Genomic DNA, 57,671 nt, shown 5'->3' with positions numbered 1-57,671 from the left:
GCACGGCCAATAATCTGCACAATTTCGGTCAGACTGGAACGGTAGCCTACTGTCAGCGCATGTTCGCACCAGATCCAGTCGAAACCCTCTTTGGCCATCCCCAGGGCAATAATAATATCCACATGATCGCGATTGTACTTCTGGGTGGGGTCTTTCAGTGCGGCAGAAACCTTTTCCCGCTTGGCAGCATCATCATCCACCAGATCGGCAATGCGGAGCACGCGGCCATCGGCAGTTTTTACCAGTTGAAAGCCTGTTTTCGGGTCAATCCCCTGCCATTCTCCCAGTTCGTGGATGATGTGCTCCACTTCTTTGATTTTGTCGCGTGTACTTTCTCGCGAATTGACATTCGGTATGTGAACAATTGTTTTCTCAGATGGATTGAGCACCTGCATAATATCATCGGTGTAACTGTTGGAATAGAAAAAGTAGCCGATATCCAGCGTTTTCAGGTACTGGTAGCCGCTGAGTTGTTCGTAATAGGAATACATCACAGTGACAAATTTGGCTTCATCGTCCGGGTGCAGCACCGCTTCGGCATCACCACGGAAGTAAGAGCCGGTCATCGCTACCAAATGCACTTTGTCTCTCGCCATTAACTGGCGAATCTGTTCGCCCAGACGGTTATCCGGATTGGCGGAAACGTGGTGAAATTCATCAATTGCAATCAGCCGATCGTCGAACGCTTCCACGCCATATTTTTCGAACGCAAAACGGAAGGTGGCGTGGGTACAAACCAATACGGTGTCCGAACTGTCCAGAAACTTTCTGACCGCTTCAATTTTGCCGCCATTGTCCCCACCGGGTGCATCGCACAGATTCCATTTTGGTTCTACCACCCAGTCTGCCCAGAAACCGTATTTGGTCAAGGGTTCGTTGTGGAAGCTGGAACCAATCGACTTTTCCGGCACCACAATAATCGCCTGGCGCAATTTCTGGTTGTGCAATTTGTCCAGTGCCACAAACATTAATGCCCGGCTTTTTCCCGAAGCGGGTGGGGCCTTTAGCAGCAGATATTGTTCCCCACGATATTTCCAGACACGGGCCTGCATTTCCCGCATACCCAGTTCATCCGGCCATTTCGTAGTAACTTCGTGCCCGTACTGTACAGAAATTGCCGGTACGGTGCGAGGGGCAGCAGCCTGGTGTCGGGCAATAATTTCGGGCATTTCCTGGTCAACCTGGGCACGAATGGTGTTGTATTTGTCCGCTTCTTCGGGAGTCAGTTTGCGGTCGCGCATGGCAGGTACCTTTTTCGGGACTATGGGGCAATTATACAGTATGTGAGCCGACGGCGTTAGCCGCGGTTAGAAAACCCAAACCAATCAACATACCCGAAATGGTAATCGATTTTGTGAGCCGACGGCGTTAGCTGCGGTTGGAAAGTTGATGTCACCGGATAGCACATTGATCTGGTAGTATCTTGATGTTATCCTATTGTTAGCGATTGTTGATCGGATTGGGTTTTTAACTGCGGCTAACAATAATTTGGTACTTTAAATGTCCGCTTTTGCGTTCACTCCTTTGGCATACTTCATCACTTGGACTGTATACGCAACACATCTCCAAGGTGATGACCGTGGCTGGCGAAAACGCGGCAAAGGTAATTGTGAACCTCAGCCCAAACTTGTTGCTTGGCATGAAGAACGACTAAAACATGAAACTTTCCTGTTCGAAGAACAACAGAGAGCGCTAGTTAAAGAGGAAATCGTTCGAGTGTGCCACTTCAAAGAATGGAAATTATGGGCGGTTAATGTCCGAACAAACCACGTACATGTGGTAGTCACAACTGCGACTCACTCAGACCAATTCGTGCGAGATTCATTGAAAGCAAATGCCACTCGATATTTGCGTGAACATTTTCCTGTGTTTCATGACAGGAAAGTATGGACGAAAGGTGGTGACATCGAGTGGATCGATACAGAAGAAAATTTGCAAGAAGTGATTGATTATGTCTTAAACCGACAAGATTGATATTGCTGCACGAAGCGGTAATAACCAACTGCGGCTCACAAAACATGAACCCCAATCGGGATAGATTGCGGGTTTGGGGTTCAACCGCGGCTAACGCCGTCGGCTCACAAATGCATACAATCGAATACAAACAATGCAACGGGTGACATCAATGTTTCAACCGCGGCTAACGCCGTCGGCTCACAAAGCAACAATACCAACCGCGGCTAACGCCGTCGGCTCACAAAGCAACAATACCAACCGCGGCTAACGCCGTCGGCTCACAAAGCGGGGTACCACTTATTTGCGTTTGGGTTTGCTCGTCATCTGGCTGTATAGTTCAAACAGTTTTTCCAGGCGTTCGGTATCGTTTTTGAAGCGGCGGCCGATGTAAATCCGTTCGAGCGTATCATCGTTCCGTTCGTGGGCGGCGCGGAGGTCGGCGGGCATCGTTTCCGGATCGTACAGATCGGCAATCGTGGCGGGGAAGTGGGCTTCGCGAGCCAGCAAAATCTCTTCCGCACAGTGGGTCAATTCCTGCTTGTTCTGTTCCGTTAACGTGGGCACCGGAAAGGTATTCCACCCCAGGGTATTGGAATAGGAAAATCGCATTTCGAGACGCACACAAACAGTGCCAATCCAGACCCAGTGTAGACGCGAGGCGATCAAAGCCATATTCCATAGCGGGGCATCGTAGAGGGCAAAACACTTATTTGAAATAACACACTCTGCTGATAAAAGATCAATTGGTAAAAATTCGCGATTTTCAGAGGAAACAACTGGAACCGCCAACAAACTTTTCTTGGCACTCCGCATCTCGCGGAATTGATGAGGACGCGACAGCATACCATTCGATATTGCATCTTTAGATTTTGACCTGTTTACGATTCCTTGTGAGATTCTTGCTTGTAAATCTAAGCACGCAAGCATTTCTTTGTTTGGAGCACTTTCAAACCAAAAGCAATATCTTGGTTTAGCATGTATGACTTCAGTTGACCCATAGAACTTTCGGAGCGAATTTTTTTGAAAACCAGCGATTAAGTATGCTTCTCTCGTTTTGCGATCAAACAACAAGTGATCTGATAATCCGTAGTAATTCCCTTTAATCATAATGGACACTTGTGATATAGGTTTGCTGATACTCTCTAGCCAGTAGTTTTCGTGAGGCATCAGATAAGGATTAATATTCGAAGTGTCGATTTTTGTTCCTTCATCATAAATACTTGGAAGCCCACTTGGATGGCCAGCTCCAATCACCACTACAGTTACACCAGCTTCGTTTGTTGCCAAATTACTCCATTTAAAAGATCTTACTGCAAAATCTATTTTGAAACCTTCTTCAAAAAGTGGCTTCCAAAAAATTGAAATATTCTGTCCTTGTGAAATACTATTTGTTGCAACAAACGCAAACCTTGTTTTAGTATATTTAGAATATTCAAATGATTTGAAAAACCATCCGCAGACATAATCCAGCAAACCCCATTTGCGAAATTTGTGTTCTAAAGTAATTTTCAAATCTTCTTTTTGTTCGATACTCTTTCTAGCGTTGCCTTTATAAGGAGGATTTCCACATATGTATGTTTCACCACCTTCATTTTCGAATGCAACTTCTACTTGAGGTAACTGTAAGCTATATAAATCAATTGGATGATTTTTTACGCTTTTCCCCTCTGATTGCCAAAGACTTAACCAATCCAGCCGCAAGGCGTTGCCGCAGGTAATCCAGTTTTTATCTTTCAATGGCAGAAAATCGGCGGTTGCCAGAGTTTCTCCACGGTAGAGCACATCACACTGGTATTCCGCAATAATCAACGCCAGCCGGGCAATTTCGCAGGAAAAGTGCTTAATTTCGATGCCGCGAAAGTTGTTCAGGGGAATATCCGAAGGGCGGTCAAATTCTTTCCGGCGTTGGTTGATTTCCGCTTCGATTTCCCGCATCTGCTTGTAGGCAATCACCAGAAAGTTGCCGGAACCGCACGCCGGATCGAACACGCGGATGCGTGCTAGGCGATTCCGCAGATTGAGCAGTTTTCTGCTATTATCCCCCGCATCAGCCAGTTGTTGCCGCAAGTTATCCAAAAACAGCGGATTGAGCACCTTCAGAATATTGGGCACGCTGGTATAGTGCATGCCCAGATCGCCCCGTTCCTCATCGGCAGCCACCGCCTGAATCATCGAGCCGAAAATATCCGGGTTGATCTGTTTCCAATCGAGACTGCCCACGTGCAGCAGGTAGGAACGAGCCGTTTTGGAAAATACTGGTACCTCAAGTGAGCCGGAAAACAACCCGCCATTGGCGTAAGGAAACTGATCAGCCGAAGGGAGTAGTTTGGGATTAGCAGCCTTTCGCTCCGCAGATGGTATTTTCATCGCCCGAAAGATTTCGCTGATCACGAAGTGGGTATTGCCAGAATCTCGATCGCTCATCTGTTCTACGGTCTTTGTAAACAGATTCGCGCCACGGAAAATACTGGTGTCTTCCGCGAAAAAGCAAAAAATCAGCCGGGCAAAAAAGTGGTTTAATTCTTCCCGTCGGGCATCGGTGGCCCAATCGGGATTGGTTTTCAACAGTTCAACATAAAGGCGGTTCAGTCGACCGGTTGCTTTAATATCAAACGCATTTTCCCGAATCTGCCGCACCGTAGAAATGCCGGCCAAGGCCAGAAAGAAGCCAAAGTGGTTGTGAAAGTCTTTGTAGGCACAAGAAACGGTTTCGCCATCGAGCAGATTTTCCGCGACCAGGTTTTGGCCATCAGTCGCCAGAATGTAACGGGCTTTTTTGGTTTTGGTTGCTTTGCTTTCCCGCAACGCTGTCAGCGTGCTATCCAATTCCCCAGGTTGGCACACTTTGATGTGGATGTTGTTGCGTTGCAGCACTGCACCGTCGATGTCGGTGCCGGACTTGCCGTTCTTCAACATTTTGATGGTGGTAGGTTTATTGCCAAACGCTTCCAGAAAGGCATAGGGAAAATTCACGGGATCGAAGGGGGCTTCCGCCAGTTCAGAGACTGCTTGTTCAATTTCTACGGCGTTCATTTTTTCGTGGTTGCTGGTTTGCAATCGTATCTGTTTGTTTTATTGTTTCGCGAGCCGACGGCGTTACCGGTTAAAAAAGCAAACCCGCCATCCAGCCCGAATTGATAACAATGCTTTATGAGCCGACGGCGTTAGCCGCGGTTGGATTTATTGTTTTGTGAGCCGACGGCGTTAGCCGCGGTTTGAAAGAGGATGTCACCATTCGCAATTGTTGTATCGCAAATGATATCGGAATTTCGTTGCCAATTTGTGATTGTTGATCGGTTTGGGTTTTCAACCGCGGCTAACGCCGTCGGCTCACAATCGGTTGCCAATTTGGGATTGTTGGCAAGTTTGGGGTTTCAACCGTCGGCTCACAAAACATACCCGTCGAAAAATGAATTCTCTTTCATTTTTGTCAGAATTTCGCGGTGTGGGTGTTGAGTATTCAAGGGACTCTGCAGGATTCTTTCCTCCACTTCGCTCCCGTGGGCAAAGGAATTGTCCCAGTCGACCTGCCAACATTATGTGGTTACTTTTCCGCACCAGTGGCTATCCTAACTGGTAAAAGGAGTCAATGAATGTCGCTTGATACCCCCACGTTACTGGAACGGTTTTTACGGTATGTTCAGGTGGATACGGAGGCCAAAGAAGGCTCTCCTACCTATCCCAGCACGCCCGGCCAACTCGACCTGGGGCGGATGTTGGTGAACGAACTCGAAGAAATCGGCCTGCAGGAAGTGCGTCAAAGCGACTATGGCATCGTCACCGCGACGATACCCGCCACCGTTTCGCATAATGCACCGACGATTGCATTTATTGCCCACCTGGATACCTCGCCGGAAACCAGTGGGCATGGTGTCAAGCCAATCGTGCACCACAATTACAATGGGGAAGATATTGTGCTGCCGGGCAACCCTTCCCAGGTGATTCGGGTGGCAGAATCGCCTGATTTGCTGAAATGCAAAGGGAAAACGATTATTACCACCGATGGCACCACGTTGCTGGGTGCGGACAACAAAGCGGGTGTGGCAACAATCACCGAAGCCGCCGCGTATTTGATGCGGCATCCGGAAATTCCCCACGGCCCAATCCGGGTGGTCTTTACCTGCGACGAAGAAATCGGCAAAGGTGTCGTGCACGTTGACCCGAAGGAACTGGGCTGCATCGTGGGCTATACGCTGGATGGTGCTGCGGAAGGTGAAGTGGAAGGGGAGACGTTTTCTGCGGATAAGGCACTGATCACCTTTCATGGGAAAAATATCCACCCCGCACTGGCGAAAGGCAAAATGATCAATTCCATTCGCATGGCTGGAATGTTCATCAGTAAATTGCCACCGGAGTTGTCGCCGGAAGCCACCGAAGACCGTGAAGGCTTTGTGCACCCCTATGTGCTGGAAGGTGGGGTGGCGTTGACCAAACTCCATATGCTGCTGCGGGATTTCGAAACGCCGAAATTATCGCAACAGGCAGACCTGCTGCGGAGCATCGCCAGCGAAGTCGAAGCGATGTATCCTGGGTCGAGAATTGATGTCGATATCCACGAACAATACCGAAATATGCGGGACGGCATGGTGGGTGAACCACGTGCGATGGCATTTGCCGTTGAAGCCACCAAACGGGCTGGGCTGGAAGTGCACCAGCGAGCCATCCGTGGGGGTACCGATGGTTCTCAACTGACAGCGAAAGGACTCCCCACGCCGAACCTGTCTACGGCTGAGCATAATTTTCACTCCCCACTGGAATGGACCTGCCTGGAAGAAATGCAGTCGGCCGTGCGGGTGATTGTGGAACTCAGCCAGCTCTGGGGTGCAGAAACGATTGATGAATAAGGAATGAACACCATGAAAGGCCGCTTACAGCCATGGATCGTGGCAATTTTACTACAATTTTCCCTGTTCATGAGCGTGAATGGGCAGGAATCTGTCGAACGTGGGCGAAAAGCACTGACAGAAACGGCATTTATCCCCGCATCGTGGACCACGAACGCTTATGAAAATCTGTGGAAACGCTGGCCAGGGGTAACATCAAAGCCGGAGAACTATGTCCTGGAAATTGAAAAGCGGTACGGTTTGCCCACCGCACCTTATGAGAACGATCAATTGCCGATGGGTCTGCGGGCGGGAAAAATCTTTTTTGCCAAAGGGATTGCGATTGACTGCATGATCTGCCACGGTGGGTCGTTGTTTAGCAAAAGTTATGTCGGCCTGGGAAACACCAGTATCGATCTGCAGGGACTGTTTGAAGATTTGAGCATCAGCGATGGTCGCTCGGGTAAGCTGCCTTTTCAGTTTGGCAATGTACGTGGCACCACAGAAGCATTTGCACTGGCGGTGTACCTGATTTCATTTCGCGACGCAGAATTAAAGGTGACCAGCAAATCCAAAAACCTGGGTCTGCATGATGATATGTGCCTCGACCCACCTGCGTGGTGGCTGTTGAAGAAAAAGAGCACCATGTATTGCGACGGTGGGATGGATGCTCGTTCCATCCGGTCCAAAATGCAGTTTATGATGTCCCCACTGACCAGTCGCAAGGAGTTTGATCGCCACGAAGCAGCTTTCAAGGATATTCATGAATTTCTCATGAGTATGGAGGCACCGAAATATCCAAAACCGATTAATGAGAAACTGGCAGCGAGCGGGAACGAACTCTTTTCGCAAAACTGTGCCAGTTGCCATGGCACGTACGGTGCAGGTGGGAAGTATCCCAACAAAATTGTGCCACTGGAAAAAATTGGTACCGATCCACACCGACACCGTGGTTTGGAAGATCGCTATCGGCAGCATTATAACGAAACCTGGTTTGCCAAAGAATCGCCCACTGCATTTCCGGCAATCAAAACGGTGGGCTATCAGGCACCACCACTGGATGGAATCTGGGCCACCGCACCCTACTTTCACAATGGCAGCGTGCCCACGTTAATGGATGTGCTGGACAGCACCCAACGGCCGAAACGGTATACCCGCACCTTCCAGACGCGGGAAGAAGATTACGATTTCATGAAAGTAGGTTGGAAAACCACTCCAGTGGGGCCGGAAAAACCTGCCACCCCACGTGCGACCCGGCAGATTTACGATACCAGCTTACCCGGCAGATCGAACCAGGGCCACACGTTCGGCGACCACCTGACGGAACAAGAACGCCTGGCCGTGATTGAATATCTGAAAACTCTTTAATGAATAATGGTTCAGACCTGAAACCATTCCGCAAGTCGTGTGGGAAGTTCTTCAAAAAACTGGCTGCGTGGCATTACTTTTTTGCAGCCCACCTGACGTGCTTTTCGCAGTAATTCCGCTGCCACGTGGGGGCCAAAACCAATCAGGAAGTAATTTTCTGGAATTTGTGAGAGAATTTGCTCCCCATCCCACTCCGGGTGGGTCAGATCAGCAATCAGATGACCGGGCTGAGATTTTAAACATTCTGATAATTGCCCGATTGTCTTGCAGACAGTGATCGACTCGCCCTGTGCCGCACCAAAGCCTCGGATTCGGCTACTGTCAATCAAATCATCAGACAACAAATAGATCATTGTTCTGCTCGCCACGTGGCAATTGCCTGATCGACCAGTTCTTCTTCCACCCAGCCACTTTCATTCAGAAAGTCGTCAAACAGTTCAAAACTGTTCCGCAAATGGCAAATCGCCACCGCCCGCGTTTCGACGGTGGGAGAATCCAGACAGGTTCTCATTAATGTTTCCAGACATGGATCGGGATGATCCTGCACCACATGGACCAGGAAATCGCGTTCATCCCACGTGCGATACAGTGGGAGCCAGCTTGCCAGTTGCGGCAAGTGTTCTTTCACCGGCCCATCCCGTAGAGATTCTGCAGCATCAAAATCCTGATTCAGAATTGCCTGCCGCACTTTTGCCAGAAATTCAGCATCCACAATGGCCGCCCTGCGTTAAAATTGACCAAGGAATCGCAGATCATTCTTCCAGAATTCGCGAATGTCGTCAATGGCGTGCTTCAACATGGTAATCCGCTGTGGGCCAAGGCCGAAAGCAAAGCCGCTCACCACATCTGGATCATACCCACCATTTTTCAGCACGGTGGGGTGTACCATGCCCGCACCCATAATTTCCAGCCAGCCTGTGCCTTTGGTCAGTCGGTCGGCGTTGGGATCTTCTTTCGGCCAGTCGATATCAACTTCGATACTGGGTTCTGTGAAGGGGAAATAGCTCGAACGAATCCGAATCTGCCGTTCCTGACCAAACAGTCGGCGGGCAAATGCTGTAATTGTGCCAATCAGTTCCGTCATCGTGACTGCGGGGCCGATCACCAGTCCTTCCACCTGTTCAAACTGAATTTCGCTACGGGTGCTGATCGCTTCGTTGCGGTAACACATCCCAGGTAAAATCACACGGATCGGGTTCGGTGCATGTTGCCGCATCGCATGAATCTGACCGGGCGAGGTATGGGTCCGCAGCAGCACCCCGGGTTGGGTAGTGTGGAAGGTGTCCCACATATCCCGTGCGGGGTGGTGTGCAGGCATATTCAGTAATTCAAAGTTATTTTCGTCGCTTTCAATCTCCCGCGTGCGAAAGATCTGAAAGCCCATGTCGGCGAAAATCTGCTGAATCGTCCGCATCATCTGGGTGGCGACGTGCAGATTCCCAGTGGTGCTGGACCGACCAGGCAACGTCACATCCAATGGCGTTTCATTCAGACTGGCCAGCAGAGTCGCCTCTTTCGCTTGTGCCAGTGCGGCTTCGTACCGTTCCAACAGGGCAGTTTTAACGCGATTACCTTCCATCCCAAACGCTTTTCGCTGGTCAGCAGGCAACTTGGAAACTTCCCGCAGTTGGGAGTTAACCATCCCTTTGTCGCCGAAGTACCTGGTGTGCCACTGCCGGAGGGAGCTTTCGTCGCAAGTATCTGTCAATTCAGAACTTGCGACGCGTTCGAGTTCCAATAATGCCGAAAGTGCGGAAGAATCGTCCATGGATTACTCTAGTGTAATATTCTACAGTCAGGATAAGGTAATATTGTATGAATTACCCACGGTGGGTGGTAGGCACGCCAAAAGCCTACTAATTTAGTAGGCTTACTAGGCAATTACACTACTACAATGATGAACTTAATAGTCATTTGGCATAACTGTACTTTTAATCGGAAACGTTTGACAAAATGCGAATTTTTTTCTTGATTTGCCCACAATAACAGTCCACTAGCTTTATTTTCCGATTTCACATTACATATTTAAAACGTAATACCAGTTGGATTGAGCAGGTAAAGTTTTTTAAAGCGTCTGGTGACTCATTCTATGATGACCGAATCTGATACGTCGACACGCGACTCAGCTACCTGGGACGATAGCACGGGCTATCTGTTCCAGATGGTCATCCAATCGATGTCTGAAATCGTTTTTGTTAAAGATCTGCATGGGCATTATTTAACCTGTAACCAAGCATTCGAAGATTTTTTTGGCGTTCGCAAGCAACAATTGGTTGGTAAACGGACGTCAGACCTTTTTCAGGAATCGGCAGAGGAATTTGCCTTTCAGGACGAGCAGGTTGCTCGCACCGGCAAAAAACTGACGGTGACGAAGATCCATCAGGTGGGCACAGATCAAGTTCTTCTTGAAACGAATCTGACACCGGTATACGACACGAACAAGCAGATTGTCGGCATCATGGGCGTGGGACGGGATATTACGAAACGCCAGCAGGAATGGACTTGGGCCACAAGATCCGAACGAATGGATGCGATTACCGGGCTGACCAGCGAGTTAGCCCACGAATTTAACAATACCTTCATGGCTGTCAAATCCACGCTGTGGGAGCAATTGCAGAGAAGTGCCTTACCACAGGATACGGTGTCAGATATCGAGAAATGCTTGCAAGCGTTAGTAAAATCGGCCGAGTTGACCAAAAAGCTGATCGGGTACGCCCAACGATCACCAACAGCCTTCGCAATCACCCATTTTAATCATCTTGTCCAGAAAGTATTGATTGCTGAGCGGCCGAAATTATCAGATCAACTAGTCATTCGGTCAGATTTCAGCAAAAGCCTGTGGGAGATTTCCGGTTCGGAAAACTCTTTAATGAATGTGGTTACCCAGTTGCTTCATAATTCTGTTGAAGCGATGCCAAAAGGTGGAGTAATTCAGATATCGACCGAAAACGTAGTATTGCGTGCTCAGGATGTGGCGCAAACACCAAATCGACGCACTGGCATGTACATTCGTTTTCGGATTACCGATCAAGGCAGCGGAATCGCGGAAGAAATCCAACCTCGCCTCTTTGAACCATTTGTCACCACCAAGACACCTGGCAGTGGGGCTGGCCTCGGTCTGGCGATGGTGTACGGGATTGTCCAACAACATAATGGCTGGGTTGAATTTCAAACAAAGCCTGGGGCGGGCACCACTTTTGACCTCTACCTGCCGAAAACGTATGTTCCCACCCAACTGGAAGAGCAAAAACAGCCACCCGTATCTCGAAAATCTACCAGCAACTTAAGAATTCTGCTTGTGGAAGATGATGACATCATTCGCAATCTTGCCAAAACCATTCTCCAAAGGGCTGGCCACCACGTTGAAATGGCGGTTAATGGTGCGGAAGCGGTCGAATTCTACCGAATGAACCACACCGAGATCGATTTAGTGGTGCTGGATATGACGATGCCCATCATGGGCGGTGCGGAGGCAGTCCGCAACATGCGTCGAATCAACCCGAAGGTTCAGGTATTGATCACAACCGGGTATTCCTTTGAAGAGATTGATGAAGAATCGGAAGGGAACATCATCGGCTACATGCACAAACCGTATACCCCACCTGATCTGGTTGAACGGATCAAAGAATACTACCACGTCTGATACGAATCCAGCGTTTGCAGGTGATTGAAAAATCAAACTTTCAGAAATCACTGTGGGTAAGAAATGCACTGTCCGTTACTGATTATTTCTTGGTAATATCGTAACACTGCAGGATATCCCAGTCGCGGATATACAGTTTGCCATTGGCCACCACAGGGTGGGGCCAGGCTTTCTGGGAACTGCGTTCCGGTTGGTTGAACTTCCCTTTTTCCACATATTCTGCGGGGTTGGCTTCCACAAGGGCAATGCCTCCGTTTTCGCCACGGACAATCAGGTGGCCGTCCACGTAAACTACAGAACCTTTCCCAACGGAGCGTTCATCCCATTTAACTTCACCCGTTTTGAAATCGACGCAAATCAAGCTGCCACCGGTAGTTCCGTAAAGATAGTCACCCACCAGCACCACGCCACCGTGGTGGTTTTGGAACTTTTTAATGAAATATTTCTCATCTGCTTTGTAGTCATCGCCCGTTTTGCTGATCAGTGCCTGACCACCACCGGTACCATAAGCCGATGCGGCAAACACGAAGTTTTCCCGCACGATCGGCGTGGAGCAGTTGGCGGTACCATTCGCAGGGCTATCGTAGTGCCAGCGAACTTTGCCATCGGCTGCAGATACACCAATCACCCCACCAGAAACGAATTGCACGTATTGTTTTTCGCCAGCGATAGTGGCGACAATGGGTGATGAATAACCCGCGGTGCCGTAGCTGCGTTTCATTCCCACCAGGTCTTTGGTGGAAGCCTTCCAGACCACCGAGCCATCAGCTTTCTTCAAAGCAACAATGGTTGCATCAGTGGCACCTGGGGTGCAAATCAGCAGATCGCCATCAATCAGGGGCGATTCCGTATAAGCCCAGCCACCGGAATTGCCTTTGAAATCTTTCTTAAAGTCCACGGTGTATTTGATTTTGCCGGTATCAATGGCCACTGCTGCCAGAATGCCATTGGAACTGATGGCATAAGCCACACCATTGTCGATGGTGGGTGTGGAACGTGGGCCAGGGTAGCCACCAGCGGTAACGCCGACTTCCACTTCCCAAGCCACAGAACCATCTTTTTCATTTAGTGCGAAGATAAATTCTTTGCCACTGCCGCCGCGATTTTTTTTGCCACCCTGTTCTGCAGGTGGGGCTTCGGTTGGTTTGGAGCCCATCACAAAGATCTTGCCATTGCTGACCGATGGGGTGGAGTAGCCCGTGCCCAGCCCCTTGATTTGCCAGAGTTGCTTCGGGCCTGCTTCGGGCCATTCTTTCAGAATCCCTTTTTCTTTCGACAAACCAGTCCGGTCAGAGCCACGCCAGCCCGGCCAGTCGCCTGTGGCAGGATCCGCACCGTATGCGGTGGTGCCTGCAACTGCCAGCATCAGACAAATCAGAAAACGCATATGAAAATCCTCTCATTAATTGCCACTGTCCCGAAGCACTTTTCCGGGTATCAGTGGGGAAACCTTCTATCCGATTGAACCCCAGCACGTCTGAAAGGTTGCATCAGGTGGGAATCAATTTCTGTAAGTAGTTACGGGCCAGATTGATTTCGGCGGTTACTTCTTTCGTTGTATCCAGAATTGGCAACCCACGTGGGGTGGGGTGCATAAAGATTTCTACCCACCCCAAGTAGCGATTGTTGGCCAGTTCCGCAACGATTGGGCCGAAATCCAGCTTGCCACGCCCAGGCATTTGCTGCAGTTCCTGATCTTTGGGCATCTTTTTCATGCACCCATTCCCATACTGCCAGGCGTAAAACATTGCCACCCGTGGGCCTAAATCACGAATGATCTGCACCAGTAATTTTTCTTCCTGTGGCAGATGATAAGGTGCGAGAGCAATCGCCAGATTCTTGCTGGGCGATAATTCTGCCAGCCAGCGAATCGAATCGGGACTGAAAATGAGATTATTGCCATGATTTTCAATCGCGATGGTGATGCCCAGGTCTTCGGCCTGTTTCAGGTGGGGTGCCATTTTGCCCAGAAAGTCCTTAATGGCCGATTTCAACTTGTCGCCAGTCAGATCTTTGGGGCCCGCACCCCCCGTGACAATCGTGCGACAACCCAATTCTTTGGCAAGTTTCATCTCGTTGGTCAGTCCAAACGGTCCCAGCTTGTACTGGGTAATACATTCGAGTTTCACCTGGTGGTGCTTCAGCAACGCCTGAAATTTCTCCACCCCCATTTCATCCAGTTGTTCACGTTGATTGCCATGCACTTTGGGCCAGATATCCAGTCCCACCGCACCGATTTTGGCTGTTTCTGGCAATATTTCTGCCAGCGGTGCGTACCCGTACATGCAACTGGGCAGCAAATAGCGTGGCTGCCAGCCCGGTGCCGCACTTGTCAATGTCGGTAGTGCAGCGAATGATGTTGAGGCCAACACCGCGTGGTGAAACTGTCTTCGTGAGAGATTTTTCATGATTATTTCCTCACATTCCCCAGGCGATAGGTGCGGGCAACGCGGGTAATATTCCCTTGTTTGTCCTGCACCGAAACGGAAATTGTCCCACTGGGCAGGTCGGCAATCGGCTTTTTCAGTTCGTAACGCATAATGTCGGGCGTTTTGCCAGTCAACTGTTTCGCAAAATTGGTCCCAGGTGGGATGTCATCGATGGCGAAATCGGCAGTGATCGCCAGGCTGCCCGGTTCGATACCTGTGCCGTAATCGAACATCCCCACCACAATCTCAGTAAGTGGTGCAGTTGTATCCGCTGGCGGTGTCACGCTTAATGTGGGTCGAAGGTCATCACCAAACCAGCCATATTCTTTGGCATCCCGCGCGCGATCGTGGCTATCCATGTCGATTGGACAGCCCAGATCAATCCAGCGCACCAATCTACGGCGGTCTTCATCGCTCAGTGGCTTTACTTTCCCTGCCTGCACCGCACCAGGTGGAGGCATGATGGAACCCACAAAGTCGATATCGTAGTGGCTGCGGAATTTTTCTTTGTCCACCGGCTTACCCGCGATTGCAAGATCACCCGCACCCGGTTTCGATTCGGAAGGGTGGTCGTCATTCGAAAAACCATCCAGCCGTTTGCCATAGATTTTCCAAGTCAGCAAACTTCGACGAGACTGGAACTTACGCACATACCGAGAGGCATTGGGATAGCCCCAGCTATCGTAGGTGGGTGGCTTGTGGCCAAATTTTGCCCGCTCATCCTGCGCCAGCCGATAGTAAGTTCCAGGGAACTTCCCACGATTCTCTACGGAAACCAGTTCTGCATCAGCATCCAGATTCAGGTTGCCCGCAGGTTCCTTCCCATCACCGGTATTGTGGCAGGCGATACAGCTACGGGCCAGAATCGGCTTGATGTCGCGGTGGTATTCCACATCCTCGGCGTGGGGTGCAAATCGCAATCCGGTTGACTTGTCTGTGTCCCACTGTGGCTCGTTCGGCTGACGGTTTGAGGTCAATAATGGCGTTTTCTGGGTCAGATCCCACGGTTGGTAATCTGGTTTCGCCGCCAGCGTCAGTTGAAAATCAGTCGGCTTCTGGCTGTGGGCATGGCACCCACCGCAATCGTTGCGGATTTCGCCCGGTCGCAACTGGTGCCATGTCTGCGACATGTTCAGCACCATACCATCCCGATCCAGCGTTTGAAACGTAAATGGCGTATCGGCAGGGATTTTCGCCAAAAAGCTGGTATCCGGATTCTGATCCGGGTCCAGTGGCTGCTGCCCTTCAACAAACTTTCGTAGCGGGATCTCCCCCAGTACCCGCAGGCGTTCCTGTGCGTGGTTGAAAAATTGCCGACCCGATACCACGCCTTTTCGATCGGTGGTGGGTTCCATCGTCAGAATTCGTACCGCATGAATGTCCGAATTCTCATAAAGCCCAGCATCAGACCCCTGGTTGTGCCAGTTCAGTGGCATACCATTGCCGTGGCTGGTGAAGGCATCAAGCCCTTTCCAGCGATCGTTTTTACCTGCGTAGCTGCCAGTAACCTTCCCTTCTGCAACGGCACCGTTCGGGTAAGTTTCCCGCTTGTAGAAGCTGGAAGTGCCCACCAGAGCATAGGGACTGCCCTTCGGCAGGTGGGGCGATTTCGTGCCATCGTTGGCCAGCGTGGGCAGTTTTGTCGGTTCCGCAATGCCATGCACCGCTTTGTAAGGCACCACCGCCCGAGGCCAGCACTCATTGTAATTTGGGTCGTTTTTAATGAGAAACAGTTCCGCAGGCTCTTCAATCACCTTTTTGTTGGGAAAAAGATAAATCCCACCGTCAATCTGTGGCAGATGCTTGTACTGGTGGTTCACCGGACCTGGGGAATAGCATGTCAGCATTGTGCCACCCGGTGCTGCCGATGGGTGGGTGAACTTGCCCACTGCGGGCGATTCTTTCTGCCCCACAATAGATGGATCGGCAGGCCCTTCCCGGCCGTGGGTAAATGGGGTCATCGAAATCGATTTCAACGGCTTGAACGGCATCTGATACCAGTGCGGCTTGGCATTGTAGTGCCTGCCATAGCGCCAGAGTGGGTTTTTCGGATCATTCATCGCGGCAGGCCCGAAAGCGGGGTAACCTTCTTCATGATTCACTGGCACGTTGATGTACGCACCGAAACCGCTATTGTTCTGGTTGTAATACTCTTCCACCACGACACTTCCGTCGCTGAGCTGGGTCTGGAAGTGAAAGCCGTTTGGTGCCCCACCTGGGTCGAACGCACTGACCAGTGGTGCCCAGTTGGTGCCATCGGGATTGATCGTCCAGATGCCCCACAGGATATCGCCACGGGCCCCTTCCGATTCCAGCGAACTGAACATCAGCCGACCATCCCGCAGCACCACCGGGTGCAAGGCACCAGAAAGATTAAAATGACCAATCTTTTCCAGGTTGGCGGGGGTTTCCGTTTCGCCAATGCTGGTATCGCGGTCATCCATCACAAATAGTTGCAGGGCAATCGCCGGATAGCCTTTCGCTGGCCGAAAGCCATCCCGATTGGAAGTAAAGGCAATTTTGCCACCGGGCAGTGGGCACGCACCCATGTTGTAAACGCCCGTTTCAATGTAGGAGGTGCCTGGTTCCCCACTGCGGAAGGTGGTGCTCCATGGGGCGATGCCCGTATTGGGGGAAAATTGCTGGTTGGTCAGCTGCACAATTTTTCTGCTTTTCAGGTGAATCTTGAAAATATCCGCCCCCTGCTTCGGTGGATTCCACTGGCTGGCGTTCTTCAAGTAATAAATGTGGGTGAAATAGACCCAATGGGCGTCGAAAGAGACAAACGGATCGGTAATGGAGCCTTCCCCACCTGCGACCAGCAGTTCTTCCTTGCCATCGGGGTGCAGAAGCATCAGATCGGCCCCGGGTTCCATGGTCACCGGTGCGGAGAAATCGGCGAAGAACCGTTTATGAATCTCATCGCCCGCACGTGGGGCCCGCACGTAGACAATGTCGTAATCGTAGGCGATGTTCTTCGCCTCCCGAATGCTGGGGATCGAAACATTAATTTTTTGTGAGAAAAGCTGTTCTTTCTGTGCCAGCACGGTGGCTACGCCAATCAACAGCAGGGTATACAAAGAGGCCAGGAGAGTTCGCTTCTTCATGAGTTGCCAATTGCCTTCCGGTGGGGTTCAACTGCCCACCATCGTACCCGAAAAATGAAAAAAAATCAGAAAAAAGTGAAAAAATTTACGAAGTTGGTTTTTGGGGAAGCGAATCCGCAGAATCGCATAACTGAAAAGAAGCGATTCCTGCTCCAATCGCTTTCTTTAGCTATTCACAAATAGTATATTTCAACAGCGGAACATTTTTTCCGTCAAGACGTGGAAAGTTTAATCTGATTTAACGTCGTGGCGCTATCAGATTTTACTTCTTTTTCGCGTGTCTTACCTGAGAGTGACACCCAGCTTTGCCAATTCATTCCGGATCATATCGACATCCACACTCGAGTTGATTGCCCGAACAACTGCCTCATCTACTTGACACGATGCGAAGATTGCCTCGACTGGTCCGGCGGGAATATCTTTCCTTGTGTAATACTCCCTGGCCCAATCCAGATACGACTTTGCATCAGTGAATGCATGACTTTGAAGCAGGTAAGAAGACCATTCACCATCATCCGAGTCGTCTACATCACCCTGCCACCACTGATTGTCTGCTTTCGTTCGCCATATACAAAAAGTGGTCTCCTCGCGGCAAAACTCTTCTATTTCCAAGAGAGCCAACAATCCACTAGGAACTTCATCCATTATGCCTGGCCACACTTGAAACTCATCCCGATTGTGTGGGCTCATTGAGGATACATGATCGAAGCCTTTAAGTAGAAATCCATGTTGCTCATCAAAGAAGCATACTACCTCATCCCCAGATCCGTGGTCGATCTTCCCAATATCTAAACCTGGCAGAAAATTAGGCCGGTAAGTGTGGTATCGAGTTAATGGGTTCCGACACAATACCGTGTCGATGATGCTGGCAGCAACCAACCCCCAACGCAGGTCCTCCGGATGCACAGTAAAGTCCTTATATGGGACCATTTCAACATACCTCGTTGTTCCGAATGCTCTCGATTTAGCAAAGTCTCAAAAGTGGATTTGAAGCGATTTCCGCTCCAATCGCTTACGTTGGCCTCTTGCTGCCATTCCAATTGATATAGCACATTTGCTGGTCTTTAAGGAACTTATTGAGATTCCTTTGATTAAGGGTTGAATGACGTCTCTAATCATGCGATAATGCGGGACTTCCGCAAACACTCACCTTGGAGGATCAACAAACATGACCCGCCTTCTTTGCTGCACCCTGGTTCTGTTGGGCATTGGCATTATCCTCTATTCAGAAGAAGCCAAACCAGCCCCGCAGCCCAAAACAATATTTCACGGTCATGAAGAAGCAATCTATGCGGTTGCTTTTCATCCCAAGGCAAAATTTGCTGCCACAGCCAGTTTCGACCACAAGGTCAATATCTGGGATACCACCGATGGTCGCCTGGTGCGTGAATTTTCCGGCCCCAAGGCCCACAACAGCCTGGTGCTGGCTGTCGACTTTGACCATACGGGTGATCGCCTGGCTACCGGTGGCTCTGATAATCGAATGATGATTTGGGATTTCCCAAGGGAAACCCCCATGCAGGAATGGGATATGGCTGCTCCAGGCACCACCGTGGCGACCAGCCCCGATGGGAAGTTGGTGGCAGTGGGCAATCAACAGGGAAAGGTCAAACTCTGGCAGGTAGCCGATGGCAAAAGCCTGATCGACCTGCAGGCACATCAAGCTGCAATTCAATGCCTGCACATGAATAATACGATCTTGCTGACAGCTACTGCTGCCGGCGAAATGAAGCTCTGGAATATCGCCGATGCAAAACTGTTAGCGGTGTGGCATGCCCATATGCAGGTGTTACATGCTGCAAAAATCCATCCCAGTCAGCCGATTGTGTATACCACTGGTGCGGATGGACATGTGAAGTTCTGGCAATATCGCACGAACATTAACAAAGAGTATCTGGTGCCCGGCAATGGGATTACCAATGCCACCATCAGTACCGATGGCAATACCCTCTACGCATATTGCAAAGATAACACGTTGCGACAAATCAACCTGACGAATGGCCAAGTGGCAAGAACCTACACCGGGCTGGAAGGCACTTGCACCGCACTGGCAGTGTTTCCAAACAACAGCTATCTGATTGCTGGCAATGAAGCTGGTGTACTGTACTGCTGGACCAATTCCAACGGACAGTTACTTGCGAAATGGCCTGGTCACTCGATGGCGGTGCAGTACCTGCAGACTCAGACAAACAACACCCAATTCATCAGCAGTGGCAAAGATGGAGTAATCCGCCTCTGGAATATTCCTAAAGAAGAAAAAAAAGTAGCACTACCCGCTGTGCCTGCCACAGCCAGCTATACACCAGACGATGCCCGCCTGGTCATCAGCAGCACAGACAAAATTGTCCGTTTGTGCAATGCCAGCACGGGTGCGGTGGAAAAACAGTTTACTGGCCTGACGTTGCAGCCCACTTCAGCAATTGTGCATCGCGATAATCAACACATACTGACTTCCACCCCCGATGGTCGTGTTCAAGTCTGGAATATCAACAGCAGCCAGCAGGTGGGGGTCTTTGATGGCCACACGGGAATTGTTCCCGCACTCACCAGTGCACCAAATGGACAGGTGGTTGCGACAGGTGGCGAAGATGGCACTTTGAAGGTATGGGCAATGCCACCCACCAAACCTGTAACATTTGCCCACGCATCCGAAGTAGAAATGCTTGTCATATCGGCCGATGGCAACCGTATATGGACTGTAGCCAGTGATAAACAGATCCGCACCTGGCCGACAAACAATCCCAGTGCCCAGACACTTTTGACCGCAAAGGCCGCCATCCGCACGTTTGCCGTGAGTTCTGATGGAAATCGCATTGCCTACACCACGGATGATGGGGTGCTCAATCTCCGTGATGGCGCAAAAGATCTGCCACCAGTTTCATTAAAAGTGCCGATTACCAGCATCACCTGGAGTGCCAACAACCAGACGGTGCTTGCTGGTGGCAATGATGGGAATATCTACCCGGTTAAATTGAGCGATGGCAAAGAATTGCCATCTGCCAAAATTGCGGATAAACCAGTTCGCACACTGATTCGTGGTGGCAGCAACGACTGGTTATTCTGTCTGTGTGATAGCGAAGCGGTGGTACGTATTCACCAAAGTAGCGATTTGAAGTTCGTGAAATCTATTGATACTGTTGCTGGATGTAAACGGTTTGTAGTTTCGAAAGATGGCAAGTTGCTGTGTGCTGTTTCCGACAAACAAGTAATTGTTCGTGAAGTGGAAACCAACAAGCAGCTTGCAACGAAAACCCTGGAGCAAAAGATCACATCCTGCGCCATCTCGCCAGATGGGCAACGAATCAGCATCGGTCTGGAAAATGGCAAAGTAATGTTGCTGGATCAGGCGTTGGTGTATCTGGAAAGCTTTACCCACGACAAGCCAGTAACTGATCTGGTTTTTCATCTCGATAACAAGCGGCTCCTTTCTTCTTCATCAGATAAGCAGGTGCAGATGTGGTCTCCACAATTAAAATGGGCGACTTCCTCCACAAAAGCAATTCGTTCTGTAGCGATCAGTGCCAATTCCGATCGTATTGCTTTTACCGGCGATGATGCGAAAGTTCATCTGTTGGAAATATCCACAGCGAAGCAGGTAGCGGAATATTCTGGTAAAACCGTTGGGAAAATCGTTGATTTCCTGGGCACAGCGAATGATCACCTGGTGACTGCCTGGAATGATGCCGAAGTGCAACTTTGGAAAGCATCCGAGACGCAAACGAGTTGGAAAGTGTTGGGAAGTCCCGTCAATGTGAAAATTTCTGCGGATGCCAAAATGGCTGCGGTAGTATCCCAGGCTGGTGCGAACTATCACTTACAGGTCTTTGCAATTTCACCTCAGGTGGGGGAATTGCAGGCAGCACGCACTTGGCAGATGCCGATTTCCGCGGTGCACTGGCTGAAAGACAACCGCACATTAAATGTCAGTCTGGCAAATAAAGAACAGTGGTCGTTTGATACACCCGGCATGGCCGCCCTGGTGCCGCACCAGCAGGGCACGCCCCACGTTGGCCTGCACCTGGGACAGAACTTTGTTTACACCATTGATGCGGAACATGCATTCAAGAAATGGGACTTTGCCACATTGAAAGAGGTGGCACCTGCTCGAAAGTTACCACAAGCTGCTGATGCGTTTGCGATCAGCACTGATGCTACGTTGCTGGCTGTCGCTCAAGGAAAAAACGTGGTCATTTCACAGGTGACTGATGGCAAGGTGGTTGCTGAGATTGCGTTATCAGCAAAAATTGACCGACTGCAATTCAGCACCAATAAGCAAATGCTGCTCGTAGAATCTGCCGATCAGTTGGTGAGTGCATACGATGTTGCAACGGGGCAGTTTCGACAGGGTTATCAGACTGACAGCAATCACTTGCAGGCATTTTTGCACCCCACCCAGCCCCAGGCGGTAATCATAGACAAAGTAGGGAATATCAGCATTCAACAGGATCTGTTCACTCGAGATATTGCGGTGTCTGGCAAAGAGCTGCAGGCACTTAGTATCTCCAGTAATGGTGCGTCACTAGCTGTTGGGGGTAGTGAAGGAATTGCGTATCAATTGAATACAGGTAATGGTAATATCGATCGGAAGTATGAAGCGATTCCTGGCAAAATTACTGGATTGGATTTCAGTAATAATTCCCAGTTGCTTGCGGTGGCAAGCGATGAAAAGCTGGTGAGAATGTATCAGGTGAATGTGCCTGAGCCCAAAGAACTGCTGAAAACACCCTGGGTAGCAAAACAGATCCAGTTTTCGCCGAACGGTCAGATGCTGCTTGGCATTGGCGATGATGACCAGGCAATTGCCTGGGATGTCGCTTTCCAAATCAATCAACCAACTCCGCCAAATTTTGGCAAGGTGGTGCAAACCATGAAGCACCCTGGTAAACTCGCAGCAGCAGTGTTCGCCAGCGATAGTATCATTTTCACCAATGCTCTGGACAATAAAGTACGACAGTGGAAACTGGCATCAATGGATCCATTGGTGAATTTGAACTACCCCAACATTGTCGATACGGTGGCATGGTCCGAAGATGGCAAGCAGATCGCGGTGGGTGTGCACAATGGCCAGTTATTTATTTATGATCTGGAAAAGAAAAACAATGTACGCACGATTGAAGCCCACAGAAAACCAGCCGATCAGCCGATTTACCGTGTCCAGTGGGTGCCTGGCAAAGCACAGATATTGACCACCAGCCTCGATCAGACGATGAAGATCTGGGATGCTACTAACGGTAACATGGTAAAAGAGTTTAAAGCATTTGATGCGAAGACATTTCCCAGGGGGCATCAGGATCAGGTGTTTGCGGCAGCGTTCAGCAAAGATGGTCAGTTAATAGCTTCGGGATCAAATGACCGCACATTAAAACTCTGGCGGGTAAGCGATGCCACGGTCATTCGGGAATTTCAGCACCCGGACTTTATGAGTGATCCCGGTCGCTCCCACCCAGGTGGGATTTATTCCATCCGCTTTACGCCCGATCAGACGAAATTAATCACTTCAGGGCCTGGCTTGAAAGGTACTGGGCATATTGCCATCTGGTCTGTGAATGATGGCAAATTATTACAGGCCTGGAATGTAGAACGCGGCCCCGTTTATGGCATCGATATTTCCCCCGATGGGAAGTGGATCATTGCCGGGTGTGGGCCACGCGTACGGCAATCTGACACTCCAGACGCCTTAATGTTTGTTATCCCATAGTTTTTGTGTTTCCCAGGGTTGAAGCTGGCTCCAGAAGCTGCCAGCAATACCACAACATTCTTGGCAGGTGGTAGGGGCCTTTCCACATATTGCCTTTTAAAGTAGTTGATATCCGCCCATCGCGGTGGAGATAACCATACCACTCCCCGTATTCTGGGTCGGGAAAATTTTGAAAACTCCAATCATGAACCTGGCGATGCCATTCCGCGTATCGCGGCTGGCCTGTCAGTTTCCAGGCCAGCAGGGTAGCGATGATTGCTTCACAGTGGGGCCACCAGAACTTCATATCGTGCCAATATTCCTGCACAGGCTTGTTTTTTAAGTCGCGAAAGTAAAAAATTCCGCCGTATTGCTCGTCCCAACCCCGCTTCCACATCCAGTCCAGGATCTGCAAGCCAAGTTCGATGTAATGTTGATTTCCGCGGTGTCTGCCTTCGTGCATGATAAACCAGGCACATTCCAGAGCATGTCCTGGGTTCAACTGTCTGCCATCAAAGTGATCCAGCACTTCACCATCGGCACCGACTACTTCAAGGAGTGCTTCATATTCCACCTTCAGAAAATGCTTTTCGATCTGCTCGATGCTCCAGTCGATCCATTCGGTGCAGGTACGCTGCAGGGTAATCACTTCGCCCAGGTGGGCACGCAGTTCCTGCGCTGTTGCCAGACAAAACATGTATGGCCCAATACCGAGTGTTGGGCGGGTCGTGGGGTCTGTCTTGGGAAGAGATTTACCATTTCCAAATGAATATTCGAGGTAGGTTACAAAATAATGCTGGGCATCTGTTGCAGCTCGCTCATCGCCTGTTGCCCTGGCATATGCGGCATTGGCCATGGCTGCAAATGCCTCACTGTAGACATACCGCCTGAGACGCAGTGGCTGCCCGTCGCGGGTAACAGTGAAATACAACTTGCCAGTCGGAGACGCTCCGTGCTGGCGCAGAAAATCGATACCACTTTTCGCGGCATCAAGCCATTCAGATTTCTTCTCACTCGTGTTGAAAAGTGTAGAGAACATCCATGCACCACGACCTTGAAACCAGACGGACTTGTCCGTGTCGATCACTGTTCCGTCGCGGTCGAGAGCTGTCAGGTAACCACCATGTTCATGATCCATTCCATAATGTAACCAAAACGGTATCACATCATTGAGGAGGGCGTTTCTGTATGTTCGGGCAAAGGTTGCATGGCCCTCTGGCGTTGTCACGTCCATTTTTTACTCCAAAAGCCAAGCAAGTGGAAAGCGGACAAACACGAGGCCTTCTCCGTTCTCATACAGGATGCCGACGCTTCCGTCTTTCAATACGGTCATGCACGAATACATCGCTGTACCAGGATCGAGTAGTTTGCCGGTGCTCCAGGTTTTGCCGCTGTCTTTGCTCGTCCGGATAGTGAGATGATCGCGTTGCTTGGCGTTATTCGGGTTAGATAGGATCAATTCTCCATGCGGATGGCTGATCATGCTTGCCATACAGGTCGGGTCGATTACATCTAGCCAGTGATCACTCCATTTTCCTTTGGTGATGGTGTCCTTCCATTCCCAGCGTGCCCAAACACGTTTCCCCACGCGATTTTCATTGCGCATGGACAAGAGAAGTGAACCATCGGCTAATTGAGCGATCGAGCTTTCGCTGGTCGGTGGATTCCCAGGTACCGCTGGAGGCGAAATTGTCCAATTCTTGCCACCGTCAGTGCTCGCGACAAAGCACGAATGCGGAATCTTGTCTTTCCCCTTGTATTGAGCAGGAAAAAGTAGTGTGCCATCATTCAATTGAATGCCGTTGCCGGGGCCTTGGAAGCACAGTAACCAGTCCTTGTCCTTCACTTGCGGGGTAATGCTGACCGGTTTCGACCATGTCAAACCGTCGTCGGTGCTATGAGAAATGACAAACTGGCCTGTTTCTTCTGGTGTTAGGCCTGGGCCGCTACCAAACCACGCACGGTTACCTTTCGACCAAAGTGCCGCAACAAAGATCGTTCCAGTTTTACGATCAACGAGAATTGCCGGGTCGCCAACACCATTCCCCCTGGAACCGGCCACACTCGCATCGTAATCCATGATCCGCTTCATCTCGCTCCAGGTTTTGCCATCGTCCGTTGAACGCATCATCCCTACATCAATATCGCCGGGTAAATCAGCGCCGTTCTTGTGGCGGATATCGAACACCGCAATGAGCGTTCCCTTTGGTGTCGTGGCTAAGCCGGGAATGCGGTAAGTGTGGACATTGTCATCGCCATTTTTGCGGATAACAGTTCGAAACAACCTTGGATCATCCGGTATCGTCTCGGCTTTTGGTTGCTTCTCCACGGGCAGCTCTGTCGGATTGCCCCACTTGTTTTTGAGGTATGTTGACACCGCCTTGAGTTCCGCGGCATCAATAACACGGTCGTAGACAATGGCTTCGGCAATGTCGAATTCCAGCCCCGATTTGATGGCGACATTGGTACCGAGAATAAACCCACTGAGTGGACTCGTTGCCTTCGTGGTTACGGTTTTCAGTTTGTCGCCCTGGAAATGTGAAATGGTCGTGGCATTCGCGGTCTTCTTGAAAGTCCATGTGTGAACCTGCCATTCGTTCGTTTTTGCCTCGTGAGTGGTCACATCGGCCAAGTCCGCATTCTTGATTGGTGGTGGCTGAACGCCAACCTGCCACTTGCCATCGCGTATCTGAGCACGAGTCATGCCGGTATTGGTCGAACCATCAAAGAGAAATCCATCTGCCTTTGCTGCAAGTCGAAGGTATGCGACGACCGTGCGTTCGTTCGATAGTGATCCCCAGGAGGTGGACGTTTGCCAGAGCGCAGACTTGCCATCGAAACGAATAACGGTCTGATCACCGGTGGGTGTGCTGACGCGAACCACTCTCGGTGTGCCCACAATGTGCGTGAGAGAGCGGGTGGTTGGTGTTCCCACAGTAGTCACCCACTCCGTGACTTTGTCACCACGAGCTTTCACACCATCTTGTTGGTACCAGGCGTACATTTTGCTGGCAGGCAGTTCATCGTTGTTCCGTGCCCCGCAGTAGGTCTGCACGGTGTGTTTTTTTGTGTTGACGATATCTGGAATGCGAAATTGCCTGTTATCCTTCAGTCCAGCAGGAAACAAATCGACTTGATCCAGACTCGGTTCAGCCGCAATGGTGGTCAATGCAAGCAGGAGAATAACGGAACAACACGAATATCGCATGTGGAGTACCTCGTTGCTAAATGCCTTGCTGTGTGTCTCGAAATCAGGATCGGGAGTATCTCAAGTTTTCATTTTTTGTATCGTGGTGATTGGATGATTGATCAACGATTGATGCATCAACAATCAGCCATTGTCTGGCGAATACTTTACATATCAACAAACAGCCAATTTCTAGCGAATACTTTACATATCATTGAATCGCCAAATGGCGAATCCTTGACATATTAACTAACTTTTTGGATGTGGATGTTTGTCGTTATTCAAAATTCACCCGGATGCGGAAGAGTTCCCCGCCTGCAAACTCCAGTTTCACCTGGTGCTCTTCGATTTCCAGTCCCGTAAATGGCTGATCGTCACCATCGAGCAGCACGGCGCTGACAGGTGGGCGAAAACAGGCAAAGTAGGCAATACCACCGTGCAGGCCACTGGTTTCGAGGAAGGTCACAATAATTGCCCGTTGGCCATCGGGTGTGGGAGTCATGTTCAGCATTGCCAGATTCGGTGAATCCACCTGGAACAACCAGCCTGTCGCACCCGTGGGAGGTGGGCCTTTTTCTGTGGGAATCATGGTTACCGGAGTGGTAAAGCCAATCGCACTCTGCAGGGGATAATCACGATCCAGCAACACCCCAAGTTCAAAATGGGTTTCCTGTTCCCCTTCGGGAATCAGAATCAGGTCCATCATGCGTGAACCGTTTTTCTGCAGAAATGGCAGCCCGCCAGTCAGAATGGTGGTGGTGGAGCGACCGTATTTAATTTCCAGAAAATCCGGAGTCTGTGGGCGGGAATGCTGAGTAGCAAAAGACAGTCCACTGATGCCACGAAACAGGGCAGAATGTTCATCTCGCCAGGCGAAGCGTGCACCATAATAAGCATGCCACGGATAACCCGTAGGTGGGTGCGATGGGCGAATTGTGATACTGATTTCCAGCAGCGGCCGCATCAGCCACGCACGCAGATGTAATGTGAATTGGGCCAGTTCTTCGTGCTGCTCGTTCAGGATGACACCATCAGACGCAATTTCGCCGAGGGCTGTCCCCTGGTGGATGATCCGCACGCCTCGACCTTCACATCGACTACCCGGATTATAGACCAACTGCATCCCCATCCGTGGGATCTTGTTTTTGATGTCTCGGATCAGTTTCAGGCAGCCAGTTGCCGGATCAATTTCCGCTTCGAAAAATTCATTCCTGACCAGATTTCCTTCTGCCGTGCGGATCCGCAGTTTCGGTGCAACAGCCTGATCGTTCCTGGGAACCCAGGCAAAACCAAGTGGGGGAACTTCCACAACCACTTGAGTGCGTTCGTTGTCCCACTGAACGGCTTTCACCGGATCTTCCAGCGGAATCCTGCCACTCTGCTCCAGGTCGACTGCCACCCGCCTTGTGAAGGCACATGGATTGAGCACCAGCCATCCGGGGGTATTGGGGGCCGAACGGGACTGAATCCGATTTGCAAGTGCCTCCGGCCAGTACATGTGTGATTGGGAGTTGACAGAATCATTTTCCAACAGATGAGAGCTTTCTAACGATTTCTCGGTAGCCTGCAACTTTTCCCACGCGGAGTGATCTTCCGCACCCCACGTGGGGTTCAGTGCACGGTGGATGGCGGCAAAAGTCTGCCGGATATCAATTTCCCGCCGATATTGGGTGAAGCGGGCAAACGCACTGACAGGGTCGGAACATTTTGTATTGACACGGGCTTCCAGGTGATCGGCAAAAAAATCATCCGCATTGGTGATGCCGATGTAATCCCCCGCCATCGCACTACCAAAATATTCAGAGAAGGTCATCCACTGACCCAGTGCGGGTGAAATCTGGCTCAGGGAAAGCCAGTCTTCATAAATCGGGTGGGCAGTCCCATCGTTGTGGATGAAGGCCAGCGTGGGTGTAGAATCCTGGCTGATTGATTCGTGCAGGTGGTATACCAGATTAAAAAACGATTCCGCTTTGTTTGCGGGCAGGGGTTTGCGACAGAAGGCATCGGTCGATTTGCCATCTGGAGCTGTCCAATTAATGATGGTCGCACGGAAGGAAGGTGTTACCGCATCTTCTGCTGGCACCAGCAGCACTCGTTTGTAGCCGGTGCACTGGGCAAGTGAAGGCACCATGGGGTGTTCCGATGCACTGGTGCGTGCCAGGATATCAATTCGGCCTAAATTCAGTTCGGCAGCTAATTTTCGCCCGGTTTGATAGTTCCACAATTCGGAATTGATTGGCAGCAGGGCATCCGGTCGTTCGGTAAAGATCCCACCAACCAGTTCGAGGGTGGGTGGTTGAATCGCTTCATCCAGTCGTTGACGCACCTGTTCCAGCCATGCCTGATCGGTGGTAGCAAGCTGTTCCAGCGTGGCACCATTCACCAGAATGTTGGTAGGGTGAGACAACTGATAGCCCACAGGAGGATTCGCACAATCTTCTGAAGTGCGAATATGCCAGATATCGAGCAGCAGAATAGGCATCGAATAGAGTACATCGCGGGCACTCATCAAACGCATGGTGGCCTGTTCCAGGTGGAAAGTCCATGCCTGTTCGGGATTCTCTGAGATCAACGCCTGAATCGCAGCCTGCACATCCGCCCAGAATCCTTCATAATCCAGTAGTTTCTGGTGGTCCATCGCCTCAAAAAGTGCATCGATCACCAGATACATAAATCCCAGGCCTAAAAACGGTCGCACCTGATCGTGTGGCAGATCAAGCAACCTTGCCTGTTCAGGATGACCAAAAAATGGCTTGCCTTGTACCGATTCAGCAGATTGTTGAAAGGCAGTTCGAAGATCCAGGAACGCTTCTTCCCGCGAACCGGTCGTTTTGACCGACAAGGCCCCCACTTCCAGGCAGGTTTCCAGCCAGTTTTCCGACATATACTGAGATGGTGATTCCGGCAGAGCGTAAATCTGCCCAGGTTTCGGTGGGTCGTAATCGTAGACAGAATCTACCACCGGTGCTGCGTTTGAGTTCCAGAGAACTGCCGGATGCCACAGCACCGCCAGCCCACTTAACCAGGACGCCATTTCATCCTGATTCAGATAAACCGGATGGTGGGTAGGCAGCCGATATGGCGAAAGCAGAACTCTTTTTGGATCAATCATCGTCTTTAAGTTGTCAATACAGTATGTCAAATATCATAGAAAGTGATCCCCAAACGAGTTTGTTTATCCGTTGAGAATATTGCTGTGACGCAGATGATAGACAGGGAAAAACAGAAGAAAGTCAGCATCCTGAAGCAAAAGATCGCCCAGGCCTTACATTTGAAGCAGTGGAAAGCAGCCTATGACCTGGCGCAGGAAATTGTGCTGATCGATGCCGACCCTGTCAATCACACCCACCTGCGCGAAGTAGTGCTGAAAATCATCCGCAATCTCCTGCATTTAAATAACAGCGCGCAATTAATCTGGATTTTCCGCCAGGTCGATTTGTTGCCCTACAACTTGGATGAGTGGGGAGTTGAAATCATTTCCTTGCGGATTCAGGCGGGACAGTTGGAAGCCGCCCAGAAGATGTTAGCCAATCACCCGGAGTTCCATCAGGAATTACTCGTGTTTCTGGCAGACGATGCAATCCGCAAAGGAGATCCCTCCCAACTTCCAGAAGAATGGCGCCCGCACTATTCGCTGGTGATGGGGGCATTGAAAGCATACGAAAGTCGAAACGATCAAGAGGCGATCAGCCAGCTTGATGGAATTGGATTGAAGTCCCCCTACCTCTCATGGAAATTGCTGATTCGAGGGATGGTTGCGTGGGCCAATAGCGATGATGAGCGAGCAGAAGAAAACTGGAAACGGTTAAAGCCCGGGTTTGCTCCCGCACTGCTTGCCGAAACTCATCGGCAGATGTCTGGTGGGAAGCAATCTACCAGTGTTCGAAACAATTCGTCACCTGATGTGAAAGAACTGCTTCGAGTTGAAAATCAACTTCTTGAGGAAATGTCGTACGAAAGTGGTTTGGAAATCGCAGGCAGACTGACCAAAAAGCTGGAATCGGCATACCCGGGGATTACCGATGCCTGTGCCACGATCTTTTATTGGAATCTGGCCAAATGCCCCATCAGGTATTCATCGGAAATGTGCGATATGTATCTGCGTACGTTCTCGCTCCCAAAGTTCGACCCGGGTTTCTGTCGATTGCGTTCATTACAGGTAAAGTATCCTATTCTGAGATGCCATTATCTCGCTGCTTATGCGGAATTACTTCCCAACACACCACTATTTCAGAATAATCCTGCGTTACCAAAGGCACTTGCCAGAATATGGCAGGAAATCGCGGTGCATTTCCCGAATCACACTCCAGATGTCCCGAATGAGCTGAAAAGTCTTCTGCCCAAAAAATGGTTAAAGTCGAAGTGGAACCTTCAACTGTCAGAAAATTATGATGCCAGTCTTACCAGTAAGCTGGCGTGTATTTCCCGGGCAATCGATTGTTCGCCTGAAAGTTCGAATGTCTGGCAAGGGTATTTCAATTTTCGATTTGCAGATCCTGTGCTGAATGCTAAAGCCGAATCAGATCAGCTAAAAGCGCGATGTCTGGAAGCAATCAAACGTTTCCCGCATAATCGTGAACTGATGTCGTTTTGCTGTGCGACTGCGAATCAACTTGGGATGCCTGAGTTGCCAGGAATCCTTGATCTGTTGATTCCACTGACACCAGAACCGCAATTTCTGAAGATTGTTCGGCACCATCTATCCTGGACAGAACTTTTACTGCAGAAAAAATCAAAAAAACCTCTGGAAGTTGAGGATTTCATCGAGCGATATCAATCAAGTAACATTCCCACCATCAAATTAGCAGCGTTGGGGATGAAGTTTGCCAATTTGACAAAAAGCAAAGAGATCTCGGCTGCGAATGAGATCCTGAACGAAATTCGATTGCAGTATGCAGATTACCCTGTTACGGTAGCATTTACTGTATATGCATGTTCTGCTGTGTTGGGTGTCACCAAGAAGACGCTGGATCCTTTGAAAAAATCCTATCAGGATTTGTTGGATGATAGCAAATTACTCTGGAATGAATGGGTGTTGCTGTTGCCGATCCTGAGCCACTTTTTTCAGCAGCCCACCAGCCCATTCACAGGTTTTGGGCCACTTCACAAAACTCTGTTTACTATTTTTGTAGACCAACAAAAAGCTCAACGACCTCCTGATAAAGCAACTCGCCTGATGGTCGATTTGATCGAGGGAGGCGAGTATTATGCCGTTTTTTATCTAGAGAAATACATCAAAGAAAAATTTGCACGCAACAAACAACACCTTCAATTTACTGTTGCTACGTATCTCATAAAAATGATGGCGAAACTTTTTGCTATCGAGCTTCCCAGAGTCTGTTATTCCATTACTCGTCAATGGGAAGATGGTTATCTCAGTGAGCATCCCTTAGAACAGAAACTATGGAAGGGTGTTTACCAAAATTTTCTCCTGATCCACCCGGGAGCAATCGCAGATTACCTTCAGGATCAGATCTCCGACAAACACGATTTTATTAAGATGCTTGAGGAACTACTGTGAAAAACCCATTCGCGGTGCTTGGCATGGAAGTCACCACTGATACTGCGCTGATCCGTAAACGCTATCTGGAACTGGTGCGGGCACATTCACCAGAACGCGATCCTGAGCGTTTCTCTGAAATCAGCGAAGCATACAATCGTGTGCGTGACCTGGACCAGTGCCTTGATTGGATTTTGTTCGAAAACGACGAAAAATTGACCCTGGAAGACTTTTTGGAGACAGTATCTTGTCCGACGATCCGCAACCGGCTTTCAATCAATCAGATTCAGTCGCTCATGGGCAGAACCGAATCTTGAGCGAGCAAGAAATTGAATCTGCACTGGCAAGTTTTCGCACCTGGCTAACGGAAATGCCAGATGCTGGTGCGATCGATCTGCCTGCGGACTTACCACCAATCGATCTTCTAACCATTGTCGAACAGTTCACTGCCTTACGGCAGGAAGTGAATCTGTTAACCAAGGCCACACGATCCAGCAACGAATTGAGCCAGCAGATCCAGGAGCAATATCAGCAGGCCTGTGCGTGGATTGGCCAGCGGCCGGAGCGGTCTTATCCCCCACCTGCGGAGGTGGCAAAACCGTTATTGAAGTGCCTGGTCGACATTTACGACTATCTGGAACTATCGCTCACTCAGGTGGTGCGGCAACGGCACCAGTTTGACGAGGCTTTTGAGCAGATGCAGGCACTTCTGGAGATCGACATTCCCGAAATTCCCGAACTACCCGTGGGATCCAGCGTGGGACGGCGTCGAACCTCCACAAAAGCCCCCTGGTGGGCTTTCTGGGCGTCAAAAAGCCCCGCACCAACAGCAGATGAGGAAACTTTCACGGAATCCGGAGACCCCACTGCCGCAATTCAGGAGTGGCGGGAAGAGCTTGCTTCCCAATTTGCCCAGGTGCGTGAAGAACTGTTGACCCAGAATCAGCAGACAATCGGTGGGCTGGATGGGTTGATTACCGGATATCAAATGAGTTTGAACCGGATTGATCGGATTCTGGCCGATGTGGGGATGGAAATCCTACCCACTGATGGGGAAATATTCGATCCCCAATACATGGAAGTGGTGGAAACGGTATCCGATCCCGATGAACAGCCCAATACGGTTTGCGAAACCGTGCGACGGGGTTATCGCTGGCAGGGGGGATTGTTTCGCTATGCTCAGGTCAAGGTGGTGCGTGCGGTCAATTAAGCCCAAAGAGTTTCCGGATCGCATCCAGAAGGGAATTCTGGTTGCCTTCCCGTGCAGACTGGCTTAACACGCTGATCGGTCCGTGAAGCAGACGGTTCTGAAAAAGCCGAAACGCTGCTTCAATATCTTTCCGCTCTTTATCTGATAATTTGCCGTTCAATTTGGGCATCAGGTCCGCCAGAATCTGCTGGCGTTTTGTTTCAAATTCTTTGGTCAGTTCCGCAATCACTGGCCCACTTTTCCGTCGCGACCAGTCTTCTTCAAACTGCTTCACTTCCTGGGCAACAATTGCCTCGGCCTGGTCGATGTAACCTCGTCGGCGGGCAATTGCCTGTTCCCGCACTGCCTTTAAGTCGTCGATATTGAACAAAAAGGTCGATTCCGCATCGTGAATCGCGGGATCGAAGTCGCGTGGGACAGCAATATCCAGAATTACCGTGGTTTTTCTGCCTCGTTGTGCCCGCACCGCAGCGTAACGTTGTTTCGTGACAATCACTTCTGGTGAACCGGTGGTGCTGAGTATAATATCCGCCTGCGTCAGTGCCTCATCGAGGTTTTCCCACGGAACAGCGGTCCCATTGCACGCATCCGCCAGCAACTGGGCTTTCTCTGGACTGCGGTTGGTAATTAAAATGCGTTTTGGTGCCAGTTCCTGCAAATGTTTCAGGGTCAATCGCCCCATTTTGCCCGCACCAATCACCAGCACATTCTTGTCGCTGAAATGGTCAAACACCTGGCAGACAAAATCCACGGCCACGCTGGAAACGGAAACATGGCCTTCCGCAATCGGTGTTTCGGTGCGTACCCGCTTGGCAACACGCTGGGCCGCCTGAAAGAGTGCATTCAGAAACGGCCCTGTGTGGCCGGCACGCATCGCACTTTCAAAAGCATCTTTTACCTGGCCTGCGATCTGGCCTTCACCCACAATCAGACTGTCCAGGCTTGCTGCCACTCGAAACAGGTGGGCAATCAGGCCTTGGTTCTGTCGTTCCACCAGGTGGCTGGAAATCAATTCCGGTTCAATGTGATGGATTTCCCCAAAATATTCAGCAATCAGGCCAATTTCCGGTAATTGCTCCCCATCCCCACGTGCCATGTACAATTCCACGCGGTTGCAGGTGCTCAGCAGCACCGTTTCTGCCCCAAAGCGGGCACTGAGTTCATTGGTGCAACGGTCGCGCAATGCATCATTGAATGCAAGCTTTTCACGAAGTTCAACGCTGGCAGAGTGCACCGAAAGTCCAAATCCGGCCACATTCATGGTTTCACCCCCGGTGCAAAGGGGTGGGAGGCAAGCAGCGAGCACAACATCAGCACGAAGCAAGCAATGGTGAACCAGGCAAGCCTTCTGGAAGCAACTGATGTGGAATAACGTAGATAAATCAGCAGGACCATCGTCAGCCATAAGCCCGCTGTGGCGACGATTTTTGGCGTTGTCCATTGCTGGTTGGCAAATTCTGTCCAGGGTAAACGAAGAATACCCAACAACAGGCCAACCGTCAGGAAAGGCATCGCCAGATAGATCCCGCGGCGATTCATATCTTCCAGTCGTTCCAGATTAAGCAGCTTAAAGCCACCAAGTAGTGCTTTTTTCTGCCGCAGTCTTCGCGACTGAATCAGGTACATGATGCTGGCGAGAAACCCCATGGTAATCCCCACGTAACCCAGCAGTAGCAGGAGGCCGTGGACGGTGCCCCAGAAGTGGTTACCGCTGAACCAGGTGGTGGATTGATCGGCACGGAAACCGTACGAAAGTCCCACCAGGATAATGACTAAAGGCAAAACAAACACTGCCCACACGCGGGTGCGACTGTGCACCATTGCGGACAGATAAAACACCCCAAAGACCCACCCTAAGAGCAATAACGAACCGTGAGCATTGGCAGCAGTGGGGTGGTAGACAATCAGGTAAATTGTGTGGGCAATCAGGCCTGCAACGCCAAACAGAACGCTGGTCACTTTCAGCCACCGACGGGGCATCATCAAAAAGATGATCTCCGCCAACAGAGAAACCAGGTAACTGAGACCAAAACAGGTGTGTGTGATCCCCATAGGTGTGTTGATGGCCCGTAAAATCACATTTTATGGCAACTTGCCCCACTTCGCCATCGAAAAACTGGTTTTTGCCGTGTAGAACAGATCTCCTGTCTGGACTTGTTCAAGTACACAGTCTGCAGCTACGTTTTCATTACTACCCCTTGAATGCAGAAATCAGTTGCACTCCAAATGTCATTCTGAGCGCAGCTAGGGTGAATAGACATATGCCCACCACAAATGCAATATACAAATATATATCCTTTTGAGAGTCGCCATTGCGAGATTATTTTGATGAAAATGGCAAAATGGCGGAAAAAAGTTGAAAATGGCGACCCGGACAGACAATTCCAGCAGTCGTAGTGCTGGGTGAAAACCATTTCTGTGCGGATTGATCAGTGTGGTAATCAGAAGAACTCAGCCTCATCAATTATGAAACTTATCTCATTTCCCTTGCCATTTACCAAAAATTGCCAGAAAAATTGAAAGAGCACTTTTCTTGTACTCTTTAGGTCGCTAATATAGTAGTAGATTGGTACTCTTTTCACGTGGGACGTTGGCCATGATCACACTACTGAGCCGGAAAGTTGATTATGCCCTGCTGATTTTGTCCCACCTGCATGAAAGGCAGCACCAGGGGCAGAGTGCTCGCGAAATCGCTGAGCGGTTCAGTTTAAGCAAGGCATTTATTGCCAACATTCTGAAAGAACTTTGCCAGAAAGGCTTTGTTGTTAGCCAGCGTGGGGTGAAAGGGGGCTATGTTCTCCAGCGTCCTGCCGACCAGATCCACTTTACTGACCTGTTAGAGCAGTTGGAAGAGGGGTTTCGGATTGCAGAGTGTACTCACACCGAAGGGGAAGAGCGGCCCGCGTGTACACTGGAGCACCAGTGCCCGATCCGCACCCCGATGATGCAGATACACCGCCGCATGATGAAAGTTTTTCAGGGACTGACCCTGGCTGAACTATTTGCGGACATTGTTGATACAAATGTGAATTTTCCATCGCGATTGCAGTTACTTCCTGCAACGGCGACGATCTGATAAGGGATACCAGACACCAATGAGTAGCGAATTGCGATTGCCGATTTATATGGACAATAACTCCACCACACGTACCGATCCGCGAGTGGTGGAAGCAATGCTGCCGTATTTCACGGAACATTATGGGAACGCTGCCAGTCGCAGTCACCCATTTGGCTGGCAGGCAGAATCGGCTGTTGATGAAGCCCGCGACCAGATTGCCTCCATTATTGGTGCCACCGGCAAAGAAATCATCTTTACCAGTGGGGCCACCGAAAGCAACAATCTGGCCATCAAAGGCGTTGCCCAGATGTATAAGAAGCGGGGCAACCACATTATCACAGTGGTAACCGAGCACAAAGCCGTACTGGACCCCTGCAAACGGCTGGAAAAAGAAGGTTTTGACGTAACTTATCTGCCTGTCGATGCTTACGGCAGAATTACTGCAGAACAAGTGGAGCAGGCGATCACCGACAAAACCATTCTGGTAACGGTGATGGCTGCCAACAACGAAATCGGCACCGTCCAGCCAATTGCGGAAATTGGCAAAGTCTGTAAAGCCAAAGGTGTTTTGTTTCACACTGATGCAGTGCAGGCAATTGGCAAGATTCCGATTGATGTTCAGGCGATGGGTATTGACCTGTTAAGCCTGACTGGGCACAAAATTTATGGCCCGAAAGGAATTGGTGCCCTGTATGTGCGTAAAAAAGACCCCCGCGTTCGTCTGGAACCGATGATCGATGGTGGTGGGCATGAGCGTGGCATGCGTTCTGGCACCCTGCCCGTCGCACAGATTGTTGGGCTGGGTGTCGCCTGCAAACTTGCTGAAATGGAAATGCCCACGGAATCCAAGCGGTTGTTGGAATTGCGTGAGCGCTTGCGGGCTGGCATCATGGATCAGTTGCCGGAATCGTACCTCAATGGCCACCCCACAGAACGGTTGCCGGGTAATGCCAACATCAGCTTTGCATATGTGGAAGGCGAAGGCCTGATGATGGGGATCAAAGATGTTGCTGTTTCTTCCGGCTCGGCCTGTACCAGTGCCAGCCTGGAACCCAGCTACGTCCTGCGTGCACTGGGTGTGGGTGACGAGTTAGCCCACAGCAGTATCCGATTTGGCCTGGGCCGGTTCACCACGGTGGCGGAAGTTGACTTTGTTGTCGATCTGGTGGTGCGGGAAGTGAATCGTTTACGGGAAATGTCGCCTCTGTATGAGATGGCACAGGCGGGAATCGATCTGAAGACGATCGCCTGGACAGGACATTGATTGGGTTGGCACAGCGACATTGAATGGCAACATTGCCACTAACCTATAAAATATAAGGAGTTTACGACGAATGCCATACAGCGAAAAGATTTTAGAGCACTACAACAACCCTCGTAATGTGGGAAGTTTCGATCAGAACAGCCCCCAGGTGGGCACTGGTCTGGTGGGGGCACCTGAGTGCGGCGACGTGCTGAAACTGCAGATTCTGGTGAACCCGGAAACCGGCATGATTGAAGATGCCCGCTTCAAGACCTTTGGTTGTGGCAGTGCGATTGCTTCCAGCAGTCTGGCAACCGAATGGTTGAAGGGCCGCACGATCGATCAGGCGATGGAACTGAAAAACACCGAAATTGTGGAAGAGCTTTCTCTCCCACCAGTGAAAGTGCATTGTTCCGTGCTGGCCGAAGACGCCATCAAAGCAGCGATCAACAACTACAAACAAAAGCAGGAAACTGCTGCCCAGCCAGAATTGGCCGCAGCACACTAATCGCCGTAACTTACGAATTGATAACTACTTAACAGAAGGATGACCAATATGTCTGCAACATTAGAAACCCTGGGAACAGCCAACAGCACCACCTGCGAAACGACTTTCCCAATCACTGTTACCCAAAAAGCTGCTTCTGAAGTCCTCCGAGTGGTGGCAGAACAGCAGGCTGCTGGTTCAACGGACGCACTGTACCTGCGAATCAGCGTGCGTGGTGGTGGCTGCAGCGGTTTCCAGAACAAGCTCGATCTGGACACTGTGTTCAATGAAAAAACCGATGTCAAATCGGAACAGCATGGTGTCACCCTGGTGGTTGACAAGAAAAGTTTGCTGTATCTCGATGGTGCCACCATTGATTTCCACGACGATCTGAACACCCGTGGCTTCAAAATCACCAACCCCAGCGTCAAAGGGACCTGCGGTTGTGGTAGCTCTTACTCCATGTAATGGATAACACGTTTCGTGGAAGATTATTTTGCTCGCCTCGGCCTGCCGAGGCGTTTTTCGTTCAGTCGTGCTGAAATTGACACGGCGTATCGTGAACGGTCGCGTCAAGTGCACCCGGATCAGCATCAGGGAACCAGTCAATCGGCCCACCTGGTCAGTCGGGATATGACAGCTGCAGTCAATGAAGCATACACCGTTCTGCGCGATCCCTACAAGCGTGCGGACTACCTGCTCAGCCAGTTCGGTGGGCCGTCTGCCACAGAACTTAGAGATATTCCACCGGAATTTCTGGAAGAAGTGCTGATGCTTCGCATGGAAATGGAAGAATTGGATGCCAATTCACCCCAATTACAGGCAATGGAGCTGAAACTGCAGGCTCAGCGGGATCGACTGTTTGAAGAACTGGCCCCACTGCTGGACACAGGATCACAAGATCTGGCCCATTTACAATTGTGCCGAAAAAAACTCAACGCAGTGCACTATATTGTGAACCTACTACGGGACATTCGCCTCCGATAGGAATATACTGAATGAAAATCTTCCGCACGAAGATGCGGGCGCTTAGCTCAGCGGTAGAGCGTTCGCCTTACAAGCGAATGGTCACAGGTTCGATCCCTGTAGCGCCCATTTCCAATATCTGTGGTAAGCCGTCCTTCCTGCCCAGCCACCTACTTATTAAAATCCTCTAATCATTCATGAGCACTCAACAGGTTGTGGGTATCGATTTAGGTACCACGAATAGTCTTGCCGCCTTTATAGTCGATGGTCAGCCCCAGGTGGTGCGGGATGCTGCAGGCACGGCATTGGTTCCCAGCGTGCTGCATTTTCAACGCACCGGTCGGGTCACCGTGGGTTCCGCAGCACGGAAAATGGCACTGGAAGACCCGGAATCCACCGTTTTCAGTGTCAAACGCCTGATGGGCCGGTCGCTGGAGGACTTACAGGCCGAATTGCCCCACATTCCGCATCAGTTGACCGAGCACAAAACCCTTACCGGTCGCAAGGTGCTGCACGTTCAGATCGGCCAGGCCCGTTACACACCCGAAGAACTCTCCGCAATGATCCTGCGTGAAGTCCGCCAGCGTGCGGGCAATCCCACCAAAGCAGTGATTACCGTTCCCGCGTATTTTGATGATTCGCAACGCCAGGCCACCCGTGATGCGGGCAGAATTGCAGGTCTGGATGTGCTGCGGATCATCAACGAGCCCACCGCAGCAGCATTGGCGTACGGTCTGAACAGGAAAGATGGCACCGTGGTGGTTTACGATTTCGGCGGTGGCACCTTCGATTGCTCGATTCTGGCCATCAAAGAAGGTCTTTTTCAGGTGCTAAGCACCAATGGCGATACCCACCTGGGGGGTGATGATATTGATCGCCTGCTGGTCGATCTGGTGCGACAAACCCTCCCACCGGACGTGGCCAGCCAGCCACTGGTGGTGCAAACGTTACGTGCCGCTGCCGAAGAAGTAAAAATCGCCCTAACTACTTCAGAAGAAGTCACTTACGAAGTGAATTTGCCACAATTTGGCATCGAATGGCGACAGCAGATCAGTCGCACCGAACTGGAAGGGATGATGCAGTCCCTGATTGAACGCACGCTGGATTGCTGTCGGCGGGCGTTGCGGGATGCGGAATTAACCGTGGCAGAGATTGACGAAGTGGTGCTGGTGGGTGGCTCCACCCGGATTCCCTACGTCCGGAAGCAGGTCGAGGCACTTTTCCAGAAACCACCCCACTGTGAATTGAATCCCGATGAAGTAGTGGCACTGGGTGCCGCCATACAGGGGGATATTCTGGCAGGCAACCGCAAAGATATGGTGCTGATGGATGTTATTCCGCTGTCGCTGGGTATTGAAACCTTCGGCGGCGTGATGGACAAGGTGATTTTTCGCAATGCACCCGTACCCACCCGCGAAACCAGGCGGTACAGCAACGCGGTTGATGGTCAGACCCATGTGGAACTGAATGTCTATCAGGGTGAGCGGGAGCTGATTAAGGATTGTCAGTTTCTAGGGAAGTTCAAATTGGCGATTCCCCCACTGCCGGCCCAGTTTGCCCAGGTCGACGTGACTTTTCAAGTGGATGAAAATGGGCAGTTAACCGTTGCAGCGAAAGAACTTAGAAGTGGTTCCGTTGCAAGTGTCACCGTGCAGCCTGCCCACGGGTTGTCGCAGGACGAAGTGGATCGACTGGTATTGGAAAGTGTCGATCATGCGGAAGTGGACTTTCAGGAGCGTCGGCTGATCGAATTCCGCTCCAAAGCCCACGCCGATCTGAATCATACCAGCAAAGGCCTTGCCCTGGCTGGAAAATCCCTTTCTCCCGAACAGAAAGAACGGGTAATTGCCGCCGTGGCGGGTGTCCAACAGACAATTGATGGCACCAGTGTCGATGCGTTACAGGATGCCCTGAAAGAACTTGCTCAGGCCACCATCCCACTGGCAGAACAGATGATGAACGCCGTGGTGAAACAAACTCTGACTGGCAAAACAGAAGCACAGCTCGACCAGAAATTACTGGAAGGTGGAAACAACCAATGACCTGGACTGATTATCGAGAAATCGGTGAATTATTATTTGAACGTTACGACACCTTAAACCCACTGACGGTGCGGTTTACCGATATGCACAAATGGATAATGGATCTGGAAGGGTTTGAAGGCACCGCCGACAAATCCAACGAGAAAATTCTGGAAGCAATTCAAATGGCCTGGTATGAAGAATGGCAGGATGAATACGGGGGATAATTTTACGAAGCTCCAAAGCTTTTGATCAAAGTGCTTCTATCTAGATTCCGGCGAAGTCCCTATGCAGATGGTTACCACCCATTCAAATGGCGTGGCTTCTGGGATTTTGGCACTGGTGCATTAGGCGATATGGCCTGTCACACCGCCAACATGGCATTTATGGCATGCGAATTAGGCAGTCCCACCTCGATTGTGGCAGATGCTACCGATGTCAACCCGGAAACTTGTCCATCTTCAGCAAAAGTCACCTTTGAATTCCCCTCTCGTGGTGAGAAGCCACATCAGGCAGCGTTAACCTTCTTCTGGTATGAAGGCAAACGCAACGGCAAAAAAGTTCTCCCACCAGAAGAACTGCTCAAAAAAGTGCTGATCAAAGGACAGAAACTGTCAAACAGTGGTTCAATTATCGTGGGTGAAAAAGCTATTCTGTACTCTCCCAACGATTACGGCGCTCAGTTTGTGATCTTTGCAGGTGATGAAGAGCTAGCCGCCAGAGACCGCACACCGAAAACCCTGCCAATCAATGGGAAAGGTGATGGCGGGATGAAACAGGAATGGGTCAAGGCAATCAAAGACGGCAAACCCGAAGTCGCTGTCTCGAATTTTGATTACGCGGGCATGCTGACCGAAACGATTCTGTTAGGCAACGTGGCAATTCGCGTGGGTAAGAAGCTGGACTTCGATGCAGCGAAACTAGTGTGCACCAATTGCCCGGAAGCCAGCCAATTCATTAAAACGGAATACCGCAAGGGCTGGGAATTACCTGCCAATGTTTAATGTGTCGATTTTTTCCTTAAGTCCTTGTCCAATTGGCACTTAACACGTTTTGATGCCGCCTGTTCATTTCTTTGCATCATTCCACTCTTGCCGAATAATATCAGTTGAATTTAATGAAAGCCACCTCATTTCTGAATCAATTGCCATTTTTTCATCTGGAGACTTCCGAAAATGAAAATCAGGACGTTTCGGACGAATTGCCAAACTGAGTGATTGAATTTCCACAAGAACTTTGCGACTCTGCCAAGAATTTGTTCATGACGGGCAGGAAATTTCGTCATTAGCTGAAATAATTTGTGGTCGGTTTCCACATTTTCCAATTTGGTAGTTCGTTTGTGCAGTTATACTTTCGTTAGATACCTCCCACCGATTGCACCACCAAACACTCGACGCAATTGAGCCCTAGGATTCGCAAAATGAAGAAACTTAGTATTGAGCCGATCAACCAGACTGCAATTGTACAAACTGGCACCCGCCTGTTGACTGCCTTGCTGGCAAAAAACCTGAGCATTCAGATGTCCTGTGGTGGGAAAGGCATCTGTTCCACTTGCCACATCAAGGTCAAATCGGGTCAGGAAAATCTGTCGCCAATGCGTGATCGAGAGCGTCGCACGCTGAAACTGGTCGCCGATAGCTGTGCAGACAGCCGATTAGCCTGCCAGGCAAGCATTTTTGGCGATGACATCCGCGTCGAAGTTCCCCAGGGGATGTACCTGGAGCGTGCCGATGATCTGATTGGACTGCTGGGAATGCCTGCACCAGAAAATATCCTGCACCCGATTCGTGGGCATATTCTTATCCCGAAAGGAAAGCTGATTACCCGCACAATGCTGGAACAATCACGCAACATCGATAAAGAACTGGAGCAACTGAAAAAGTTCGAAACCGATTCATTCACCAATGGAACGGGACACGCGAAAAATGCTTCTACGGTGCGTAACAGCCACAATTCATCTCAATTGGTTCGAGTGCCAATTGTTACAATGATCAAGGCTGCCCCGAATCTGAACAATGGGCCCAAAGCACCCCGCGATAACAGTATCTATGAAACGCCGTCGATCGATTCGCCGGCCAGCAGCCATGGTTCACATCGCCACAACAATAACACGATCCCTGCTTCCCACGCAGAGACGATCACCCACAGCAATCGCCCCACGGCACCAGAGCCGGGATTGGTGATAGATAAATATCTGCTGTTAGAACAGATCGGCAAAGGTGGTGCGGGAGTAGTCTTTCGTGCCTTGCACCAGAAGTTGAATAACCTGGTTGCCATTAAGTTTTTGCGAAACCGACAGAATAGCGACCGCAGTCTGGAAAAGTTCTGTGCTGAAGCCCGTATTCTGGCACAAATGAGCCACCCCAATATCGTACGAATCTTCGATTTTGAAGATTCGCCCGAACTGCCATATGTAGTAATGGAATTTGTTGATGGTGTCAGTGGGGCCGAACTGATCAAGCAATCTGGCAAAGTGCAGACTTCTCGCTCTTTGTCGATTATCAGTGACATTTGCGAAGGTTTAACCAGCGTCAAGCACCTGGGAATTGTCCACCGCGACATCAAACCGGCTAATATTCTGGTTGATCGCTCTGGTAAAGCCCGTCTGGTTGACTTTGGGCTGGCCCGTCGGCAAACGAATGATACTCCCAAGTCAGGCGATTCCAAATATGGTAGTGGCTTCCCGGAAGGCACTGCTGCCTATATGTCGCCGGAACAAATCCAGGCATTGCCTGATGTTGACCACCGCACCGATATTTATTCGTTGGGTGCCACTTTGTTCCACTTTTTAACGGGTCGGATTCCATTCCCTGGAAACTCACCTTTTGAGTTGATTGGCAAGCACTTGAATGCACCGGTGCCACTGGCCCATGAACTGGAATCGGGCATTCCCAAAGAACTGAGCCTGCTGATTCAGAAAATGATGCACAAAAACCCCGCACAACGATTCCAGGATTACGATAGTCTGATCAACCAGATCCGACAGATTAAATCGAAATTGCAAGAGCTTGTTGCAGTCTAATCGAATTGAAAAGATGTCAAGCTTTTCGCCGGTAGTTCATTTCACGAATTGAAGTAACCCACTCCTGGTATAATTATCTTCAACTCCTCCCAGTGTGTCAAAGATGGCATTTTGCCGTCAATCTGTGGCTGGATCATTAGAAGTTACATCGCACTCGAATAAGATATTTTTCATGGTATTCTTCCCATGTTGTTGTTAGCCTAAACGACAATTCGAGTCGTGCAGGATAGGATCACTCTGCTGGAGATTAGGATGTATCGACTGATCGTGTGCCTGGTGCTGGTTGGGTGGGGGATCACTTTACAGGCCCAGGAAGCCAGACAACTTCTCGACAAATCAGCCGAGGCGATGGGGAAACCAGCAGATTTGCGAAAATTACAGATTTTGCACTACGAAAGCAAAGGGATTTTTTTTGCCAACGATAAAAAACTGAACGTTATTCTCAAACACTGGTATGAATTTCACGATCGTTCTCGCGTAGAATCGACAGTGTTTTTTGACAAACAACAATCCACCACAACAGTGTGCATCAATGGCGGTCTTGGCTGGCTTCGTAATGATAAAATGCCACCGCGCGCGTTAACCAACGATGAAATTATTGATTCCAGCCTTGATCTTTATGCCAACTGGGCGGTGTTAATGCAAATTAACAATGAACGATTTGTGGACCTGGAAAAGCTTGCTGATCTCAAGGTTCAGGATACTGACTGTTTTGGTATTCGAATCACCCGACGATCCTGGGGTACTACTGATCTGTATTTCGCAAAAAGTGACAACCTGGTACGTGCCTGCCGTTATGAATCGAAAATTTTTGGCAGGAAAGTATCACGCGAGATACATTTTCGCAGTTACAAAGAGTTTTCTGGGCTGAAATTGTCCACAGAACAGGATTGGTACGAAAATTCCAAATTGAAAACTACCATCACTGAAATCAAATACGACTTTCCTGAAAAATTAGATCCAACTTTATTCGAAATACCCAAAGAGTAGTGTCCTGTTTCAGGTAGCACGCACTGAAGGTATTACCGGTGCTAGAATAATCATGCCACTCATCCATTGGGGATTCCATGTCGCGTTTCCGTATTGCACTGATCACTCTGCTGATTAGCCTGCCAGTTCTCTTCTACCTGGTTGTGGCATCGATTTACCTTTGGCAGACCGGATGGATATTCATTGCAGCGGCAATCACCATTCCTTGCTTCGGTGTAGGGATTTATCTTGCAAATAAAACAGTGAATAAACTGCTGTTGAAGCCAATTCCAGAAACCACGCCAGCCACCCACTATACCGTGCGTGATGAGCAGGCTTGGCAATTGGTGGTTCAGCAGACAACAGACCAACCGACACCTTCTCAGGCAACATTGACCCAGGCACGATTTTATTTCGATACTGCAGAAAACATGGCCCAGCAGATTTCCAGGATTTACTATCCCGAATCCCGCGAAGCTCTGGGTGGGGTGACGGTGCCGGAAATTCTGGCTGTACTCGAGATGGCCTCGCACGACATGTGCGAACTGGTAGAAAAATATATCCCCGGCAGCCACCTGTTAACCATTGATCGCTTGCGAAAATTGCAGGAAGTGGGGCAAACTGCAACCAAATGGTGGTCTACGCTGAACAAAGCTTACTGGATTGGTTCCGCACTGCTGAATCCGGCCAATGCCGCCGTGCGATATATTATCTCGCGAATTGCCATCGCTGGACCATTAGATCAACTAAAAGAAGGTCTGGGTGCCTGGTTCTATCAGGAGTATGTACGGAAACTGGGCCACTACTTCATCGAGTTATACAGCGGTCGACTGCGTGTGGGTGTCAAGCGATATCGCGAACTACAAAAACAACATGCCGTCCCTTCCGTACCAGAATCTGCCCCGGTGGGAGCAGAACCTATTGCAATCGAACACCAGACTATCCAGATTTCACTGCTGGGACAGCCTAAAACAGGAAAATCAAACTTTATTGCGGCACTGACTGGCAATTCGCAGTCTTCCGAAAATAGCCCCACCCAGGTCTTGTTGAAGCGGGAAGATTTTCAAGTTCGTCTGCACGAAGCAGAATCATTTCGCAATCAGGATTTCACCAGGTACGAAAACGTGATTCAGCAATCGGGCGTGATTTTGCTGTTTCTGCGCCTGGACCATCCCCTCCGTGGGACTGAACAGGCTTTTGTGCAATATTTTCAGGAGTTCTTCAACAAACATCCTGAGCGCAAACCACCTGCCTTGATCATCGTGGGTAGTTATGCTGATCAACTCGATCATCAGACAACATGGCAGCCGCCTTACGACTGGCTCAATCCAGAATCTAGTACGGAACAGAAAATTGCTACCAGTGTCAATCAGTTGCGGGCGCAATTTCCGGGTGCGGTGGCAATTCTACCCACGTGCCTGTTGCCCGGCAGAATCTGGGGCGTGAACGAATACTTTACCCCGCTGCTGACCAGTTTGTTGCCCGCTGCACAGGGTGTTGCCTTGCTGGGTTTACTGCAGGACGACCAGCAACGGGAACCTCTGACTCGGGTGGGAGAACAACTCCTGAATGTGGGCAAATCGGCTTTGGCAAACGTCTGGAAGAAAATTACCGGATGACTGCCTCTCTTGTTATTGAACTGAAACAAGTTGCTAAATCACTGGGTTTTCAGTTGGCAGGTGTTGCCAAAGCAGAACCTGCAGATCATTTCGAGCGTTACTTACAGTGGCTGGAGGCTGGCTGTGCTGGGGAAATGACTTACCTGCACAAGAATGCGGCTGCCAGAGAGCATCCCAGGGCGGTGCTGCTGGAAGTTCGCTCGGTAGTGATGCTGGGAATAACCTACGGTGGGGATTCACCTGCAGGCACTTTGCCAAAAATTGCCCGGTACGCACAGACCCCCGATTACCACCAGGTGCTTTGGGAAAAACTGAACCAACTTGGTGCATGGTTAACCGCTCGTATACCAGAAAGCACCCAACGCGGGGTAACGGACTCTGCGCCACTGCTGGAACGCAACTTTGCCCAGCGTGCCGGATTGGGTTGGATTGGTAAAAACAGCATGCTCATCCACAAACAGCTTGGCAGTTTTTTGATGCTGGGTGCGTTGCTGACTTCAGTTGAATTCCCTGCCGATGTACCGCACACTACTTCCCACTGTGGAACCTGTACTGCGTGCATCGATCACTGTCCCACATCGGCCATTGAAGCACCTGGCTGGTTAAATGCGACGAAGTGCATTAGCTATTGGACCATTGAATACCGCGGCAGGATCCCATTGGAAACCCGCACCCACCTTGGAGAATGGCTGTTTGGGTGCGATATCTGCCAGGATGTTTGCCCCTGGAATCGCCATTTAGAAACAAACCCCGTGGGCTTGACTGGTGAACCGCTCTTCCAGGTGCTGGATCCCATCGAATTACTGCAAATGGATGAGACAACTTTCCGGAAACGTTATCGCCACGCGGCATTTTCCAGAACCAAGTGGGAGGGAATTCTGAGAAATGCTGCGATTTTCTGCGGAAATCAGAAATTAATCTCTGCGAAACACGCGCTGGAAGTGGCCGCAAATTATGAAAATGTTGTCATCAGTGAAGCAGCCAGGTGGGCACTGGATCAGTTTCATTAATGCGTAAGACACCCAAAGGAGGACACCCTTGGATCAGCAATTACCGAATCTAACTCCGGAAGATCACGCCATTTACGAATGGCAAATGTGGGTGGATGGCTTTGGCGAACTGGGCCAACAGCGTTTGAAAGGTGCCACGGTACTTGTCAGCCGAATCGGTGGTCTAGGTGGGGTGGTTGCATGGGAATTGGCTGCAGCGGGCGTGGGCAAATTACTTCTTGCCCACGCGGGGAATATCAAACCCAGCGATCTGAATCGCCAATTGTTAATGAACTACGAAGCGATAGGTAAATCTAGAGTTGAAACGGCCAATAATAGCTTAAAGGAATTTAATCCTGCGATCGAAATTGAGGCAATTCCTGAAAACATCAATTCTGGCAACGCCCACAAACTTGTGGAACAGGTCGATCTGGCAGTGGGTTGTGCCCCACTTTTTGAAGAGCGTTTAGCACTGAACCATGCGTGCGTCGAACTTCGCAAACCACTGGTGGATTGTGCTATGTACGAACTAACCTTTCAGGTAACCACGATTCAACCTGGACAGACAGCTTGCCTTGCCTGTCGGGTGCCTGCTCCCCCACCTGAATGGAAGCGCCAATTCCCGGTAATCGGTGCGGTTTCTGGAATCGCAGGGTGCATTGGTGCCACCGAGGCAATCAAACTGATTACAAAAATAGGAGATCCCTTATATAACAAATTGTTGATGGGCGATTGTCGCACCAATCGCTTTCAACAAATACAACTGCAAAAGAACCCCACCTGCCCTGTCTGTGGGCAGTTGCAGGAAAGCTCAATTTCAGAATCATGAAAATATTTTCATTTAAATAATTTCTTCTGCTGCCAAATTTCTTCAAAAAATGCGAGATACTGATCAGCCACCATCGACCAGCGATAATTTTTCACTGATTTAAAACAATTTTCCCGCACATGGGGAATGATTGATGAGTTGCTGGCAATTTTCACCAGCGTTTCTGAAAGTTCTTTCACACTTCCTGGAGTGAATAACCAACCGTTTTTCTCGTGGTGCACAATATCGGGTATTCCACCAATATTGCTCCCAATGACGGGCACGGAACTGGCCAACATTTCCATGGTGACAATTCCCTGAGGCTCGTAACGCAAGCTTGGGATAATCCCAACTTCAGCGTGCTGTACAATGCTCTGCTTCTGGGTGCCCGTGATGAGGCTTGGAAACCAGATCCAGGGTGGAGGCATCTGCTGCCAGGTATTACCCTGTTGTACCGAAATGCCACTCGCAATGGCACGCTGCACCAGCTCAGAGTAGTAATCGCCCTGACCTGCAAGCACCAGGCCCCAACGTGCGGTATGTGGCAATGCTTTTTGGTAGGCATCCAGCACCACCTGAAAGCCTTTGGATTCAATCATCCTGCCCAGACAAAGCAAGTAAGGTTGAGAAATCAAAGGAGTTACGGCAGTTTGACTGGTCCACTCATCAGGCCAGCCGTTAGGGATTAGACGCACTACTCCCTGTGGGGTGGTTAACTGTTCTGTGCGTGCTTTCATGTAACTGCTGATGCACGCAATCCCACTGGCGTGCGTCAACGCACTGATAATCCGTTTGCGTGTCGTCGTGCGTTTCAAAAACCGGCTGCCATCCATAATGTCGCTGCCTTGGGAACAAAGCACGTATGGGACATGGGATTTGCGATGAAATTGTTCCGCAACAAAGCCTGGCCAGTAGCTATCGCAGGCCAACAACAGATCAATGGGAGAAGATTGATGAAATTTCTTTAATAATCGAACATATTTGCCCAGCCCAAATCGTGTAGACCACGGTCGATCAATCCACTGAATGGGGTACTCAGGCTGCCATGGTCGAGGTGCTGTGGGCGGAACGGGTGCTGGTTTGCGGCAAAAAACGGTTACTTGGTGACCTGTCTGGTGCCACCGCATCGCCAGACGGTCGATATATTCCTCCGCACCACCCATGGCGTGAAGGTCGTAATTGGTGATTACAGCAAGCTTCATAACCGCTCATCTTACAGTTTGAGGCAGCCAAAAAAACACCACCGCCAGCCCCATGTAATTTCTTCAGAATGAAAAAGTGGCTATTTTCCAAGTTGAATGAAGTAGAGCAATTTTCCTTGATCGATGAACGCATACTCTGGCTCAGCGAGATTTTCTTCCTCCGCAGTGGGTAACAGTTGCACGTAACCCAAAATTGCCAGTCGCTTCAAACCATGGTGAAAGTTGCGAATCGTTAAATCTGGTTCGGTGCTGGACAATGCCTTGAACAATTCCGGCATCGGACAAGGCGTTCTGGCACCGGCATCGTGGCGTTTACGCAGGTAAGCCAATGCATCTTGCGACCATTGCCCCGCCTCGCCGGGGTTTTTCCATTCGGCAGTATATTCCAGCCGCTTCAATGCCTCTTCTACGCGTTTTGTCAATGTGTCTAACTGCACCAGATACCGCTGCATTTCCTGGGTAATCTGCTTCGCCATCTCTTCCACCATGGTCATGGTGCGGTCCTGCCAGGCGGGCACGCCACGGCCAGTCTGGTGCAGCATTTCACGCAATTCCTCCAGCACCGCACGTGGGGAATCGTGTGTGTAGACAAAATCCACCCCAGCCGGGGTAATTCTGGCGTAATCCCATGTTACCTTACCACGCGCTTCCGTGCGGGTATGTTCCAAGAGCCCATCGCGAAAAGCAATCGCCACTGCCGTGGCAAACAACCCGTTCCGGGTGGGGAATAACCCTTCCAGTTTGCCAGACCGGTACAACAGGTGCTCTTCGCCGCTAAGGGCGTACCGTAAGCCTGCCAGCAGGATTTCCTGGAGTTTTTCATCCGCTTGCGGGTTCGGGTTCTGATTGGTTAGTGAACGATCCATGTTAGCCACTTGCAGGAGTAATTACGGGGCCGATTCAGGCTGGCATCGAACATTTCCCCACCTCTACTGCTCATGTTGGTAGGAATTGTTACCATAACCTTCCTGTAGAATGAAAGTCCGTGGGTACCTTCTTAATAAATTTATGAACCAATCCAGACAACCACGAATTCTTTCTGGTGTGCAGCCATCCGGGAAGCTGCACCTGGGGAATTATTTCGGTGCGATCAAGCAGCACATTGCTCTGCAGGAAGAGGGTGAGTGCTTCTACTTCATCGCGGACTACCACGCTCTGACCACCATTAAAGAAGGGGTGGTGCGGGATGCGGACGATGCCAAAAAGCAAGGCAGGAAAGCCCGACCTGCTGCCCAACTCTTACACGACCAGGTGCTGGATGTGGCGTTAGACTACCTGGCACTGGGACTGGACCCCGCTCGGGTGGCATTTTTTCGCCAGTCGGACGTACCGGAAGTATGCGAATTAGCCTGGATGTTGGGTACCGTAACTGGAATGGGGCTGTTGGAGAGGGCCCACTCATTCAAAGACAAGACAGCACGTGGCATTGTCGCAAACGTGGGGCTGTTCACGTATCCGATTCTGATGGCAGCCGACATTCTGATTTATCGATCCAACGTGGTACCGGTGGGGAAAGATCAGGTGCAGCACCTGGAAATGACCCGTGACATGGCAGGATACTTCAACCAGGCCGTGGGGAAAGAAATTTTCCCGATGCCGCAGGAAAGGCTGGATGCCATTCCCGTGGTGCCCGGTACCGATGGCCAGAAAATGTCCAAAAGTTATGGCAACACCATTGATATTTTTGCCGAAGGAAAAGCACTGCAAAAATCGGTGATGGGCATTGTCAGCGATTCGGCGGCGGTGGAAGAGCCCAAAAATCCTGATACATGCAATATTTTTCAACTGTTGCGGTTATTCGCACCGCCGGAAGAGCTGGAAACCGTTGCAAATCGTTATCGGGCAGGTGGTTACGGTTACGCAGAAGCAAAGCAATTGCTGCTGGAAAAAATTGATACCTACTACGCACCCGCACGGGCAAAACGGAAAGAGCTGCTTGCAGATTTATCCCAGGTAGAAGCGGTATTGGTAGCCGGTGCTGCCAAGGCACGCCGCGAAGCCTTCAAAACGATGGAAAAAGTTCGCAAATCATTGGGAATGCTACCCGCACCGGTTGGGAAGCCGACCTAATCGAGGCTAATGGTGACGGAACGCGAATTTGCGACGGACGTTGTCAAGCGACTTGCCACAAAGGGGTACCAGGCATTGTGGGCAGGTGGGTGCGTTCGCGACCAGTTACTCGGGCTGGAGCCGGACGATTACGATGTCGCCACCAATGCATTGCCGACCGAAGTCGTAAAATTGTTCCCTCGTACGGTGACGGTGGGCATCAGTTTTGGTGTGGTCGAAGTGATTGGGCCAAAACAGTCCGATGGCACGCACCTGAATGTGCAGGTAGCCACTTTTCGATCAGATGGTGAATACCACGATGGCCGACGGCCAAGTACGGTACAGTTTTCCGATGCCAAAGAAGATGCACTGCGTCGAGATTTTACGATAAATGGCATGTTTTTTGACCCACTTGAAAACGCGGTTCTCGATTTTGTGGGTGGACAGCAGGATTTATCCAATCGGGTGCTGCGGGCGATCGGCAACCCGGAAGATCGTTTTGAAGAAGACAAGCTCCGGTTATTGCGGGCAATCCGCTTTACTCATCGGTTTGGCTGCTCGGTTGATCCTGGCACCATAGCAGCCATGACGAAAATGGCCCCCCACCTGAACGTGGTGAGCACGGAACGGATTGCTGTCGAGCTACGCAAGATTCTTGCCCACCCCAGCCGGGCGGCGGCAGTGGCACAGATGATCGAACTTGGGCTGGTGCAAGTCATTATTCCACAACTGTTTCCAATGAAAGACCGGGATGCCACACTTCAGGTATTGCAAACGATTGGGCGTGGTGCCAGCGTTTCATTCGGGCTGGCAATGGCAGTATTGTTACACGCCTTGCATCCCAAAAATGTTGAGAAGCTTCTTCGACAATTAAAACTTTCTAATGCGGAAATCGACCAGATTACATGGCTGGTGACACGACAAGATTCCCTGCGGGGTGCTGCAACGCAACCGAATCACCAGTTGTTTCCGATCTTAGTTCATCCCCACATCGTAGAGTTGTGCGAATGGACACTTACCTCAGGTGGTGCGTCCGATGCCGAGTACTGTGAGGAATTATTGGCCAGTCATACATCCGATTTCTTTCAACCAGTCCCACTGGTAACTGGTGATGACCTTCGAGCGTGGGGCTATCAACCTGGCAAAATATTCAAGAAAATATTAGATCAAGTGCGGGATATGCAGCTTGATTGGCAGTTACAAACAACAGATGAGGCAAAAGAATATATTCTTGCCACTTTCGGGCCACCACAGAAATAAATGCGTATTGGAAACTTGAATGACTGTCTTGGGTGATAGAATTAGCGTCTTATCTTCATTCTTTCAACTTCAACACTCATATCATCAAGATTTTGTATGATAAGCGGAGTTGATGGATCTTGCAATTCTTTGATTTTTCCTAGATAAACGCGTACCACGGGTTCAACAATCGATTGATGATCCAGATCAGGTAACAGACTACAGTGAACTCGCTCAGGGAACAAGTTTGTCCGTTTAAACTCGTTTAGGTCGGTTGACCACAAGTGATCATTCTTCCCAGTAACGATCCAGGTACTGCATGAGATATGGTTCATCCAATGGCTGGGGCTACGTAGCAACTTTTCATAATTGAATGTCGCATCATAAGTTAACTTTTCCCGATCATATCGATCAATTGATGAAGCTGGGGCGATTGCAAGGACACCTCGTATTCCTGTAGAACGATATTCTGCAGTTAATAACGCTAAAGTACCACCATAACCATGGCCCACGAGGAAAATTCTGCTCCGATCAACATCATCACGACTCGTAAGAAATTTACAAGCATCGAGAATATCATCTACTTCTCCAAAGCCGCATTCAACGAAACCAGGATTTTTGTTACCACCTCTCATCGAAGGATACATCATAATCAATCCTGCATCGCGGAAAGTCTGACCATGGAGATGAGACTGTTCAACCGACCAGAAGCGTTGATCGATGCTATTGTTCAATTGATCTGAAAGCCAGATTATTGCTGGATATCGCCCCGGGCCTCTAGTTTTTGGCGTAATATATGCATCCATTACTCCAAGTGAAGTGGAGTACTTCACAAGTTCCAAGACACCTTTTGGTGGGATCGGTGTTTGAATATTGCTGGAGAAATTTGAAATTAATCTCGTTTTAAATTCATGCCTGACTACGCTCAATTGAGGCATAATTGATTTTTTCTCTTCACTATAATTTTTTAGCTTGAGTGGTGTTTTTCTTAATAGTATTTGTGCTATTTGATTCTGAAGTAACTTCTCTGGGTCCTCGTCCTTGACAATTGGCTGATGATCTTTATTGGAGGTGATTTGTAATAAGCCGACGAACAGAACGATCACCCCGATGAGAGTAAATAGAGCTTTCCAACCATTGCTTTTCTGATTTTTTCTTTCTGCTTTTAGTTTTTTCTTCAATTCTTTAGGAGGTTTATCGAAATCGATTTCATGGCAGTTGGCATCAAACTGTTGAATACTGCCGTCTTCCCCAATTTCAAATCCGTAAGGAAGTTCATCATCAGTTTTCTTCTGCATGGTTCTAATTCCAAAAAATCATGCTCAAAAATCTTTAGAGCACTGATTCATTATTTAAACCTTTTCTATAACGCCAAGACGCTTCAAGAAGATCTAGTCATTGAGTCGAATTCCTGTTTCACCCACAACAGATAGTTTATTGGTCAAACAATTAATCCGGCACTGCAAAATTGGGTAGTGGTATTACTTCAGATGTTTCCATCTTAACTGGCCAGTGCAAAGGTACAAGTAGCTTTTCAATTGATCACATACCCGCCATCGTAAAAATTGATAGCGACGGCATCTGGATTGTACAATCGAGATTAAAAGTGGTGTATTTTGGTATCATTTTGCAGGAAACCGCAGCCGATTCATTGGGTTTGCCATCTGCCGCTGCACATGGAGTAGACATGTGAGTAATTCGACAAAGCAATCTATTTTCCTGAAGTCTGGCGAAAGAGAGTTTCCGGTGAAGACACTGATGATACCACTAGCAAAGTGCCATTATCGGCAATAAATTAGGTTCTATGCATGCAGAACCAGCTTCTATCACCCCCATTTCCATCTGGGGGTTGCCGTTAATGCCCTATACCATGGCCGAAACCATGGCAGCAATTGAACAACTGGTGAAACAGCGTCAACCTGCGTTGATCATTACTGCGAATCTGAACTACGCAATGCTGTGTGCCAACAGCCAGGAATTGCGGGACCTCAATCAGCGTGCGGCATTTTTGCTGGCAGATGGCATGCCCATGGTGTGGTGGTCTCGCTGGATTGGCAGACCGCTGCCAGAACGGGTAGCTGGGTCTGATATGATGGCCCACCTGGCAAGTTACGGTGCCGCGCGTGGGTGGCGATTTTACCTGCTGGGTGCCGGTCCTGGAGTTGCTGAACGGGCAGGGAAAAAGCTGCAGGAACAGTACCCTGGCCTGGTGATCTGTGGAACAGAATGCCCACCTTTCAGGACACTGACCACGGAAGAAATTCACTTCCAACGACATCGGATTCTTGCGGCAAAACCAGACATACTGCTGGTGGCATTTGGCCAGCCAAAAGGTGAACGATGGATTTTGCAGCATATGGACGAATTGCAGGTCCCGGTCAGCATTCAAGTGGGTGCCACACTGGACTTCGTTGCGGGGATTGTATCCCGTGCCCCACGGTGGATGCAGATTACTGGGATGGAATGGCTGTATCGTTTGTTGCAGGAACCGAAAAGATTGGTGCGGCGATACTTTGATAACATCGCATTTATTGTGCGGGCATTTTTTCAGCCAAAGTACCGTGCAGAACGGATGAATCAACGGCCCAAATAACACACACGCAACATTCAAACATTTTAATGATCGTTATTTTTCGACATTTTCTAATTCTATTTTTCTGCCACAACTACTTATATACAAGTAAGTTACGCTGCTGCAGTCGCAAAGTTGGCTGAAAAAAATATCCGGTGGAACAATCCACGTGGATATATATTTACGTCGCACCAATTGGTCGTTAGGTGCTGACGGAATGCAGGATCTGGCCAAGTTGCAGGATTTCATCGTCACTCAGGCGGAAGTCACAAGCGGGGATGAGTTCTTTGATCTGTCCTGGTTTACGTGCCCCCACAATGGCACCTGTGACTGCGGGTTGACGTAACACCCAGGCGATTGCGGCCACACCAGCAGAAACACCATGCTGGGCACCAATCTGCTTGAGAGCATCCACCAATTGCAGGTTTCTGCTGAGTAACGGTTCCTGAAACTGTGGGTTCTTTTCTTTCCGCCAGTCGTTTGCCGGCAGTGTGGCAATACGTTCTCGCGTCATGGCACCGGTTAACAGGCCAGAACCCATCGGGGAATAAGCAATCACGCCAATATTTTCCTGCAGACAGTGTGGCAGAATTCGCTCTTCCACTTCGGGGCGAAGTAAACTGTATGGTGGTTGCAGCGAAGTGATTGGGCCAAACGGTCGGATGCGTTGCATCTGTTCCACATTGAAGTTGGATATGCCAATCCAACGCACTTTACCTTCTTTCTGGAGTTGCACCATGGTTTGCCAGCCTTCTTCAATATCTTCATCAGGCTCTGGCCAATGGATCTGGTACAGATCAATGCATTCGATGTTCAGTCGTTTCAGGCTGGCTTCACACTCTTTGCGGATCGAATCTTGTTTGAGGCGTTTCCCAATCTGTCTGTTTTCATCCCATACGCGGGCACACTTGGTAAACACGTACGGGCGGTTGGCGATACCTTCCAATGCCTTGGCTACTACTTCTTCGGATCGTCCCAGGCCATATACTGCAGCGGTATCAATCCAGTTAATTCCCTGGTCAATCGCTTCGTGGATCACCTGGATTGAATCATTATCGTCCTGGGCACCCCAGCCGAAAGCCCAATCTCCGCCACCGATGGCCCAGGCACCAAAGCCCAGTGGGGTAATATTCAAATCACTATTGCCGAGAGGTTTGGTTTGCATGTTTCACTCGAGAAATAAACTTGTAAACGAACGCACAAGTGGATCCAGCATCATCATCAGTTGGGTTGCGAACTGCCCTGACGTAACCGTTGCAGTGCTTCTTCTGCATCCCAGCGAATGGGATGATCCTTGAAGTTGGCCGCTTGCTGGTAATAACCGATTGCCTTAACCAGGTCGCCTTTCTTTTCGTACGCGCGGCCCAGATCGTAGAGCGTGTTGGCACCACTTTTTTCAGTGTCCATGAAGGTGCGTAAGCAATCAATCGCCATATCCACCTGATCGAATTCATCCAGATAGAGCGTCCCGAGTTGCCGTAAAGTTAATTCGTAGGCATCGCGTTCATCCTGGCCAGAATACTTCATCTCGCGGATATCTTCGAGATAGCTTACCCCTTTTTCGCGTTCCCCACGTCGTAATAGGCAGCGGCCAAGCAGAAACATGGCCACAATACTCTTGGGATTCATCACCAGCGAAAGTTTCAGCAGGTGCTCTGCCCACTCGAGCATTTCCAGATCGTTGGTGTTCGAATCCAGAATGGTGCGGGCCTTATTGACACAGTATTTGACATCGAAGTAAGAACGTACTTCATCGGCACGCTTCTTCAGGTCCTCGATTTCAACGGAGTGGTAGTAGACATCTTTCTTTTCCAGAAAGTCCTTACCACCACCGCGAATCAACGCATCTTCCGTGGTGCGGATCGCTTCGATAATCATCACCTTCTTTTCATACGCAGTGGAAAGATTACGGAGGGTATCCTTGATGTTCTGTTCTGCAAACGCAAATATCTTGTAGTTGCGGATCGCTTCGTCCCATTCCTGGTTCTGAAAAGCCTGATCTGCCAGGAACTTGACCTGCTGAAAAAAGACGCTTTTCTGCTCAGGTGCTAATTGTTCCAGTGTGACCGCAATGCCACAATCACGCCCCATTTTGCGAAAGCGGATTACTTCCTGGGCTTTACCCAGCTTTTCTGCGGTGGCTGCAAGTGTTTCAAAAATAGCAGGACCGTGGGTAAACTTGCCATGCCCGGCAATTCGCAACAATAGCGAAGCCTGGTCGTAGTGCTCTGATTTTTCCAGCAGCACCCTGCCCTGGCTTTCTGCATAGTCGTAGTCGAAATCTTCGAGCGGACCGTTGACAGTGGCTTGTTTATATTCTTCTTCGGTGAGTTCGTGGAACAATTCACGTCGGAAATCACGCAACGAATCTTCGTTCGGTGCCTTGGCTTGCTTACGGAACACCGCACGCAAGGCTTCCATCCGACGGCCAGGTAGTTGAATCTGAATGTCTCCCACGCGTTGTTTCAATGTGGGGTGAGTTCGTAATGCCAGTTGCCAGGCATCGAAGAGAATTCTTGCTCGTACT

Annotated in this window: 44 protein-coding genes and 1 tRNA gene (2 of these 45 running past the window's edge); 26 read left to right on the top strand and 19 right to left on the bottom strand. The window is 49.9% G+C overall.

From position 1 onward, the window contains the following. On the bottom strand, positions 1-1,241 hold the 5' portion of the coding sequence (locus tag R3B84_02680) for a hypothetical protein (GenBank protein ID MEZ6139454.1). It extends 907 nt beyond the left edge of the window; 1,241 of the gene's 2,148 nt are visible here — the first part of the coding sequence; the start codon lies at positions 1,239-1,241; the stop codon falls past the left edge of the window. 259 nt (positions 1,242-1,500) lie between these two features. On the opposite strand from R3B84_02680, the gene R3B84_02675 reads away from it, so the two are divergent. Further along, positions 1,501-1,974 carry a transposase gene (locus R3B84_02675; protein ID MEZ6139453.1) on the top strand — a complete coding sequence of 158 codons (474 nt, stop codon included), beginning with the start codon at positions 1,501-1,503 and terminating at the stop codon, positions 1,972-1,974. Positions 1,975-2,253: 279 nt separating this feature from the next. Here the strand turns inward: R3B84_02675 and R3B84_02670 are convergent, their stop codons facing one another. Continuing rightward, positions 2,254-4,593 (bottom strand): DNA methyltransferase, encoded by a 2,340-nt coding sequence (locus tag R3B84_02670; protein MEZ6139452.1) that lies wholly within the window; start codon positions 4,591-4,593, stop codon positions 2,254-2,256. A gap of 42 nt (positions 4,594-4,635) precedes the next feature. Between R3B84_02670 and R3B84_02665 the strand changes: the two genes are divergently transcribed. The 3 genes from R3B84_02665 to R3B84_02655 all read left to right on the top strand — a co-directional run bounded on the left by R3B84_02665 (position 4,636) and on the right by R3B84_02655 (position 8,147). Next, positions 4,636-5,094: a hypothetical protein gene (locus tag R3B84_02665; GenBank protein ID MEZ6139451.1), complete on the top strand. Its 459-nt coding sequence runs from the start codon at positions 4,636-4,638 to the stop codon at positions 5,092-5,094. Between the two features lie 455 nt (positions 5,095-5,549). Next, positions 5,550-6,800 carry a peptidase T gene (gene pepT, locus R3B84_02660; GenBank protein ID MEZ6139450.1) on the top strand — a complete coding sequence of 417 codons (1,251 nt, stop codon included), beginning with the start codon at positions 5,550-5,552 and terminating at the stop codon, positions 6,798-6,800. A gap of 3 nt (positions 6,801-6,803) precedes the next feature. Then, positions 6,804-8,147: a c-type cytochrome gene (locus R3B84_02655; protein MEZ6139449.1), complete on the top strand. Its 1,344-nt coding sequence runs from the start codon at positions 6,804-6,806 to the stop codon at positions 8,145-8,147. A gap of 11 nt (positions 8,148-8,158) precedes the next feature. On the opposite strand, the gene R3B84_02650 is transcribed toward R3B84_02655, so the two are convergent. From R3B84_02650 to pheS, 3 genes are read right to left on the bottom strand one after another with little or no spacing between them, the layout of a single operon-like run. Beyond that, positions 8,159-8,500 carry a hypothetical protein gene (locus R3B84_02650; GenBank protein MEZ6139448.1) on the bottom strand — a complete coding sequence of 114 codons (342 nt, stop codon included), beginning with the start codon at positions 8,498-8,500 and terminating at the stop codon, positions 8,159-8,161. Then, positions 8,497-8,859, bottom strand: a complete 363-nt coding sequence (locus R3B84_02645; GenBank protein ID MEZ6139447.1) for a hypothetical protein — start codon at positions 8,857-8,859, stop codon at positions 8,497-8,499. The genes R3B84_02650 and R3B84_02645 overlap by 4 nt, the downstream gene beginning before the upstream one ends. A gap of 15 nt (positions 8,860-8,874) precedes the next feature. Next, entirely contained in the window at positions 8,875-9,915 is a 1,041-nt protein-coding gene (gene pheS / locus R3B84_02640; protein MEZ6139446.1) for a phenylalanine--tRNA ligase subunit alpha, read from the bottom strand. A 321-nt stretch (positions 9,916-10,236) separates the two neighbouring features. Here pheS and R3B84_02635 point away from each other — a divergent pair, with 321 nt between their 5' ends. Next, positions 10,237-11,790, top strand: a complete 1,554-nt coding sequence (locus R3B84_02635; protein ID MEZ6139445.1) for an ATP-binding protein — start codon at positions 10,237-10,239, stop codon at positions 11,788-11,790. A gap of 82 nt (positions 11,791-11,872) precedes the next feature. On the opposite strand, the gene R3B84_02630 is transcribed toward R3B84_02635, so the two are convergent. From R3B84_02630 to R3B84_02615, 4 genes are all read right to left on the bottom strand, one after another. Beyond that, a complete protein-coding gene (locus R3B84_02630; GenBank protein MEZ6139444.1) occupies positions 11,873-13,177 on the bottom strand; it encodes a PQQ-binding-like beta-propeller repeat protein in 1,305 nt (434 codons plus the stop codon). A 103-nt stretch (positions 13,178-13,280) separates the two neighbouring features. Next, positions 13,281-14,198, bottom strand: coding sequence for a sugar phosphate isomerase/epimerase (locus R3B84_02625; protein MEZ6139443.1), 918 nt, complete (start codon positions 14,196-14,198; stop codon positions 13,281-13,283). A 2-nt stretch (positions 14,199-14,200) separates the two neighbouring features. Further along, positions 14,201-17,326: a hypothetical protein gene (locus tag R3B84_02620; protein MEZ6139442.1), complete on the bottom strand. Its 3,126-nt coding sequence runs from the start codon at positions 17,324-17,326 to the stop codon at positions 14,201-14,203. A 282-nt stretch (positions 17,327-17,608) separates the two neighbouring features. After that, entirely contained in the window at positions 17,609-18,256 is a 648-nt protein-coding gene (locus R3B84_02615) for a hypothetical protein (protein ID MEZ6139441.1), read from the bottom strand. Positions 18,257-18,494: 238 nt separating this feature from the next. Between R3B84_02615 and R3B84_02610 the strand changes: the two genes are divergently transcribed. Continuing rightward, positions 18,495-23,024: a WD40 repeat domain-containing protein gene (locus R3B84_02610; protein ID MEZ6139440.1), complete on the top strand. Its 4,530-nt coding sequence runs from the start codon at positions 18,495-18,497 to the stop codon at positions 23,022-23,024. Here the strand turns inward: R3B84_02610 and R3B84_02605 are convergent. The 3 genes from R3B84_02605 to R3B84_02595 all read right to left on the bottom strand — a co-directional run bounded on the left by R3B84_02605 (position 23,014) and on the right by R3B84_02595 (position 29,224). After that, positions 23,014-24,141, bottom strand: coding sequence for an AGE family epimerase/isomerase (locus R3B84_02605; protein MEZ6139439.1), 1,128 nt, complete (start codon positions 24,139-24,141; stop codon positions 23,014-23,016). The genes R3B84_02610 and R3B84_02605 overlap by 11 nt on opposite strands. A 99-nt stretch (positions 24,142-24,240) precedes the next feature. Continuing rightward, a complete protein-coding gene (locus R3B84_02600; protein ID MEZ6139438.1) occupies positions 24,241-26,211 on the bottom strand; it encodes a sialidase family protein in 1,971 nt (656 codons plus the stop codon). A 256-nt stretch (positions 26,212-26,467) separates the two neighbouring features. Continuing rightward, the gene (locus R3B84_02595) at positions 26,468-29,224 is read right to left on the bottom strand and encodes a hypothetical protein (protein ID MEZ6139437.1); all 2,757 of its coding nucleotides are present in this window, start codon (positions 29,222-29,224) and stop codon (positions 26,468-26,470) included. 171 nt (positions 29,225-29,395) lie between these two features. On the opposite strand from R3B84_02595, the gene R3B84_02590 reads away from it, so the two are divergent. From R3B84_02590 to grpE, 3 genes are read left to right on the top strand one after another with little or no spacing between them, the layout of a single operon-like run. Further along, positions 29,396-31,711, top strand: coding sequence for a hypothetical protein (locus R3B84_02590; protein MEZ6139436.1), 2,316 nt, complete (start codon positions 29,396-29,398; stop codon positions 31,709-31,711). Further along, entirely contained in the window at positions 31,708-32,007 is a 300-nt protein-coding gene (locus R3B84_02585; GenBank protein MEZ6139435.1) for a J domain-containing protein, read from the top strand. The genes R3B84_02590 and R3B84_02585 overlap by 4 nt, the downstream gene beginning before the upstream one ends. Beyond that, positions 32,004-32,900, top strand: coding sequence for a nucleotide exchange factor GrpE (gene grpE / locus R3B84_02580; protein MEZ6139434.1), 897 nt, complete (start codon positions 32,004-32,006; stop codon positions 32,898-32,900). Before R3B84_02585 ends, grpE begins: the two co-directional genes overlap by 4 nt. On the opposite strand, the gene hemA is transcribed toward grpE, so the two are convergent. Then, the gene (hemA, locus tag R3B84_02575; GenBank protein ID MEZ6139433.1) at positions 32,893-34,161 is read right to left on the bottom strand and encodes a glutamyl-tRNA reductase; all 1,269 of its coding nucleotides are present in this window, start codon (positions 34,159-34,161) and stop codon (positions 32,893-32,895) included. The two genes, grpE and hemA, sit on opposite strands and share 8 nt — an antisense overlap. Next, positions 34,158-34,904 carry a cytochrome c biogenesis protein CcsA gene (ccsA, locus tag R3B84_02570; protein ID MEZ6139432.1) on the bottom strand — a complete coding sequence of 249 codons (747 nt, stop codon included), beginning with the start codon at positions 34,902-34,904 and terminating at the stop codon, positions 34,158-34,160. Before ccsA ends, hemA begins: the two co-directional genes overlap by 4 nt. 592 nt (positions 34,905-35,496) lie before the next feature. Between ccsA and R3B84_02565 the strand changes: the two genes are divergently transcribed. The 14 genes from R3B84_02565 to R3B84_02500 all read left to right on the top strand — a co-directional run bounded on the left by R3B84_02565 (position 35,497) and on the right by R3B84_02500 (position 48,103). Next, the gene (locus R3B84_02565) at positions 35,497-35,976 is read left to right on the top strand and encodes an Rrf2 family transcriptional regulator (protein MEZ6139431.1); all 480 of its coding nucleotides are present in this window, start codon (positions 35,497-35,499) and stop codon (positions 35,974-35,976) included. A 19-nt stretch (positions 35,977-35,995) separates the two neighbouring features. Then, entirely contained in the window at positions 35,996-37,222 is a 1,227-nt protein-coding gene (locus tag R3B84_02560) for an IscS subfamily cysteine desulfurase (protein ID MEZ6139430.1), read from the top strand. Between the two features lie 70 nt (positions 37,223-37,292). Continuing rightward, positions 37,293-37,709, top strand: a complete 417-nt coding sequence (gene iscU / locus R3B84_02555; GenBank protein ID MEZ6139429.1) for a Fe-S cluster assembly scaffold IscU — start codon at positions 37,293-37,295, stop codon at positions 37,707-37,709. A gap of 48 nt (positions 37,710-37,757) precedes the next feature. Then, entirely contained in the window at positions 37,758-38,156 is a 399-nt protein-coding gene (locus R3B84_02550) for an iron-sulfur cluster assembly accessory protein (protein ID MEZ6139428.1), read from the top strand. A gap of 15 nt (positions 38,157-38,171) precedes the next feature. Further along, positions 38,172-38,675, top strand: a complete 504-nt coding sequence (locus R3B84_02545; GenBank protein ID MEZ6139427.1) for a DnaJ domain-containing protein — start codon at positions 38,172-38,174, stop codon at positions 38,673-38,675. 36 nt (positions 38,676-38,711) lie between these two features. After that, positions 38,712-38,783 (top strand) — tRNA-Val (locus tag R3B84_02540). A gap of 68 nt (positions 38,784-38,851) precedes the next feature. After that, entirely contained in the window at positions 38,852-40,696 is a 1,845-nt protein-coding gene (gene hscA / locus R3B84_02535; protein MEZ6139426.1) for a Fe-S protein assembly chaperone HscA, read from the top strand. Further along, on the top strand, positions 40,693-40,902 hold the full coding sequence (gene iscX / locus R3B84_02530; GenBank protein MEZ6139425.1) for a Fe-S cluster assembly protein IscX: 210 nt from the start codon (positions 40,693-40,695) through the stop codon (positions 40,900-40,902). The genes hscA and iscX overlap by 4 nt, the downstream gene beginning before the upstream one ends. Positions 40,903-40,932: 30 nt before the next feature. Next, positions 40,933-41,679, top strand: a complete 747-nt coding sequence (locus R3B84_02525) for a hypothetical protein (protein ID MEZ6139424.1) — start codon at positions 40,933-40,935, stop codon at positions 41,677-41,679. Between the two features lie 416 nt (positions 41,680-42,095). Then, positions 42,096-43,697: a protein kinase gene (locus R3B84_02520; GenBank protein MEZ6139423.1), complete on the top strand. Its 1,602-nt coding sequence runs from the start codon at positions 42,096-42,098 to the stop codon at positions 43,695-43,697. A 252-nt stretch (positions 43,698-43,949) separates the two neighbouring features. Next, positions 43,950-44,687, top strand: coding sequence for a hypothetical protein (locus R3B84_02515; protein MEZ6139422.1), 738 nt, complete (start codon positions 43,950-43,952; stop codon positions 44,685-44,687). Positions 44,688-44,764: 77 nt separating this feature from the next. Further along, entirely contained in the window at positions 44,765-46,285 is a 1,521-nt protein-coding gene (locus R3B84_02510) for a hypothetical protein (GenBank protein MEZ6139421.1), read from the top strand. Next, positions 46,282-47,295 (top strand): tRNA epoxyqueuosine(34) reductase QueG, encoded by a 1,014-nt coding sequence (gene queG / locus R3B84_02505; protein ID MEZ6139420.1) that lies wholly within the window; start codon positions 46,282-46,284, stop codon positions 47,293-47,295. Before R3B84_02510 ends, queG begins: the two co-directional genes overlap by 4 nt. 28 nt (positions 47,296-47,323) lie before the next feature. Beyond that, positions 47,324-48,103 carry a HesA/MoeB/ThiF family protein gene (locus tag R3B84_02500; protein MEZ6139419.1) on the top strand — a complete coding sequence of 260 codons (780 nt, stop codon included), beginning with the start codon at positions 47,324-47,326 and terminating at the stop codon, positions 48,101-48,103. A gap of 8 nt (positions 48,104-48,111) precedes the next feature. Here the strand turns inward: R3B84_02500 and R3B84_02495 are convergent, their stop codons facing one another. Both R3B84_02495 and R3B84_02490 read right to left on the bottom strand, forming a co-directional pair. Next, positions 48,112-49,284: a glycosyltransferase family 4 protein gene (locus R3B84_02495; protein MEZ6139418.1), complete on the bottom strand. Its 1,173-nt coding sequence runs from the start codon at positions 49,282-49,284 to the stop codon at positions 48,112-48,114. Between the two features lie 80 nt (positions 49,285-49,364). Next, a complete protein-coding gene (locus R3B84_02490; protein MEZ6139417.1) occupies positions 49,365-50,150 on the bottom strand; it encodes a hypothetical protein in 786 nt (261 codons plus the stop codon). A 142-nt stretch (positions 50,151-50,292) separates the two neighbouring features. On the opposite strand from R3B84_02490, the gene trpS reads away from it, so the two are divergent. Continuing rightward, entirely contained in the window at positions 50,293-51,354 is a 1,062-nt protein-coding gene (gene trpS / locus R3B84_02485) for a tryptophan--tRNA ligase (protein ID MEZ6139416.1), read from the top strand. Between the two features lie 9 nt (positions 51,355-51,363). Then, a complete protein-coding gene (locus R3B84_02480; protein MEZ6139415.1) occupies positions 51,364-52,593 on the top strand; it encodes a CCA tRNA nucleotidyltransferase in 1,230 nt (409 codons plus the stop codon). A 41-nt stretch (positions 52,594-52,634) separates the two neighbouring features. Here the strand turns inward: R3B84_02480 and R3B84_02475 are convergent, their stop codons facing one another. Further along, entirely contained in the window at positions 52,635-53,870 is a 1,236-nt protein-coding gene (locus tag R3B84_02475) for a prolyl oligopeptidase family serine peptidase (GenBank protein MEZ6139414.1), read from the bottom strand. Between the two features lie 560 nt (positions 53,871-54,430). On the opposite strand from R3B84_02475, the gene R3B84_02470 reads away from it, so the two are divergent. Then, a complete protein-coding gene (locus R3B84_02470; protein ID MEZ6139413.1) occupies positions 54,431-55,165 on the top strand; it encodes a WecB/TagA/CpsF family glycosyltransferase in 735 nt (244 codons plus the stop codon). Positions 55,166-55,346: 181 nt separating this feature from the next. Here R3B84_02470 and R3B84_02465 read toward each other — a convergent pair whose 3' ends face one another. Both R3B84_02465 and R3B84_02460 read right to left on the bottom strand, forming a co-directional pair. Next, complete coding sequence (locus R3B84_02465) at positions 55,347-56,309, bottom strand: aldo/keto reductase (protein MEZ6139412.1); 963 nt, start codon at positions 56,307-56,309, stop codon at positions 55,347-55,349. Between the two features lie 56 nt (positions 56,310-56,365). Then, on the bottom strand, positions 56,366-57,671 hold the 3' portion of the coding sequence (locus R3B84_02460; GenBank protein ID MEZ6139411.1) for a hypothetical protein. 1,136 nt of this gene lie beyond the right edge of the window; the window shows 1,306 of its 2,442 coding nt (coding positions 1,137-2,442); the start codon falls outside the window, past its right edge; it ends in the stop codon at positions 56,366-56,368.

Source organism: Zavarzinella sp. (assembly GCA_041399155.1).
Classification (GTDB): Bacteria; Planctomycetota; Planctomycetia; order Gemmatales; family Gemmataceae; genus JAWKTI01.
This window is presented reverse-complemented; position numbering and strand designations above follow the sequence as displayed.

Excerpts from the sequence above, each read along its gene's own strand:
- R3B84_02675 (MEZ6139453.1), top strand. The coding sequence starts at position 1,501 with ATGTCCGCTTTTGCGTTCACTCCTTTGGCATACTTCATCACTTGGACT.
- pepT (MEZ6139450.1), top strand. The coding sequence starts at position 5,550 with ATGTCGCTTGATACCCCCACGTTACTGGAACGGTTTTTACGGTATGTT.
- R3B84_02655 (MEZ6139449.1), top strand. The coding sequence starts at position 6,804 with ATGAACACCATGAAAGGCCGCTTACAGCCATGGATCGTGGCAATTTTA.
- R3B84_02650 (MEZ6139448.1), bottom strand. The coding sequence starts at position 8,500 with ATGATCTATTTGTTGTCTGATGATTTGATTGACAGTAGCCGAATCCGA.
- pheS (MEZ6139446.1), bottom strand. The coding sequence starts at position 9,915 with ATGGACGATTCTTCCGCACTTTCGGCATTATTGGAACTCGAACGCGTC.
- R3B84_02635 (MEZ6139445.1), top strand. The coding sequence starts at position 10,237 with ATGATGACCGAATCTGATACGTCGACACGCGACTCAGCTACCTGGGAC.
- R3B84_02630 (MEZ6139444.1), bottom strand. The coding sequence starts at position 13,177 with ATGCGTTTTCTGATTTGTCTGATGCTGGCAGTTGCAGGCACCACCGCA.
- R3B84_02625 (MEZ6139443.1), bottom strand. The coding sequence starts at position 14,198 with ATGAAAAATCTCTCACGAAGACAGTTTCACCACGCGGTGTTGGCCTCA.
- R3B84_02620 (MEZ6139442.1), bottom strand. The coding sequence starts at position 17,326 with ATGAAGAAGCGAACTCTCCTGGCCTCTTTGTATACCCTGCTGTTGATT.
- R3B84_02615 (MEZ6139441.1), bottom strand. The coding sequence starts at position 18,256 with ATGGTCCCATATAAGGACTTTACTGTGCATCCGGAGGACCTGCGTTGG.
- R3B84_02610 (MEZ6139440.1), top strand. The coding sequence starts at position 18,495 with ATGACCCGCCTTCTTTGCTGCACCCTGGTTCTGTTGGGCATTGGCATT.
- R3B84_02605 (MEZ6139439.1), bottom strand. The coding sequence starts at position 24,141 with ATGGATCATGAACATGGTGGTTACCTGACAGCTCTCGACCGCGACGGA.
- R3B84_02600 (MEZ6139438.1), bottom strand. The coding sequence starts at position 26,211 with ATGCGATATTCGTGTTGTTCCGTTATTCTCCTGCTTGCATTGACCACC.
- R3B84_02595 (MEZ6139437.1), bottom strand. The coding sequence starts at position 29,224 with ATGGCGTCCTGGTTAAGTGGGCTGGCGGTGCTGTGGCATCCGGCAGTT.
- R3B84_02590 (MEZ6139436.1), top strand. The coding sequence starts at position 29,396 with ATGATAGACAGGGAAAAACAGAAGAAAGTCAGCATCCTGAAGCAAAAG.
- hemA (MEZ6139433.1), bottom strand. The coding sequence starts at position 34,161 with ATGAATGTGGCCGGATTTGGACTTTCGGTGCACTCTGCCAGCGTTGAA.
- R3B84_02565 (MEZ6139431.1), top strand. The coding sequence starts at position 35,497 with ATGATCACACTACTGAGCCGGAAAGTTGATTATGCCCTGCTGATTTTG.
- R3B84_02560 (MEZ6139430.1), top strand. The coding sequence starts at position 35,996 with ATGAGTAGCGAATTGCGATTGCCGATTTATATGGACAATAACTCCACC.
- iscU (MEZ6139429.1), top strand. The coding sequence starts at position 37,293 with ATGCCATACAGCGAAAAGATTTTAGAGCACTACAACAACCCTCGTAAT.
- R3B84_02550 (MEZ6139428.1), top strand. The coding sequence starts at position 37,758 with ATGTCTGCAACATTAGAAACCCTGGGAACAGCCAACAGCACCACCTGC.
- hscA (MEZ6139426.1), top strand. The coding sequence starts at position 38,852 with ATGAGCACTCAACAGGTTGTGGGTATCGATTTAGGTACCACGAATAGT.
- iscX (MEZ6139425.1), top strand. The coding sequence starts at position 40,693 with ATGACCTGGACTGATTATCGAGAAATCGGTGAATTATTATTTGAACGT.
- R3B84_02520 (MEZ6139423.1), top strand. The coding sequence starts at position 42,096 with ATGAAGAAACTTAGTATTGAGCCGATCAACCAGACTGCAATTGTACAA.
- R3B84_02515 (MEZ6139422.1), top strand. The coding sequence starts at position 43,950 with ATGTATCGACTGATCGTGTGCCTGGTGCTGGTTGGGTGGGGGATCACT.
- R3B84_02510 (MEZ6139421.1), top strand. The coding sequence starts at position 44,765 with ATGTCGCGTTTCCGTATTGCACTGATCACTCTGCTGATTAGCCTGCCA.
- queG (MEZ6139420.1), top strand. The coding sequence starts at position 46,282 with ATGACTGCCTCTCTTGTTATTGAACTGAAACAAGTTGCTAAATCACTG.
- R3B84_02495 (MEZ6139418.1), bottom strand. The coding sequence starts at position 49,284 with ATGAAGCTTGCTGTAATCACCAATTACGACCTTCACGCCATGGGTGGT.
- R3B84_02490 (MEZ6139417.1), bottom strand. The coding sequence starts at position 50,150 with ATGGATCGTTCACTAACCAATCAGAACCCGAACCCGCAAGCGGATGAA.
- trpS (MEZ6139416.1), top strand. The coding sequence starts at position 50,293 with ATGAACCAATCCAGACAACCACGAATTCTTTCTGGTGTGCAGCCATCC.
- R3B84_02480 (MEZ6139415.1), top strand. The coding sequence starts at position 51,364 with ATGGTGACGGAACGCGAATTTGCGACGGACGTTGTCAAGCGACTTGCC.
- R3B84_02475 (MEZ6139414.1), bottom strand. The coding sequence starts at position 53,870 with ATGCAGAAGAAAACTGATGATGAACTTCCTTACGGATTTGAAATTGGG.
- R3B84_02470 (MEZ6139413.1), top strand. The coding sequence starts at position 54,431 with ATGCCCTATACCATGGCCGAAACCATGGCAGCAATTGAACAACTGGTG.
- R3B84_02465 (MEZ6139412.1), bottom strand. The coding sequence starts at position 56,309 with ATGCAAACCAAACCTCTCGGCAATAGTGATTTGAATATTACCCCACTG.